General features: G+C 59.3%; 48 protein-coding genes (1 of these 48 only partly in view). 26 read left to right on the top strand and 22 right to left on the bottom strand.

Features of this window, described 5'->3' with window-relative positions:
• Positions 1–295: 295 nt before the first annotated feature.
• Positions 296–1,072 (top strand): TenA family transcriptional regulator, encoded by a 777-nt coding sequence (locus ISP18_RS09530; RefSeq protein ID WP_380010019.1) that lies wholly within the window; start codon positions 296–298, stop codon positions 1,070–1,072.
• A 127-nt stretch (positions 1,073–1,199) separates the two neighbouring features.
• Positions 1,200–3,899, top strand: coding sequence for a putative bifunctional diguanylate cyclase/phosphodiesterase (locus tag ISP18_RS09535; RefSeq protein WP_380010022.1), 2,700 nt, complete (start codon positions 1,200–1,202; stop codon positions 3,897–3,899).
• Positions 3,900–4,047: 148 nt separating this feature from the next.
• Here the strand turns inward: ISP18_RS09535 and msrA are convergent, their stop codons facing one another.
• The 4 genes from msrA to ISP18_RS09555 form a co-directional block, all read right to left on the bottom strand.
• Complete coding sequence (gene msrA, locus ISP18_RS09540; protein ID WP_380010025.1) at positions 4,048–4,731, bottom strand: peptide-methionine (S)-S-oxide reductase MsrA; 684 nt, start codon at positions 4,729–4,731, stop codon at positions 4,048–4,050.
• Between the two features lie 129 nt (positions 4,732–4,860).
• Positions 4,861–5,079 (bottom strand): RNA-binding S4 domain-containing protein, encoded by a 219-nt coding sequence (locus ISP18_RS09545; RefSeq protein WP_380010028.1) that lies wholly within the window; start codon positions 5,077–5,079, stop codon positions 4,861–4,863.
• Positions 5,076–5,519 carry a barstar family protein gene (locus ISP18_RS09550; RefSeq protein ID WP_380010031.1) on the bottom strand — a complete coding sequence of 148 codons (444 nt, stop codon included), beginning with the start codon at positions 5,517–5,519 and terminating at the stop codon, positions 5,076–5,078. The genes ISP18_RS09545 and ISP18_RS09550 overlap by 4 nt, the downstream gene beginning before the upstream one ends.
• Positions 5,516–5,947, bottom strand: a complete 432-nt coding sequence (locus ISP18_RS09555) for a ribonuclease domain-containing protein (RefSeq protein ID WP_380011017.1) — start codon at positions 5,945–5,947, stop codon at positions 5,516–5,518. The genes ISP18_RS09550 and ISP18_RS09555 overlap by 4 nt, the downstream gene beginning before the upstream one ends.
• Before the next feature lie 159 nt (positions 5,948–6,106).
• Here ISP18_RS09555 and ISP18_RS09560 point away from each other — a divergent pair, with 159 nt between their 5' ends.
• From ISP18_RS09560 to ISP18_RS09575, 4 genes are all read left to right on the top strand, one after another.
• Entirely contained in the window at positions 6,107–7,090 is a 984-nt protein-coding gene (locus ISP18_RS09560) for a TolB family protein (protein WP_380010034.1), read from the top strand.
• Positions 7,091–7,157: 67 nt separating this feature from the next.
• Positions 7,158–8,831 (top strand): serine hydrolase, encoded by a 1,674-nt coding sequence (locus tag ISP18_RS09565; protein ID WP_380010037.1) that lies wholly within the window; start codon positions 7,158–7,160, stop codon positions 8,829–8,831.
• A gap of 177 nt (positions 8,832–9,008) precedes the next feature.
• A complete protein-coding gene (locus ISP18_RS09570; RefSeq protein ID WP_380010040.1) occupies positions 9,009–10,640 on the top strand; it encodes an alpha/beta hydrolase in 1,632 nt (543 codons plus the stop codon).
• A 325-nt stretch (positions 10,641–10,965) separates the two neighbouring features.
• On the top strand, positions 10,966–11,427 hold the full coding sequence (locus ISP18_RS09575; protein WP_380010043.1) for a hypothetical protein: 462 nt from the start codon (positions 10,966–10,968) through the stop codon (positions 11,425–11,427).
• A gap of 132 nt (positions 11,428–11,559) precedes the next feature.
• Here the strand turns inward: ISP18_RS09575 and ISP18_RS09580 are convergent, their stop codons facing one another.
• The 3 genes from ISP18_RS09580 to ISP18_RS09590 form a co-directional block, all read right to left on the bottom strand.
• Positions 11,560–11,988 carry a VOC family protein gene (locus ISP18_RS09580; protein WP_380010046.1) on the bottom strand — a complete coding sequence of 143 codons (429 nt, stop codon included), beginning with the start codon at positions 11,986–11,988 and terminating at the stop codon, positions 11,560–11,562.
• Between the two features lie 80 nt (positions 11,989–12,068).
• Positions 12,069–12,881 carry a DUF6597 domain-containing transcriptional factor gene (locus tag ISP18_RS09585; RefSeq protein ID WP_380010049.1) on the bottom strand — a complete coding sequence of 271 codons (813 nt, stop codon included), beginning with the start codon at positions 12,879–12,881 and terminating at the stop codon, positions 12,069–12,071.
• 235 nt (positions 12,882–13,116) lie between these two features.
• The gene (locus ISP18_RS09590) at positions 13,117–15,555 is read right to left on the bottom strand and encodes a DUF3772 domain-containing protein (protein WP_380010052.1); all 2,439 of its coding nucleotides are present in this window, start codon (positions 15,553–15,555) and stop codon (positions 13,117–13,119) included.
• A gap of 394 nt (positions 15,556–15,949) precedes the next feature.
• Between ISP18_RS09590 and ISP18_RS09595 the strand changes: the two genes are divergently transcribed.
• Positions 15,950–17,791, top strand: a complete 1,842-nt coding sequence (locus tag ISP18_RS09595) for an ABC transporter ATP-binding protein (RefSeq protein WP_380011020.1) — start codon at positions 15,950–15,952, stop codon at positions 17,789–17,791.
• Positions 17,792–18,000: 209 nt separating this feature from the next.
• Here ISP18_RS09595 and ISP18_RS09600 read toward each other — a convergent pair whose 3' ends face one another.
• Positions 18,001–19,767 carry a chloride channel protein gene (locus ISP18_RS09600; RefSeq protein ID WP_380011023.1) on the bottom strand — a complete coding sequence of 589 codons (1,767 nt, stop codon included), beginning with the start codon at positions 19,765–19,767 and terminating at the stop codon, positions 18,001–18,003.
• A 300-nt stretch (positions 19,768–20,067) separates the two neighbouring features.
• Here ISP18_RS09600 and ISP18_RS09605 point away from each other — a divergent pair, with 300 nt between their 5' ends.
• The 3 genes from ISP18_RS09605 to ISP18_RS09615 all read left to right on the top strand — a co-directional run bounded on the left by ISP18_RS09605 (position 20,068) and on the right by ISP18_RS09615 (position 23,424).
• On the top strand, positions 20,068–20,493 hold the full coding sequence (locus ISP18_RS09605; RefSeq protein ID WP_380010055.1) for a heavy metal-responsive transcriptional regulator: 426 nt from the start codon (positions 20,068–20,070) through the stop codon (positions 20,491–20,493).
• Positions 20,490–22,853, top strand: coding sequence for a heavy metal translocating P-type ATPase (locus ISP18_RS09610; RefSeq protein WP_380010058.1), 2,364 nt, complete (start codon positions 20,490–20,492; stop codon positions 22,851–22,853). The genes ISP18_RS09605 and ISP18_RS09610 overlap by 4 nt, the downstream gene beginning before the upstream one ends.
• Before the next feature lie 184 nt (positions 22,854–23,037).
• On the top strand, positions 23,038–23,424 hold the full coding sequence (locus ISP18_RS09615) for a KGG domain-containing protein (protein ID WP_380010061.1): 387 nt from the start codon (positions 23,038–23,040) through the stop codon (positions 23,422–23,424).
• A gap of 112 nt (positions 23,425–23,536) precedes the next feature.
• Here the strand turns inward: ISP18_RS09615 and ISP18_RS09620 are convergent, their stop codons facing one another.
• Positions 23,537–24,196, bottom strand: a complete 660-nt coding sequence (locus tag ISP18_RS09620) for a glutathione S-transferase family protein (protein ID WP_380010064.1) — start codon at positions 24,194–24,196, stop codon at positions 23,537–23,539.
• Positions 24,197–24,577: 381 nt separating this feature from the next.
• Between ISP18_RS09620 and ISP18_RS09625 the strand changes: the two genes are divergently transcribed.
• A complete protein-coding gene (locus ISP18_RS09625) occupies positions 24,578–24,820 on the top strand; it encodes a hypothetical protein (RefSeq protein WP_380010067.1) in 243 nt (80 codons plus the stop codon).
• Positions 24,821–25,001: 181 nt separating this feature from the next.
• On the opposite strand, the gene ald is transcribed toward ISP18_RS09625, so the two are convergent.
• Positions 25,002–26,120: an alanine dehydrogenase gene (gene ald, locus ISP18_RS09630; protein WP_380010070.1), complete on the bottom strand. Its 1,119-nt coding sequence runs from the start codon at positions 26,118–26,120 to the stop codon at positions 25,002–25,004.
• Between the two features lie 167 nt (positions 26,121–26,287).
• On the opposite strand from ald, the gene ISP18_RS09635 reads away from it, so the two are divergent.
• Entirely contained in the window at positions 26,288–26,761 is a 474-nt protein-coding gene (locus ISP18_RS09635) for an Lrp/AsnC family transcriptional regulator (RefSeq protein ID WP_380010073.1), read from the top strand.
• A gap of 68 nt (positions 26,762–26,829) precedes the next feature.
• Entirely contained in the window at positions 26,830–27,159 is a 330-nt protein-coding gene (locus ISP18_RS09640) for a TfoX/Sxy family protein (RefSeq protein WP_380010076.1), read from the top strand.
• A gap of 161 nt (positions 27,160–27,320) precedes the next feature.
• On the opposite strand, the gene ISP18_RS09645 is transcribed toward ISP18_RS09640, so the two are convergent.
• The 3 genes from ISP18_RS09645 to ISP18_RS09655 all read right to left on the bottom strand — a co-directional run bounded on the left by ISP18_RS09645 (position 27,321) and on the right by ISP18_RS09655 (position 29,554).
• Positions 27,321–27,848, bottom strand: a complete 528-nt coding sequence (locus ISP18_RS09645) for a peroxiredoxin family protein (RefSeq protein WP_380010079.1) — start codon at positions 27,846–27,848, stop codon at positions 27,321–27,323.
• A complete protein-coding gene (locus tag ISP18_RS09650) occupies positions 27,848–28,948 on the bottom strand; it encodes a transporter (RefSeq protein ID WP_380010082.1) in 1,101 nt (366 codons plus the stop codon). Before ISP18_RS09650 ends, ISP18_RS09645 begins: the two co-directional genes overlap by 1 nt.
• A gap of 153 nt (positions 28,949–29,101) precedes the next feature.
• The gene (locus ISP18_RS09655) at positions 29,102–29,554 is read right to left on the bottom strand and encodes a DUF2946 domain-containing protein (RefSeq protein ID WP_380010085.1); all 453 of its coding nucleotides are present in this window, start codon (positions 29,552–29,554) and stop codon (positions 29,102–29,104) included.
• Between the two features lie 66 nt (positions 29,555–29,620).
• On the opposite strand from ISP18_RS09655, the gene ISP18_RS09660 reads away from it, so the two are divergent.
• Positions 29,621–31,009, top strand: a complete 1,389-nt coding sequence (locus ISP18_RS09660) for a serine hydrolase domain-containing protein (RefSeq protein WP_404559461.1) — start codon at positions 29,621–29,623, stop codon at positions 31,007–31,009.
• A gap of 116 nt (positions 31,010–31,125) precedes the next feature.
• Here ISP18_RS09660 and ISP18_RS09665 read toward each other — a convergent pair whose 3' ends face one another.
• Positions 31,126–31,464: a hypothetical protein gene (locus ISP18_RS09665; RefSeq protein WP_380010091.1), complete on the bottom strand. Its 339-nt coding sequence runs from the start codon at positions 31,462–31,464 to the stop codon at positions 31,126–31,128.
• A 211-nt stretch (positions 31,465–31,675) separates the two neighbouring features.
• On the opposite strand from ISP18_RS09665, the gene ISP18_RS09670 reads away from it, so the two are divergent.
• Together ISP18_RS09670 and ISP18_RS09675 are read left to right on the top strand one after the other, a co-directional pair.
• Positions 31,676–33,652 (top strand): hybrid sensor histidine kinase/response regulator, encoded by a 1,977-nt coding sequence (locus ISP18_RS09670; protein WP_380010094.1) that lies wholly within the window; start codon positions 31,676–31,678, stop codon positions 33,650–33,652.
• 154 nt (positions 33,653–33,806) lie between these two features.
• Entirely contained in the window at positions 33,807–34,073 is a 267-nt protein-coding gene (locus ISP18_RS09675) for a hypothetical protein (RefSeq protein ID WP_380010097.1), read from the top strand.
• 574 nt (positions 34,074–34,647) lie between these two features.
• On the opposite strand, the gene ISP18_RS09680 is transcribed toward ISP18_RS09675, so the two are convergent.
• Entirely contained in the window at positions 34,648–37,596 is a 2,949-nt protein-coding gene (locus tag ISP18_RS09680; RefSeq protein WP_380010100.1) for a bifunctional diguanylate cyclase/phosphodiesterase, read from the bottom strand.
• A gap of 363 nt (positions 37,597–37,959) precedes the next feature.
• Between ISP18_RS09680 and ISP18_RS09685 the strand changes: the two genes are divergently transcribed.
• Positions 37,960–38,367: a hypothetical protein gene (locus ISP18_RS09685; protein ID WP_380010103.1), complete on the top strand. Its 408-nt coding sequence runs from the start codon at positions 37,960–37,962 to the stop codon at positions 38,365–38,367.
• A gap of 211 nt (positions 38,368–38,578) precedes the next feature.
• Here ISP18_RS09685 and ISP18_RS09690 read toward each other — a convergent pair whose 3' ends face one another.
• Positions 38,579–39,604 (bottom strand): aldo/keto reductase, encoded by a 1,026-nt coding sequence (locus ISP18_RS09690; protein WP_380010106.1) that lies wholly within the window; start codon positions 39,602–39,604, stop codon positions 38,579–38,581.
• Between the two features lie 488 nt (positions 39,605–40,092).
• On the opposite strand from ISP18_RS09690, the gene ISP18_RS09695 reads away from it, so the two are divergent.
• Positions 40,093–41,220 (top strand): Fic family protein, encoded by a 1,128-nt coding sequence (locus ISP18_RS09695; RefSeq protein ID WP_380010109.1) that lies wholly within the window; start codon positions 40,093–40,095, stop codon positions 41,218–41,220.
• Positions 41,221–42,006: 786 nt separating this feature from the next.
• Here the strand turns inward: ISP18_RS09695 and ISP18_RS09700 are convergent.
• The 3 genes from ISP18_RS09700 to ISP18_RS09710 all read right to left on the bottom strand — a co-directional run bounded on the left by ISP18_RS09700 (position 42,007) and on the right by ISP18_RS09710 (position 44,459).
• On the bottom strand, positions 42,007–43,698 hold the full coding sequence (locus ISP18_RS09700; RefSeq protein WP_380010112.1) for an MASE1 domain-containing protein: 1,692 nt from the start codon (positions 43,696–43,698) through the stop codon (positions 42,007–42,009).
• A 177-nt stretch (positions 43,699–43,875) separates the two neighbouring features.
• The gene (locus ISP18_RS09705; protein WP_380010115.1) at positions 43,876–44,205 is read right to left on the bottom strand and encodes a type II toxin-antitoxin system RelE/ParE family toxin; all 330 of its coding nucleotides are present in this window, start codon (positions 44,203–44,205) and stop codon (positions 43,876–43,878) included.
• Positions 44,202–44,459: a type II toxin-antitoxin system ParD family antitoxin gene (locus ISP18_RS09710; protein WP_380010118.1), complete on the bottom strand. Its 258-nt coding sequence runs from the start codon at positions 44,457–44,459 to the stop codon at positions 44,202–44,204. The genes ISP18_RS09705 and ISP18_RS09710 overlap by 4 nt, the downstream gene beginning before the upstream one ends.
• 529 nt (positions 44,460–44,988) lie before the next feature.
• Here ISP18_RS09710 and ISP18_RS09715 point away from each other — a divergent pair.
• From ISP18_RS09715 to ISP18_RS09740, 6 genes are all read left to right on the top strand, one after another.
• Positions 44,989–46,752 carry an alpha-keto acid decarboxylase family protein gene (locus ISP18_RS09715; RefSeq protein ID WP_380010121.1) on the top strand — a complete coding sequence of 588 codons (1,764 nt, stop codon included), beginning with the start codon at positions 44,989–44,991 and terminating at the stop codon, positions 46,750–46,752.
• Between the two features lie 29 nt (positions 46,753–46,781).
• Complete coding sequence (locus tag ISP18_RS09720) at positions 46,782–48,884, top strand: flavin monoamine oxidase family protein (protein WP_380010124.1); 2,103 nt, start codon at positions 46,782–46,784, stop codon at positions 48,882–48,884.
• A gap of 688 nt (positions 48,885–49,572) precedes the next feature.
• A complete protein-coding gene (locus ISP18_RS09725; protein ID WP_380010127.1) occupies positions 49,573–50,250 on the top strand; it encodes a hypothetical protein in 678 nt (225 codons plus the stop codon).
• Between the two features lie 227 nt (positions 50,251–50,477).
• Complete coding sequence (locus tag ISP18_RS09730) at positions 50,478–51,257, top strand: TIGR00266 family protein (RefSeq protein WP_380010130.1); 780 nt, start codon at positions 50,478–50,480, stop codon at positions 51,255–51,257.
• 337 nt (positions 51,258–51,594) lie between these two features.
• The gene (locus tag ISP18_RS09735; protein WP_380010133.1) at positions 51,595–52,983 is read left to right on the top strand and encodes a glycoside hydrolase family 76 protein; all 1,389 of its coding nucleotides are present in this window, start codon (positions 51,595–51,597) and stop codon (positions 52,981–52,983) included.
• A gap of 211 nt (positions 52,984–53,194) precedes the next feature.
• Complete coding sequence (locus ISP18_RS09740) at positions 53,195–53,881, top strand: hypothetical protein (RefSeq protein ID WP_380010136.1); 687 nt, start codon at positions 53,195–53,197, stop codon at positions 53,879–53,881.
• A gap of 109 nt (positions 53,882–53,990) precedes the next feature.
• Here ISP18_RS09740 and ISP18_RS09745 read toward each other — a convergent pair whose 3' ends face one another.
• A complete protein-coding gene (locus ISP18_RS09745; RefSeq protein WP_380010139.1) occupies positions 53,991–54,539 on the bottom strand; it encodes a hypothetical protein in 549 nt (182 codons plus the stop codon).
• 238 nt (positions 54,540–54,777) lie between these two features.
• A complete protein-coding gene (locus tag ISP18_RS09750) occupies positions 54,778–55,134 on the bottom strand; it encodes a hypothetical protein (RefSeq protein WP_380010142.1) in 357 nt (118 codons plus the stop codon).
• Between the two features lie 948 nt (positions 55,135–56,082).
• Between ISP18_RS09750 and ISP18_RS09755 the strand changes: the two genes are divergently transcribed.
• A complete protein-coding gene (locus ISP18_RS09755) occupies positions 56,083–56,385 on the top strand; it encodes a hypothetical protein (RefSeq protein ID WP_380010145.1) in 303 nt (100 codons plus the stop codon).
• 19 nt (positions 56,386–56,404) lie between these two features.
• The gene (locus ISP18_RS09760; RefSeq protein ID WP_380010148.1) at positions 56,405–57,166 is read left to right on the top strand and encodes a hypothetical protein; all 762 of its coding nucleotides are present in this window, start codon (positions 56,405–56,407) and stop codon (positions 57,164–57,166) included.
• A 35-nt stretch (positions 57,167–57,201) separates the two neighbouring features.
• Here ISP18_RS09760 and ISP18_RS09765 read toward each other — a convergent pair whose 3' ends face one another.
• Positions 57,202–57,671, bottom strand: partial view of a hypothetical protein gene (locus ISP18_RS09765; protein ID WP_380010151.1) — the end only. It continues 778 nt past the right edge of the window; 470 of the gene's 1,248 nt are visible here — the last part of the coding sequence; its start codon lies off the right edge, out of view; it ends in the stop codon at positions 57,202–57,204.

Genomic DNA, 57,671 nt, shown 5'->3' on the forward strand with positions numbered 1-57,671 from the left:
TCTTCGATTGCGCAGACTGGAAAGAAACTTTCCTAAGTGAACCCCTCTTCCTCTGGGAGAGGGGTTCACGCGTTATTCGGTTACGAATAACGGGTATCAAGCACCGCGACAACGCATGCAAGTTGGCACCAATCATGCGCTTAACATCCACTCAAAAAAGCCTTCACACCGGTGAAAAGCGGGAGGTCGCAACCCGCGCGCGAGACGACCACTATGGTAGGGCTGGAGCCGTTCCAGGCTCCGGTATCGGCCCGTATCGGGGGCCGAGACGACCCAACCAAAGTGGAGAACACACATGTACGCACATTTCGAACGCACCGGCTCGCTGACTGAACTGTCCAGCTATCCGTATTGGGCACAAGACCTGGTCGCCGCCTGCGAGCCGACCAAGCAAAGCGTGGTCCACCATGAACTATGGACGCTGATGCGTGAAAACCGCCTGGACGCGACCGGTACCCGCGATTTCATGGTCGGCGTATGGCCGGTTATCGAGCGCTTCCCGGGTTACATGGCGCTCAACTTGCTGAAAACCCGTTACGGCCGCAGTTCCGGCGAAAACATGGCCCGCCGGTGGCTGGTGCGCAACATCCGAGTGGAGCAGAATCATGCCGAATACTGGCTCAACTGGGCCGAGGGAGCAGGGGTGCCCCAAAGCGAGGTCTTGAACGGAACCACCCCGTACGGCACGGACGCGTTGTCCAATTGGTGCGAGGAGGTAAGCCGTAGTGGTCCGTTGGCGGCCGGTATGATCGCCACCAACTACGCAGTGGAAGGGGCGACGGGGGAATGGTCGCAACGGGTTTTTGAGAGCGAGGCCTATAGGGAAAGCTTTCCCAAGGAAGTTCGGGCCGGCTCTCTCCGTTGGCTTCAACTTCACGCAGCGTATGATGATACTCATCCATGGGAGGCGCTGGAGATCGTGTGTACCCTGGTAGGGAACTCTCCACGTACGGATGAAGTTGCGTATCTACAAGAGTGCGTTAAACGTAGCTACGTAAGCATGAGGATTACCCTGGATCGGTGTCTGGATGTGCGTCGTGACCCATGGGCTGTCAATGAGGCGGCCGCTTAAGTAAACGTATAAGTGGGGCGATACACATCGGGTCGGCAGTTTCTGGACTGTGGATGACAGGCTCTAAAATAGGGGCGCGATGCGTACCACCCACAATGCTCAGCAACGACCGCTGTCACGGCGCCTTATGCCTCTGGCATATGGCTTGGCCGCGGTCGTTGGCTTGGTTTTGTGCCTGACCTGGGGCGCGCTCCAGGTCCAGGTCACGCTGGCTGGTTTCTTGAACGGCGAAAGCCTTTGGTCCAAGTCTCAGAAACAGGCGGTGATCGAGCTTTCCGCCTACGCCCGCACCGGCGACCCAGACCGACTTCAAGGCTTTCGCCGCAATTATGAGGTGGTGCGCATCGATCGCTGGGCGCGCGATGCCATCGCCACCGGCCATTACGACAGGCATGCGGTATACGCGGCGTTCCGACGTGGCGGGGTGATTCCCGCGGCGATTCCGGGCATGGTCTTCATCCTCGATCACTTCGCGCAGTTGCCGTACGTGGGGCCTGCAGTGAAGGACTGGCGCTCCGTCGACGGCGCCCTCGAAGAACTGAACGTGATTGCCGACCAACTGCAGCAGGCGTATGCGCACGGCGGGCCTTCCACCGTGGAATTTGTCGGACAGCGCGCGCGCATCGACGCACTCAACAATTTCATCCAACCGCGCAGCGACGATTTCTCGCTGCAGATCGCCCTGGGCGCGGCATGGCTGGGCCGGGTGCTGTTCGCCAGCGTGCTGCTAACGGCGCTGATGGCTTCCCTGCTGTGGGTGCGCATGGCCCAACGCATCCTGGCCGGCATCCGCGGCACCGAGGAACGCTACCGCCTGCTGTTCGACAGCGCCGCCGACGCCATCGTGATGGTGGACGATGCGCACGGGCGCATTCTCGGCGCGAACCGCACCGCCGGCGCCTGGACAGGACGCGATGCGAAGGATCTGGCAGGCCTGAACTTTATCGACTTGTTCGTGGAAGGCAGCACACGTTCGGCGGGTTCCTCCACCATCGGACTGTTGCGCGCGGTGGACGGGCTGATCCGCACCGTCGAAACGCATAGCAGCCTGACCACCTGGGGTGCGCAGCCGGTGCGCCAGGCGATCATGCGCGATGTGTCCGATCGCGTGGCGATGGAACAGGAGCGCCGCATCGCTGCCGAAGCACTGGCCAGCGTGGCCGAAGGCGTCATCATTGCCGACGCCGACCGGCGCGTAACCACGGTGAACGCAGCCCACACGCGCATCACCGGCTACACGCTGCCGTACCTGCAACATCATCGCTTCGACGAACTGCGCCGCATGCCCGACGGTGCGCCGCTGCCGGCATCTATTTGGGAGATGGTGGCCGACGGCGGCAACTGGGTGGGCGAGGTGCAGAGCTGGCGTTCGGATGGTTCGTCGTATCCGGAACTGCTCAGCATCAGTGCTATCCGCAATGGCGAGGGTCGCGTGCAGCACTACGTGGCGGTGGTCACCGACATCACGCGCAGCAAGGCCGACCGCCAGCGCCTGGAATACATGGTGGCGCACGATCCTCTGACGGGCCTTGCCAACCGCAGCGAATTCCAGCGCCACTGCGCGCAGGCGATCGAGGCGGCAGCGCGCGTGAACGGCGCCGCGGCAGTGCTGTTCGTGGATCTGGACGCCTTCAAGGCGGTGAACGACAGCTACAGCCACGCCATCGGCGATCGCCTGCTGGTGAAGGTGGCGCAGCGCATCCGTCGCGAACTGGGCGAAAACGACGTGGCCAGCCGCATCGGCGGCGACGAATTCACCGTGCTGCTTGGTGGCCTGCGCACGCGCGAGCAGGCGGCGCAATTCGCCAGCCGGTTGCTGCTGAGCCTGTCCGAGCCGATGCTGATCGGCGACTACGAAATCGTGATGAGCGCGAGCATCGGCATTGCCGGTTATCCGCTGGACGGCAGCGATCCGGTCACGCTGATCGCCAATGCGGATGCGGCGATGTACGCCGCCAAGACGCAGGAGCGCAACACCTTCCGTTTCTATACGCCGCTGATGCACGCCGATGCGCGCATGCGCCTGATGCTGGGTGCTGATCTGCGGCAGGCGCTGATCCGCGACGAATTCCACCTGGTGTTCCAGCCTAGCGTGGAGCTGCGCACCGGCCGCATCGTGGCGGTGGAAGCGCTGATCCGTTGGCGCCATCCCGAACGCGGCGAACTGATGCCCGACGAATTCATCCCACTGGCGGAAAGTCTCGGCCTGATCCGGCGTCTGGACGCCTGGACCATGCGCGCGGTCTGCAACCAGATCCGCTTGTGGGACCAAGCCAAGCTGCCGCCGATCCGCGTGGCGTTGAACGCGTCGGCCGCCACCTTCGGGCATCCGGGTTTTATCGACAGCGTGAAACAGGCGTTACAGGCGACCCAGATTTCGCCCAAGCGTCTGCTGTTCGAAATCACCGAAAGCGCGATCCTGCGCTTGGGCGAAGCTACCGAGCAGACCATGCACACTTTGCATGCGCTTGGCATCGGCATCGCCATCGACGATTTCGGTACGGGTTACTCGTCGCTGGCCTATCTGAAGTTGTCGGGCATCGACTATCTGAAGATCGATCGTTCCTTCGTCACCGATCTGCCGGACAGCGCGAACGACGTGGCCATCGTCGAGGCCATGCTAGCCATCGCCAGAAGCCTGGGAATGTGCACCATTGCCGAAGGCATTGAAACATCCGCGCAGCATGATTTCCTGCTGCACGCAGGTTGTGTGGAGGGGCAAGGGTATTACTACTCGCGCGGTTTGCCGGCGCAGGAGATCGAGCGGATGTTGTCGCCCAATCCCAAGCATGAGCCGTCGCGGTTGCGGTTGGTGCCGCCGAAATAAGAGCGGGGAACGGGAAACAGGGAACGGGGAACATGACGTTCGACACCAGCATGCGAGCCGCGGTCGAAGCTGACTAGAGAAACGAATGAGCGTGATTTGCGTCGAAGGCCTGGGATCACAAATATCGCTCCGTTCCTCGTTCCACGCTTTACAGCTTCACATCCACCACCATCTGCTCATCCTGATACATCCCCGGAAACGCCTGCTTCAAGTACGCCACTTTCGGCGCATCGTTGACCACGATGTACATGTTGTCAGGATGCTTTCGCGCGTAATCCTGGTGATAGTCCTCGGCGGGATAGAAGCGAGTCAGCGGCTGCACCAGCGTCACGATCGAGTTATCGAATACCTTGGCCGCATCGAGCTGCGTGATGTACGACTCCGCGATCTTTTTCTGCTCCGCATTCGCGTAAAAGATTTCCGAGCGATATTGCGTGCCGGCATCCGGCCCCTGACGGTTGAGCGTGGTGGGATCGTGCGCCACTGCGAAATAGATCTTCAGCAATTGTCCGTAACTGAGCACAGCAGGATCGAACGCGATCTTCACCGATTCGGCGTGCCCGGTAGTGCCATCGCTCACGTCATCGTAATGCGCCGTACCGGCGCCGCCGCCGCTGTAGCCAGCCCATACCTGTCGCACGCCGCGCACGTGCTCGAACACCGATTGCATGCCCCAGAAACAGCCGCCTGCGAGCACCGCGGTTTCCGTGCCGTGCGCGGCGGGTTTTGCTTCGTCGTAGGAAGGATCGGGGACCGGCGCGTTGCTGGCCGTGGCCGTGCAGGCGGTCAGGCCGATCAGTGCGGCAAGAGTGGCGAAACGACGGGTTTGCATGGGGTGCCTCCGTAAGAGCCTGTCTGGTATTCGCTGGCGGGCTCTTTATGGTTACTCCCGTACATGGTGTCTTGCGAGAAATTTCCTAGTGAGCCCCTCTCCCGGAGGGAGAGGGGCTACACAACGCAGTTACACCGCGACGACGCGAATCTCTACATCATCTATCTGCACGATCTGCCCAGCATGAATCTTGCAAGTCTTGCGCAGCTCCTGCTGCCCATCCACGTACACCGCGCCGCTGGCGACGATCTGCTTGCCTTGCCCGCCGCTGTCGCAAAGGCCGGTCAACTTGAGCAACTGGTTGAGTTCGACGTAGTCGCGATCGAGTTCAAATTCGAGATGAGTCATGAGGCGCGATGCGAAGGCAGCACCATGGGGTGCTCGGGCAGGCTGAGGAAGGCGAAGAATGGGCGGTTCTGGCCCATGGCGAAGCTGGCCGATTCGTGCAGGATACCGAGCAGCGTATCGAAATCTTTTGCTGCGGCCTGGCGTAGATCATTAGCATGATCGAGCAGCAGGGCGTGGCCCGCGCCGTGCAGCCAGCCCAGGTCGCGCAGGCTGTCCAGCAACGCATCCCAGTTCTGGCCGAAGCCGCTGGGCATGTTGAGCGCCACGGCGAGGCGGCGCAGCAGTTCGACCTTGTCGTGACAGCCGGCCAGGTCGGCGCGGCATACGTACAGTTGGCCTTCCTCGGCGGCGGCAGCGAGCGCGTCGAAGTCGGCGGCGTCGATGAAGTACACGCCACCGTCGTTCGCCTGGGTCAGGTCGAGAGCGCCTTCCGCACTCATCGGTTCACCTGGAACGGCTTGAAGCTGCGGTAGTGATCGTCGGTGTAATAGAACAACGTGGGCGGCGTGCCGCCGGTAATGATGCGTCGCGTGCCACGGTTGCTCGCATCGGGCGTCGGCACCGTGTATTCGTGGTAATAGCCGCGCGGCTCCTGCGGCAGCAAGCCTTCGTAATTGCCGAACACCACGCCATCCTGACTGTAGGGGAAGGGGCCGCCTTGCAGAATGGCGGTCAGCGTGGTGCAAGCCTCGGCCGGCATGAAGGGCGGCAGGTTAGTGTTGGCAGCCGGACAGTTGTAATGGCCTGTTGCAGGCAGCGTGACGTTGCCATGCGACACCATCCCCTGCGGCGGCGCAGCGTGCCGGTTCCAGAAGATAATCGCGCCGATCAACGCGGCGATCAGTACCAGGGGGATGAGGCGAGACAGCGACACCGCGGACTCCTTGTTGGCGATCCGGGCAGTGTAGTGCGTCGCGAGGCGCGCGTCCTTAAGGTATTGCGGCGATGCGCAATGACTTTAAGGACATGCGCCAGTCCATGCCGAGACCTATACAGCGCATACCCCAACCCTTGAAGGAAGAACGACATGCTCCGCAAGCCTTTGTGGTTTACGGTTGCGCTGGGCCTGTATGGCGCGGCTTGTTCGTTGTTCGCCACCGACATGCCGGTAGATGCGCCACAGGTTTTCGCACCTGGCGTGATTTCCGGTCCTGCCGGCGAAGCCTGTCCGGCGTTCACGCCGGATGGCAACACGGTGTACTTCGATGTGGGTTCGATGATCCTTGTCTCGCATCGCGAGCGCGGCAGCTGGTCCAAGCCGGAGATCGCACCGTTCTCGGGACAATGGCTCGATCACGATCCGACCATGTCGCCGGATGGTTCCTATATGGTGTTCGTTTCCAATCGCCCGGTGAAAGCCGGCGCCGAAGCACTGGGCGCGACCATCAACGGCACGTTTTATCCGGCGCGCGGCGGCCATCTGTGGCGTGTGGATCGCAAGGGAGATGGCTGGGGCACACCGGTGCATCTGCCCGATGCGGTCAACGCCAGTGATCGCACGTACGCCCCCAGCGTTGCGGCGGATGGCAGCCTGTACTTTATTCATCCCGATGCGCAGAGCGTGTTCCACATCTACAGCTCGGCATACGCGCATGGCGCGTATCAACCGGCTGTGCTGGTGGCGGTGGGCGATCCTGCGGCCACCACACACGATCCGGCGATCGCGCCCGATCAATCCTTCATGGTGTTCAATTCGGCGGATGCCAAAGCCGGCAGCATGGGCGATTTCTACATCGCGTTTCGCGAAGGCGATCATTGGGGCAAGCCGATCGACCTGGGCGAAGCCGTCAACGGCAAACCGGGCAAGTGGAGCCAGTGGGGCGCGCATATCGGCCCCGATCACCGCACGCTCTACTACACCAGCGATAGGCAGACGCAACTCAATTATCCGCTGACGCCCGAGCAGGCCAAGGCGGCGCTGGCGCGCATGCAAAGCTGGGACAACGGCACCGACAACATCTGGTACGTGTCGCTCGCGCCCTGGTTGGATGCGCATCATCGCGAGGGGTGACTTCCGGCGCAGCGTCGGAACCGTAGCCGGCAGGCTAGACTGCGGCTTTGCCCGCCACGGAGCCGTTATGCCTCTTCCGTCCTTGTCCCTGCGCGTTGCCGGATGCTGCGCCTTGCTGACTTTCGCCACCGCTGTGCAGGCCTGGCCGCAGACGCAACCGGTGTCTGCAACCGATGCGTCGCACGATGCACGGCCCGCTCTGCCGCCGACACTGCAAGACTTCGGCCCCTATGTGGACGATGCGCGCAAGACGTTCAACGTGCCCGGTATCGCGGTGGCGATCGTGAAGGACGGCAAGGTGGTGCTGGAGCAGGGCTACGGTTTGCGCGAAACCGGCAAGACCGAACCGGTGGATGCACATACGTTGTTCGCGATCGCTTCCAACACCAAGGCCTTCACCGCCGCTGCGCTGCAGATGCTGGCCGAGCAGGGCAAAGTGGACATGGACGGGCGGGTCACCGATTACCTGCCGTGGTTTCAGATGTCCGATCCCTACGTGACGCACGACATGCGCGTGCGCGATCTGCTGGCGCATCGCAGCGGTTTGAGCCTGGGAGCGGGCGATCTGCTGTATTGGCCGCCGACCAGTTACAGCACGAAGGACGTAGTGGAACGCCTAGCCAAGGTGCCGATCGCCAACGGTTTTCGTAGCCACTACGCGTACGACAACATCCTGTTTGCCGTCGCCACGCTGGTGATCGAAAACGTCTCGGGCCAGCGCTACGCCGATTACCTTCGCGACCACATCTTCAGGCCGGTTGGCATGGACGAATCGCTAGTCGACATGACCTATCTGAAGCCGGACATGGATGTCGCCACCGGCCACGCCTTGTTCAATTTCAAGGATCTGAAACCGGTGCCGCCGATGGCGTGGACCAACAACCCTGGCGCCGGCGGAATCTACGCCAGCGTGCACGACCTGGCCAAGTGGATGAATGTGCAGCTTGCAGGCGGCGAACTGCCCAGCAAGGACAAAGACGGCAAGTCGCGGCACCTGTTCTCGCAGGATAGCCAGAACCAGATGTGGACGATGCTCACGCCCATTCCGGTGAGCAAGCCGCCAATTCCGGAACTCGAAGCCCTCATGCCGAACTTCGCCGGCTATGGCGAAGGCTGGTTCCTCAGCGATTACCACGGCCAGAAACTGGTGTGGCACACGGGCGGATGGCCCGGCATGGTCTCGCGCGTGACTCTGGTGCCGGGCCTGAAATTGGGCGTGGTGGTGCTTACCAATCAGGAAAGCGGTGCTGCGTTCAACGCCATCACCTATCGCGTGCTCGACGCTTACCTCAACTCGGGTAGCAAGACCGATTGGGTGGCGGTGTACGACAAGGCGGTGAAGCACTCGCAGGGCAAGGCGGACGAAAGCTGGAAACAGCATGAGACCGCGCGCGATGCGAAGAGCAAACCGTCATTGCCGCTGGCGAATTACGCGAGCACCTATCGTGACCCCTGGTATGGCGATATCGTCATCGCCAACGAAGGGGGCAAGCTGCGCTTGCGCTTCAGCAAGACCAAACAACTGGTAGGCACGATGACGCCGTGGCAGCACGATACCTTCATCGTGCGCTGGGACGATCGTTCCTTGAACGCGGATGCGTTCGTGAACTTTGCGCTAGATGTGGATGGTCATGTGCGCGAAGTACGCATGGAGCCGATTTCGCCGCTGACGGATTTCAGTTTCGATTTTCAGGATTTGCGATTGACGCCGGTGAAGGCGGAGGAAGCGAAGGCTGATTGATCGCGTCTTTTATGTCGTGAAAGACAAGCTCCCTCCCCTGCTTGCGGGGGAGGGTTGGGGTGGGGTGAGTACTAGCCTCAAGCTTTCCCGCAAGTATTCACCCCCTCCCAACCTCCCCCTGCAAGCAGGGGGAGGGGTATCGCGGTGTTGGGGTTTATCTATTTTGGGGAAACATTCATGCATTCACGTCAATTGATTTTTGGCGCACTACTAAGCTTCGGCCTGCTCGCAGCCTGCGCAAAACAAGAACCACAAACCGCATCTGCGCACCGCTTCTTCCACGTGCAATTGGCTGGCAAGGAAACGCAGCCGGTATCGGGCCGATTGATCCTGTTCGCCGAAGAAGCCGGCGCAGCAAAAGCCGAGGCGAAAGACGGCAAGGTCACGGAGATCGATGCCAACCCCTTCCATCCGACGCAAACAGCGATTGCCGCGCAGGAAGTGGATCGCCTCGTGCCAGGTCAGACCATCGATATCGACGCAGACATGCGCGCGTATCCCGATGCGTGGTCGAAGCTTCCGCCTGGCGACTATCTGGTGCAGGCGGTGCTGGATGTCAATCACGATTACAACTACCTGGGTCGCGCTGCCGGCGACATCATGAGTCAGGTGATCCCGGTGCATTTGCCCGCGACGGATAGTCCAACGATCAAGCTGGATGAAACCGTGGACGCGAAGGATCCCTGGACGCTGCCCGATTCCGTGCCCGCCAATCTTCGCGATGCGGCAAAGGCATTGCGCGAACAAGCGCAGCCGATCGACTTCGTGAGCCCCGCGCTGTCGCAATTCTGGGGACGCGACATCCACATGTACGGCTACGTGGTGCTGCCGCCGGGTTATGACGCATCGTCCAATCAGCGCTATCCCACCGTGTACTTCACGCACGGCTTCAGCGGCAACAAGGATCGGCTGGCACGCCCGATGGCCTATGTGCAGGCCGGTATGGCAAGCGGTCAGATGCCGCCGATGATCTGGGTGTTTCTGGACGAATCCAGCGCCACCGGCACGCATGAGTTCGCCGATTCGGTGAACAACGGCCCGTGGGGACAGGCACTGACCACCGAACTGATTCCTTATCTGGAATCGAAGTACCACATGGACGCCGATGTGAACGGCCGTTTCCTCAACGGTCATTCCTCCGGCGGCTGGGCCACGCTGTGGCTGCAGACGCGTTATCCGAAGATCTTCGGCGGCACCTGGTCGACGTCGCCCGATCCCAGCGATTTCCACGACTTCACCGGCCCTGATCTGTATGCGCCGCACGCTAACGTGTATCGCAAGCCGGACGGTACGCCGTGGCCGCTGGTGCGTGACAAGGGCCAGGTGCTTGGCACCTACGAGCAGTTCGCGCAGATGGAGCGTGTGCTCGGGCCGTACGGTGGCCAGTTGGCGTCGTTCGAATGGGTGTTCTCGCCGCGCGGCAAGGATGGCCGGCCGCAGCAGATGTTCGATCGCGATACCGGTGACGTGAATCCGCAAGTGGTGACCTACTGGCGCGATCACTACGACATTGCCCATCGCCTGCAAGCCGAATGGCCGAGCTTGAAGCCGGACCTGGACGGCAAGATCCATCTCTATGTCGGCACCGCCGATACCTTCTACTTGGATGGTGCAGCGCATCGTTTGAAGACCGTGCTGGACGGGCTTGGCGCGCATGCCGAATTTCGCTTCATTCCGGACCGCACACACTTCGACCTTTACCAGGTAGGCAGCGATCGCTTCGGCTTGTTCAAGGACATCAGCTGGGCGATGTATGCGGTGGCGCGGCCGCAAGCCGAGGTGAAACCGAAAGTAAATCAGGCGAAGTAGGGCGTATTGGCTGACATGGTTTTCAGGCATAGTTGCCGCCGCAGGCGCTGTAGGTGATTGGCGCTTGGGCATGTCGTCTCTAGGAGCCTGTCGGGCTTGAGTGGTCGAGGCGAAAATTCGACTGCGTGAGGACAGATTTTCGGCGATTCGCAGGCCCATAGTGGTTCTATGGGTCAAGGATCGACGGAAATATGGACCGCGCAGGCGGATTTGCAGTCCGGCCGACTCAAGTCCGACAGGCTCCTCGTGGAGCGGCACATCAGGGGAACCCTGCTCATTGCGAACAGGGCGCTTCCTATAGGGCAAGTAAGCTGGAGGGAATCACATGAAATCGTTTGGGTTGATCGCAGTACTGGCCGCCGCGCTGATGGCCCCGGGCCTCTATGCGCAGCAGGCTCCCGCCGCCGCAGGCAGCATGACGGTGCAATGCAAGGACGGTACGTCGCAGACGGTAACCACCACTAAGGGTGCCTGCCACGGACACAAGGGCATCAACAAGTCGGCCAGCGGTTCCTCTGCCGCTGCTGCACCGGCGGCCGAATCGGCTCCGGCTGCGGCACCTGCGGCAGCCAGCAAGTCTATGGCGGCTTCGAAGGCGGCACCGGCTGCCACGCCGGCAGCAGGCGGCGGCGCGGGCCAGGTGTGGGTGAACACCGGTTCCAAGACCAAGACGTATCACTGCGAAGGCAGCAAGTGGTACGGCAAGACCAAGGAAGGCAAGTACATGAGCGCGTCGGACGCGCAGGCGGCCGGTTACCACGCGGCGAAGAACGAGAAGTGTCAGTAATGCATGTATAGCCCTCTCCCCTTCGGGGAGAGGGTTGGGTGAGGGGCGAACCTTGCGTTGATACACATCTTTTTCGCAAGATTGGCCCCTCACCTCGATCCTCTCCCCGGAGGGGAGAGGAAGAAAGGCGGTTCACGCCACCTGCCACGGATCGTAACTACCGATCCACCACAAATGCCCTTGCGGATCGCGGCAGGCATAACCTGCACCGCCATACTCCTTCTCCGCATACTCCTCGACGATTTCTGCGCCCGCTGCCTTCGCACGCTCGTAATGCGCCTTGCAGTCGCTGACGATCACGCACGCGCATTGCGTTTCGCGGCCGTGGATTTCATCCGGTTGTGCTATGTATTCGCCGAAACCATCCGGGCTAACCTCGCCGAGCATCACCATGCCACCGCCGTGTACCAGTTGCGCATGCATCACGCGGCCATGTTCGTTCTCGTACACCGCATGTTTTTCGAAACCGAACGCCTTGCACAACCAGTCGATGGCGGCGTGAGCGTCGCGATAGCGCAAGCCGGGAATGATGGTGCTGCCGCGAATAACTTTATCGTTCATGACGATGCGCCTTGTTGGAAACGTCGCTACAACTTAAGCCACGGTGTTGAGTGCGTCTTGTAGATTTTTTTGGGCGGTGTTCAGAGCGGAACGTGGTTCGGGTATGGCCCGCGCGTGGCCGCGAACTCGGAAGGCGTCATGCCGGCGAAGCGGCGGAATTCGTGGCTCATATGCGCCTGGTCGCAATAGCCGCCGTCGACAGCAATACGCGCCCAATCGATCTGATTGGTGGGATGGGCCACATCCACCACGGCGCGAAAACGCATCAGTCGCGCGTATTGCTTGGCCGTCATCCCAACGTGGCGGCGGAACAGCAGCCCGAAACGATGCGCCGAATAGCCGCTCTCCCGCTGAAGCTTGCCGATACCCGGCACGTCCGGGACGCGGGCCAGCGCGGCGACCGCATGCAGAATCGCGGCGTCCCAGATAGGCTCATCACGTAGCGTGTGCAGCCATTGCTCCAGTAGCGTCAGGCGTTGCATCGGATGAGTGGTTTCGAGCAGACGCGACCGTAAGCTGCGGGCGCTGACGCCGAACATATCGTCAAGGTTGATATCGCGCTGTCCGAGTTCTTCGGCGCTGAGCCCTATCAATGCATGCACACCGCCGGGCCTGAAAATCACGCCCATCACGCGCACCTGTTCGGCGGTATCGATGATCCAACTGTGCCGATACGGCCCGCCGATCACGCTACCCGATGCGCGAATGCAATGGCGCGTTTCGTCGTCCTGGTAAACGCGTGTTTCGTCTTCGAGCAGGTTGATGATCAGGCCCGCGCCCGGGCTGGGCAGGATACGCTCGTAGCGCAATGCGTCCGCGGGCATGTCCCAGTCCCAGATGGCCTCGATGACGGAGGCGAGCGGCGGAGCAGGGACGATGCGCAGGAAGCCCATGGGAGGGAGTCTCTGGAGCGTGGTGTGTTACATGGTACGCGCTTTTGTCTTATTTCCACGCTTCATTCGTATCCGCACAAGTGCAGAGATGGGCTCCCTCCCCTGCTTGCAGGGGAGGGTTGGGGTGGGGTGAATACTTGCTTGAGACTTTCCCGCAAGTGTTCACCCCCTCCCAGCCTCCCCCTGCAAGCAGGGGGAGGGGCTTAGTCAATGCTTCGATTTTGCTTCGTGGAAGTCATTGCCCCGGCGCCGCCGGACTATCCTCACCCAACGGCCCCAGGTTCCGCACGATCATGCTCTGCGGCGAGGACAACGGCAGCTGCGACTTCGCCAGCCGCGCAAGCACGTCGAACAGTAGCGCGCTTTTCACCGCTGATGCGTCACGCGGACTGCGCACATAGGCTACGCCCGTGAACGTCATCGCCGAGCTGGTGATGTCGTCTAGCGTTACCGCAGGCGCGGGTGCATCCAGGGTAGATTCGTTCGCGTGCAACGCTTCCAGCATGATTTCGCGCACCTTCGCCGCGTCGGTATCCAGCGGCATCGGCAGGCTCAGCTTCACGCGGCCAAGCGAGTTGCCGTGCGTGACGTTGCGCAAGTTCTGGGTGATGAACTGTGAGTTCGGCACGATCATGGTGGAGCGGTCGCTCAATTGGATCTCGGTGGCACGCACGTTGATGCGGCGGATGTCGCCTTCCACGCCGGGCATGCTCACCCAGTCGCCGACTTTCACTGGACGCTCGGCGAGCAGGATCAGGCCGGAAATGAAATTCGAAACGATCGCCTGCAGACCGAAGCCGATGCCGACCGACAGCGCGCTGGCGATCCACGTCAGGCTTTCCAGGCTGACGTCGGCCGTGCGCAGCGCCAGCGCGAACACGATCACCACCGCTATGTAATTTAGCAGCGTGATGATGGAGTGCTGCATACCGATGTCGAGCGTGGTCTTGGGCAGCAACTGCTCGGCTAACCATGTACGGACGATGCGCACCGCGACCATGCCCAGCGCAAACACCAGCACAGCATTCAAGATCGCGCCCGGTTTGATGGTGAGCTGCCCCACACGCAGCCCGCTGAACACGTTACCGATGTGCGCGAAAATGTCCTGCGGCCCGCCGCCGAACGGCACCAGCAGCGTACCTACCGCCACCAGCAGCAACAGCAGTTGGCCAAGCGCGGAAAATATAGTGGATGCCTGCTCCAGCGTGGCTGGCTGCACGTTGAAAGTGGATTGCAGGCGCTGCCCGCTGCGTCCTTGTGGCGCGAGTAAGGTATCGAACAGATCGCGCTGCAGATGCGAGAGCATGTACAGCGATGCCACGATCATGCCGATCCACAACATCTGCCACGAAATGAAAAAACCCAGTGCTACGTAGCCGGTAAGCACGCCCAGCCACGCAATCACCACGCCGAGCGTAGCCAGCCCGAACAGCCCACCGACCCACAATGCGTGCTGAGGCGGTTTCTCACCTTGCTGCCGCTGCGTATTGCGTGCGCGCTTGGCGCGCTGCAGCGCCGCGCCGACCAGTCCGGTGATCAGCAAGGCAAGGATCGCGCGCGTGCAGACCGTGGCGGGAAGACTGGCGCCGGCGAAAGTGTTCAAGTGCCCAATCACGCCGAGCAGCAGGAAGGCGCCACCCAGCAGCCACGGAAACCAGCGCAGGCTGCGTGCAGTGAACTTGGTGAGCGCTGGTAGGCGCCAGGAAGGATGCCGCACCGAAAGCAGCGCGCGTCCGAGACCGGCAATGAACGCAGAGAAGAACACCGTGCGCACGGTCCCTTGCACGAAGGTTTGCACGTCTTCGTCCAGTGTGTCGTTCCAGTTGAAGCCCAGGTACGCGAGCCACGCGGCCAGCCCGATCGACAGCGTGACCGCCAGCGTGAAGATCACCGATATCGCGCTACGCCGCAGGTGACCATCCGGCAGATAGCGGCTGGCGAGTGCAAGCGCGGCGCGCTCCGCCAGCCAGCGGCCGGGCACGATCAGCAGTACGGCGCCAATCAAGCAAAGCAGCAGCGGCCATCGATTGTCGGGCTGCCAGGCGATGCCGGCACCTTCCAGCAGTAGCTCTTTGACGCGCTGCACGCGCGCGAGGTCGTCTGGAAAGGATTTCTTCAAGTCCTGCCAAAAGCGGATGCCCAGCGGTGAATTTGTGCGCGAACCGAGCTGCGCCTGGAACTGCGCGTTGTGCGCTTCGACGATCTGCGAAGCGAGCTTGGTGGCGTCCTGGCTCAGCAACTGCGCTTCTTTGATCTGGCTGTCGAGCTTGGCCTTGTCGTGTTCGAGCTGGCGCCGCTGTTGGCTGACCGCTGGCGTTTCTGGCGGCGCGCCAGCCGCCGGGGCGGGGCCGAGCACGGTCAAGCGCGTCTGCGTGCTTTCCAATTCGGGCGAGAGCGTCTGCACCAGCTGATCGGCCTGCTGCTGCACGTCGCCCGCCTGAGTGCGCAGATCGGTCAACGAGGCGTTGCCCGATTTGCCGTTGAACGTGGTCTTGAGGTCGTCCAACTGCTTGCTGAGGCTGGTTAGTGTCTGCGCGGGATCCGCCGCGGAGCTTGCGCTGGCGGGTGCGTCGGATGAGGCGGGGGCGTTCTGCGCGAGGGCAGGGTACGCGCCGATCAGCAGAGAACCCAGCAGCAGCGTGGGGACAATGAGCTTACGGAGGAGAGTGCGCATCTAGGCATGATCCGAATGGCGCAGCCGCTGGTCAATTGTTCCTTCACCAAATCGTTTTTCACGCAGGGTTAGCATTCAGGCGCTGCGGTGATCTGTTCCCTCTACCCACCAGGGAGAGGGCTAGGGTTAGGGGATGGCCTTGCGATGAAGTGACGTTGCTCGCGTAATCTTCATGGCCGTCATTCCCGCGAAAGCGGGAATCCATCGTCGCTTTTGACCTCAGAGCAACATGGATTCCCGCTTTCGCGGGAATGACGGCAACGAGGGTACGCAGGTAGTGCCCCCAGACCCAACTCTCTCTCTCTCTCTCCGGAGTAGAGGAGAGCCCCGGCAGACCAACCTTGTATAGTGCCTCTCCGTCTTAACCTATGGCCCAAATGGACCCCGCGCCATGATCTTCCGCTGGTTCGAATCACTGATCGACGCCTTCAAGGACCCGGTCGACACCATGCCGCCGAAGTTGGTGGGACGGTTCTACGTGTTCTACCTGCGCCAGGTTTGGCCCGTGTTTGCGGTGGCGATCGTGGTGGGCTTTGGCGTGGCGCTGGTGGAAGTGTCGCTGTTCGGCTTCATCGGCAGCATCGTCGACATGACCAAGGGCACGCCGAGCAAGGATTTCTTCGCCATCCACGGGCGCGAGTTGCTATGGATGGGTTTCGTTGCCCTGGTGTTGCGTCCGGTGTTCATCGGCCTGCACGACTTGCTGGTGAACCAGGCGGTGGTGCCCAGCCTCACCAACCGCATCCGCTGGCAGAACCATCGCTACGTGATCCGCCAGAGCCTGGGCTTCTTCCAGAACGACTACGCTGGGCGCATCGCCAATCGCATCATGCAGACGGGTGCGTCGCTGCGCGAATCGGCGGTGCAGATCGTCGATGCGATCTGGTACGTGGCGATCTATACCGGCAGCGCCATCGTGATGTTCGCCAAGGCCGACGTATGGCTGGCCGCGCCGCTGGTGGTGTGGCTATTCCTCTATGTGGGCACGCTCTACATCTTTATCCCGCGCACCCGGCAGCGTTCCTGGCTGGCGTCCGAAGCGCGTTCGAAGCTGATGGGGCGCATCGTCGACGGTTACAGCAACATCCTGACGCTCAAGTTGTTCGCGCACACGCAGCGCGAAGAAAAGTACGTGGCCGACGCGATGGCGGAGCAGACCGGCAAGCTGCGCAGCATGACCCGTCTCACCACGGCGATGGATTTCACCATCACCACGCTCAACGGTTTTCTGATTGTCGGCACCTCGGCGCTGGCAGTGTTGCTGTGGAGCCAGGGCAAGGTCACGGTCGGCGCGATCGCACTCTCCACCGGGCTGGTGATCCGTATCAACAACATGTCCGGCTGGATCATGTGGGTGGTGAACGGCATCTTCGAAAACGTCGGCACTGTGCAGGATGGCATCACCACCATTTCAGAACCGCGCAGCGTGCAGGACAAGGAAGGCGCGATGCCGTTGGAAGTGGTGGCCGGCGAAGTGCGCTTCGAGGATATCCACTTCCACTACGGCAAGCAGGGTGGCGTGATGTCCGGCTTGAACCTGGCGGTTCGTCCCGGCGAGAAGATTGGCCTGGTCGGTCCATCCGGCGCGGGCAAATCCACGCTGGTGAACGTGCTGCTGCGTCTGTACGACCTGGAAGAGGGGCACATCTACATCGACGGCACGGATATTTCGCAGGTGACGCAAGAAAGCCTGCGCTCGCAGATCGGCGTGGTGACGCAGGATACGTCGCTACTGCACCGCTCCGTGCGCGACAACCTTCTCTACGGCCGACCCGACGCGAGCGAAGCCCAATTGCAGGAAGCGATTCGCAAGGCCCGCGCCGACGAATTCATCCCTAATCTGGTTGACGGCGAAGACCGCCTCGGCCTGGATGCGCACGTGGGCGAACGTGGCGTGAAACTGTCCGGCGGCCAGCGCCAGCGCATCGCCATCGCGCGCGTGCTGTTGAAAGATGCGCCGATTCTCGTGCTCGACGAAGCCACATCCGCGCTCGATTCCGAAGTGGAAGCCGCCATCCAGGAAAGCCTGGAGATCCTGATGGAAGGTAAGACGGTGATCGCGATTGCGCACCGCCTTTCCACCATCGCGCGGATGGATCGCCTGGTGGTGCTGGACAAGGGCAAGGTAGTGGAGACGGGCACGCATGCGGAACTGATTACGCATGGCGGCTTGTATGCGCGCTTGTGGCAGCGGCAGACGGGTGGGTTTGTGGCGGCGGATGATGCGTTGGTTTGAGATAAGTGTCTGCACGTTCTTCGCAAGGAAGAACTTTGCCTTACCGTCATTCCGGCGAAGGCCGGAATCCAGTGAAAATAACCCGTGCGAAGCACACAACATCCTTTATGTTGAGTGCTTCGCACGACATGTTTGTACTGGATTCCGGCCTTCGCCGGAATGACGATAAGGCACGACAAAACCCTTAGAGAAGATGCGCAGCCTCCACGTTATGAAACTGCCGGCTTGCCACCCAATTGCCGTGATGCATGCCGCGCCTCCCGCAACCGCCGCGCATGCGCCGCCAGCAGATCGCCACGTGTGACGATACCCATCATGCGATGCGGCACATCCTTGCTGACCACGACCAGGCGGCCGACGTCCCATTCCACCATGTGATCGGCCGCTTCGCGCAAGGTATGGTCTTCACGCACCACCAGCGGCGCGCGCTTGATCAAGGTGCGTACTTGCATGTCGTCCGCCAGCGTTTCGTCGTAAAGCTGGCGACGCGTGACGACGCCAAGCAGTTGACCGTGCGCGTCCAGCATCGGGAAACCCTGATGCTTGGTGCTGGCGCCATCGGAAGCGAGCCAGTGACGCACCTCTTTCACCGTGTCGTCAGCGCGCAGGCTCACCACGTTGCGGCTGCAGGCGTCGCGCACGTAGATCTGGTCCAGATAATCGGCCGCGTAGTCGGAGGGCACGCGCACACCGCGGCGCACGATCTTCTCCGTCATGATGGTGTTGCGCATCAGCAAGCCTGAAACGAGATAGGCTGCCGCGCATGCGCCAAGCAGCGGCAGCAGGCCATGTGGTTGCTGCGTGGTTTCGAACGCGAACACCACCGAGGTGAGAAACGCGCGCGACGCACCGGCGAAAATCGCCGCCATGCACACCAGTGCCGCCAGATGCGGATCGATCTGCAGCCATGGCGCCGCACTTGCCAGCACCATGCCCAGCACGCCGCCCATGGCGCCGCCGATGGTGAACAGTGGCGCGAGTGTACCGCCCGATGTACCGCTGCCCAGCGCGACTGACCACGACAGCAATTTCAACAGACACAGCGCGAGCATGGCGCCCAGGCCGATCTGTCCGCTCAGCACAGCAGAAATATTGCTGTAGCCCACGCCCAGCGTCAGCGGCATGAAATAACCCACCACGCCGACCACGATGCCGCCCAGCGCCGGCCACCACATCCAGTGGATCGGCAGTTTTTCGAAGTGATCTTCGATGGCATAGGTAAGGCGCGTGATGCCCACGCTCGCAACGCCCACGATCACGCCCAGCGCTATGTAGGCAGCAATGGCGGGGAGGGTAGGCGTGGCAATCTGCGGCATCGGAAACATCGGCGCATTGCCTTCCAGCACATAGCGGAAGCCGGTGCCGACCGTGGCGGCGAGCGCCACGGGAATCAGCGAGCGCGCGCGGCGTTCGAACAGCAACAGCTCAATGGCCAGCAGCACCGCGGAAATCGGCGCCGAGAACACGGCTGCCATGCCGGCGGCTGCACCCGCTGCCAACAGCGTCTTGCGTTCGTCGGCGGTCACGTGCATCAGCTGTGCGATCAGTGAACCAAGCGCGCCACCGGTTGCGATGATCGGACCTTCCGCGCCGAACGGACCGCCGGTGCCGATCGCGATCGCCGAGGAAACCGGCTTCAGCCAAGTGATGCGCGGTGGAATGCGGCTTTCATTGAGCAACACCTGCTCCATCGCCTCGGGAATGCCGTGCCCGCGGATTGCGCGTGAGCCCCAACGCGCCATCACGCCAACGATCAACCCGCCGATCACCGGCACCACGATCACCCAAAGCCCGAAATGATTGCCCGCGGGGCTAACGAAGTCATAGCTCCAGCGACCGTAGAAGGCGAGATTGGTGATAAGGCCGATCAGCGCCGTCAACGCCTTGGCGACCACCGCCACCACCGCCCCGAGCAACACGGCGACGAAGCCGATCCACAGCACGCGCGCATCCAGCGGCCGGAACTGCCGCGGCATGTGCGCGGCGGCAAGGGTGGGATCGAGCGAAGGCGCAAGTGGAAGCGAGGCGCGGCTGTGCGATTCGGAATCGGTTGGATGCATGAGTGATGAAAGTCCCCTGAGAACCGGCAAGGTTACCGGGATGAGCGTGCAGTAGCTGGCTGGAAAATGAATTGGTGAATCCAACTCCCTCTCCCCTCCGGGGAGAGGGCTGGGGTGAGGGGCTAGCCTTGCCAGGACTTTCAACATGGGAGACTTGTTTGAGACTGTGGCAAAGCGCTTGACTCTAGACCTGGATCAAAGGTCTAGACTTCTTCCATGACTACGCCAACCTCCTCGCTGACCATCGGTACCGTCGCCAAACGCGCAGGCGTTCCCATCGACACCATTCGTTACTACGAGCGCGAAGGCCTGTTGCCCGAACCGCTGCGCCGCGCCTCCGGCTACCGCAGCTACAACGAAACAGCGATCAAGCGGCTGCGTTTTATCCGCCGCGCCAAGGATCTCGGCTTCACGCTGGAGGAAATCCGCGATCTGCTGGCGCTATCTGGGGATCGCCGTGGCGGCGTGAAGGCGGTGCGCAAGCGCGCCGAACAGCGGCTGGCGAGCATCGATGCGCGCATCGCCGAGCTGATGCGCATTCGCAAGGGCTTGCAGCAATTGATTGAAGCCTGCCCGGGACACGGCGATCCGGAACACTGCCCGATTTTGCGTGCGCTGGCCGATGAGGAGCCGCAGACATGAGCGCGCAAGCTTCGTGCTGTCACGCGGCGGAACCCAAAGCGCGCGATCCGATCTGCGGCATGACCGTGGATACGGCTGGTGCAAGACATCGCAGTGAATACGCCGGCAACACGTTCTACTTCTGCTGCGCGGGCTGCAAGGCGAAGTTTGATGCGGAACCTGACCGTTACGCACATGCAGTACCCGCAGCGATGCACGCGGCGCCGATGCATTCGCACGCAGCGCACGCACCGGCGGCGCCAGTGCCGGGCGCGATCTACACCTGCCCGATGCATCCGGAAGTGCAGCAGGATCATCCCGGCGATTGCCCCAAATGCGGCATGGCGCTGGAACCGATGATGCCGAGCCTGGACGAGGACGACAGCGCGGAAGCGCGTGCTGCAAGTCGCCGGCTGTGGCTGCTTATCGCGCTGACGCTGCCGGTGTTTCTGCTCGCCATGCTGCCGCATGTGGGCGTGCATCTGCCTGGCTCATGGTCAAACGCGGCAGGGTGGCTCGAAGCATCGCTCGCCAGCGTTGTCGTGCTGTGGGGCGGCGCGCCGTTCTTCGCGCGAGGCTGGCGTTCGCTCAGGCCTTGGCAGCCGAACATGTACACGCTGATTGCGTTGGGCACGGGCGTGGCGTGGTTCTACAGCGCCTTGGCCTTCCTGGCACCGCAGCTGTTTCCACAGGGCTTTCGCGACATGCATGGCCGCGTCGGCGTGTACTTCGAATCCGCCGCGGTGATCGTCACGCTAGTGACGTTGGGCGACTTTCTGGAATGGCGTGCGCGTCGGCGCACCGGTGCGGCGCTGAAAGCGTTGCTGGGCCTGGTGCCCAAGACAGCGCGACGCATAGCGAACGGTGAAGAGCACGATGTGCCGTTGAGCGACGTGCAGAGCGACGACGTGCTGCGCATTCGTCCCGGCGAAAAGGTACCGGTGGACGGCGTGGTGCTGAGCGGCCACAGCGACGTGGACGAATCCATGCTTACTGGCGAGCCGATGCCGGTGACGAAAGCGCTGGGCGACCCACTCACCGGCGGCACGATCAACCAGCAAGGCGCACTGACCATGCGCGTGGAGAAGGTTGGCGCATCCACCGTGCTGTCGCAGATCGTCGCGCAAGTGGCGCAGGCACAGCGTAGCAAGGCACCGCTGCAGCGCGTGGCCGATCGCGTAGCGGCGTGGTTCGTGCCGGCGGTGATCGCGGTAGCGGTGCTGGCCTTTGCCGCGTGGGCCTGGCTGGGGCCGGAACCACGTCTGGCACATGCGCTGATCGCGGCGGTTTCGGTGCTCATCATCGCCTGTCCCTGCGCGCTGGGTTTGGCTACGCCCATTTCGATCATGGTGGCGAGTGGATGTGGCGCGCAGCAAGGACTGCTGTTCAAGGATGCAACCGCGATCGAAACCATGCGCGAGGTCGATACGCTGGTGCTGGATAAGACCGGTACCTTGACCGAAGGAAAACCTTCGCTCGTTTCCGTGGCTGCGCTCGATCATCATGATCGCAAGCAGCTACTGGCGTTAGCGGCAAGTCTGGAACAAGCAAGCGAACATCTGCTTGCCAAGGCCATCACGTCGGCGGCCAAGGACGAAGGTGTGAACTTGCCCGAGATCAGCGATTTTCAGGCGCATGTCGGCGGCGGTGTCAGCGGAAAAGTGCAGGAGAATCGTCTGGCATTCGGCAACGCGCCGCTGATGGAACAAATGCACGTACCATTGGACTCCGAGACGCTTGCCAAAGCGGATGCCTTTCGCAACAAAGGCACCACGGTGATGTTCCTGGCCATTGACGGCAAGGTAGTCGGCTTGTTCGCCATAAGCGATCGCATCAAGCCGGGCACGCCGCAGGCGCTCGCAAACCTGAAAGCATCGGGTATGCGTATCGTGATGCTGACTGGCGATCACGCGACGACCGCGAACGCGGTGGCACACGAGCTGGCGATCGATGAAGTGCATGCTGAAGTGTCGCCTGCCGGCAAGGCCGCGGTGATCGAAACACTGCGCAAGCAGGGTAGGCGAGTCGCTATGGCGGGTGATGGCGTCAACGATGCGCCTGCGCTGGCTGCTGCGGATATCGGCATTGCGATGGGACACGGTACCGACGTGGCGATGGAAACGGCTCAAGTGACCTTGGTGAAAGGGCAGCTCGGTGGCATCGTGCGGGCACGGACGTTGTCTCAGGCCACGGTGCGGAATATTCGGCAGAACTTGTTTTTCGCATTCGTCTACAACGCGGTGGGCGTGCCGCTGGCAGCCGGCATGCTGTATCCGCTGCTTGGCATCACCTTGTCGCCGATGATCGCGGCGCTGGCGATGAGCTTGTCGTCGGTGTCGGTGGTGGGGAATGCGTTGCGCTTGCGTAAAACCGCTATGTGATCTTTTTGTTATTTGCTGTGCTTCCAGTGCCTCCGCATGCAACCTGATAGGCACGTGGCTGTTCATCGCTTCGTTGAGGTGATTTTCACTGCATCGATACTTCAGCTACAGATGAGTATCGCCATGATCGTTTCGTACGATACACAAACGTGTCGTGCGCAATATCGATTTTGGAGTTACGAGAATGGCAAATCAGAACACAGGTAACCATCGCGGAGGACAGGGTGGTGGGCGTGGATTCGCCGGCATGGACGAATCGCGTCAGCGCGAGATCGCCAGCCAGGGCGGACGCGCAGCCCATGAAAGCGGTCACGCGCACGAGTTCTCTTCCCAGGAGGCGCGCGAAGCCGGTCGCAAAGGCGGCGAAACGGTAAGCCAGGATCGCGGGCATATGTCCGCGATCGGTCAGAAAGGCGGTGAAGCCGTAAGCGAGGACCGTAGCCATATGGCGGACATCGGTCGCAAGGGTGGCGAACACAGCCACGGCGGGGGCTCACGCCCAAGCGGTACCACTACTTCTCGTGGCGATACCAGCGCCGAGGCTGGCAGGCCGGGTCGCAAGAACACGTGAGGCGGCTTTGCGCTGATCTGCTCCCTTCCCTGCATGCAGGGAAGGGAGCCATGCCAATAGGAGTAGTACGGCGTTACGGTTTTTAAGCCTTGCTGCTGCCTGCGTCGCAGGATCAATCCCGATCTGGTGCACCCAGCGGAAACAGCGAGCGATACGGTCGCGCTTCGTCCACGGCGCGTGCGAATGACGGACGCGCAAGCAGGCGCTTGCGATACGCGATGAGGTGGCTGAGCGCCGGATCGATGCGATGCGTCCAGTCGGCATAGAACAGCGACGGCGCGGCGCTGCAATCGGCCAGGCTGAAACTGTTCCCGGCGGCCCATTCGCGGCCGGCCAGTGTCTTGTCCAGCCAGACATAGGCGGTATCGAGCGTATCGCGTGCTTCGCGCACGCCTAGCACGTCATGTTCGGCCTCCGGGCGCATGGCATCGAGCACGATCTTCTGCGCCGGCGTGGAAATGTAGAGATCGAAGAAGCGATCCAGGTACCGCACTTCCAGTGCATCGCGTGCATTCGCGGGCAGCAGCGACACCGAACCGGGATAGTGCAGGGCGAGATGCTCGATGATGATGGTTGATTCCATGATCGGCCGATCGCCATCGACCAACAGGGGGAAGCGCTTGCACGGCCACATGGCGGCGAATTCGGCGTAGATGTCCGGATGTTCGTTCGACAGCGTGCGCCACTCGAACGGTATCTCGTTCTCGTATAGCGCGATCAGTACCTTCTGGCAGTAGGAGGAGAAGGGGTGTGCGTACAGTTTCAGGCTCATCGCGGAGGTTCCGTGTTTGGTGGCTTTATCCGGCGACGAATGGTGAGGCGGGAAATCGACAAGCTGTCCGCGGTATGTCCGTGGTCGTCCGCGGACATTCGAAATGACGAGAGTCATTGGCTCCCTCCCCTGCTTGCAGGGGAGGGTTGGGGTGGGGTGAGTACTTGCGATGGGCTTTCCCGCAAGAGTTCACCCCCTCCTGACCTCCCCCTGCAAGCAAGGGGGAGGAACCACTTAGGGAACTGCGCGCAAGCCGTCATCACTACGAGGCAGAAAAAATCACAGGCAGCAATGAGCCTTCTTCGGATGACTACAGGGTGCGCGGGAGATCTGGTCTGGTTTATGCACATCCCGCTTAGGACAAACACACAGTCAGCCAACGTGGCACGGAAAACTCACCTGCGCATTCGACGCGTACAGCTTCGAGAGGCGGCGACACCTTTCGACCGCATGCCGTGGGAGATTCAAGGCTTTATTACGGACTTCCTGCGCTGTCATGGTTGCGAGGTCACACAGCGCAACCAGCAGGTGATCGCGGCGGCGATCGAGGCGCGTGTGCGACGTAGCCCCGTATGTCATGCGTATTTGAATGCGTTGCTCGAAGAGGAGATCGTCTTCGAGTGACGTACTGTTTAGTTCCCTCTCCCCTCTGGGGAGAGGGCTAGGGTGAGGGGACAAGGCTTGCGAGGAAACATGGCAGTGCATGCTCTGCGCTTTCTGTTTTTTTACACGGTGGAGATCAGGCGAGGTTGCCCCCTCACCCCAACCCTCTCCCCGGAGGGGAGAGGGAGTGAAGCCGGGAGACTTACATACCCAGCACGCTTTCCGCCTTCGTGTACGGCAAGTTGTGCGCCTGCGCGACCGGTTCGCAGGTGACCTTGCCTTCGAACACATTGAGGCCATTGCGCAGATGCACGTCCTGTTGCAGGGCTTTCTGCCAGCCGTGGTTGGCCAGCGCCAGGGTGAAGGGCAGCGTCACGCTGTTGAGCGCGAACGTCGACGTGCGCGCCACTGCGCCCGGCATATTGGCCACGCAGTAATGCACCACGCCGTCGACCACGTAAGTGGGATCGGAGTGTGTGGTGGCGTGCGAGGTTTCCACGCAGCCGCCCTGGTCGATGGCCACATCCACGATCACCGCGCCCGGCTTCATCGTGCGCACCATCTCATGCGTCACCAGCTTCGGCGCTGCCGCGCCCGGCACCAGCACCGTGCCGATCAGGAGGTCCGCACGGCGCACCAGTTCTTCAATGGCAGAGCGCGTGGAGAACACGGTGGAGATCGACGTACCGAACTGTGTGGCCAAACGCTTCAGCGCTTCGGCCGAACGATCCACCACCGTCACCTTTGCGCCCATGCCCACCGCGATGGTGGCTGCATGCGTACCGGATACGCCGCCGCCAAGAATCACCACCTCGGCTGCCGGCACGCCGGGCACGCCACCCAGCAGCACGCCGCGTCCGCCCTGGGCCTTTTCCAATGAATGCGCACCCACCTGCGGCGCCAGGCGGCCGGCCACTTCGGACATCGGCGTCAGCAGCGGCAGCGAGCCGTTGGGCGCGGTCACGGTTTCGTAGGCGATGCAGATCGCGCCAGAGGCGATCAGGTCATGGGTCTGCTCTGCATCGGGTGCGAGGTGCAGGTAGGTGAAAAGAATCTGGCCCTTGCGCAGCTTTTTGCGCTCCACCGCCAGCGGCTCCTTCACCTTCACGATCATGTCGGCTTCGGCAAAGATCTGGTCGGCACTGTCGATGATGGTGGCGCCGGCGGCCACGTAGTCGGCATCAGACAGGCCAGCGCCTACGCCTGCATCCTTCTGCACCAGCACCTGATGGCCGTGGTGTACCAATTCCTGCACGGACGATGGGACCAGGCCCACCCGGTATTCATGGTTCTTGATCTCTTTCGGTACACCGATGCGCATGGCTCGCTCTCTCGACAGATTTGGTATGGAAGGTTGATGCGCTGCTCTTCCGTGCGCCGCGCGGCGCGCAGTATGATCGAGCCGTTGCACAATTTCTCGCTGATTAAGGCAGGGTAATCGGCATTTTTTCGCATAGCGTGCGAAGTAATGAGCGAAACGCAGAATTTATGACGAACCTTTTTCCACCCCTGGACGAGCGCGACCGCGCCATCCTCCGATTGCTGCAGGAAGACGGCCGGTTGGCCAATGCGGAACTGGCCATGCGGATCAACCTTTCCCCCTCCGCCTGCCTGCGGCGCGTGAAGCTGCTGGAGGAGCGCGGCCTGATCTCCCGCTACGTGATGCTGCTGGACGAAAAGAGGGCAGGCCTGTCAGGCACCGCCTTCGTACTGGTCACGCTCGACCAGCAGGGCCGCGCCGCCCTGGACACCTTCGAGGAGGCGGTCCAGAAACATCCGGAAGTCACCGAATGCTGCCTGCTCGCTGGCGCGGCCGATTACATGGTGCGTGTGGCGTATGCCGATTCGGCCGACTTCGAGCGCATCCACACCGAGATCCTCACTCAACTGCCAGGTGTAGTGCGGGTGCAATCGACGCTGGCCTTGCGCACGGTGAAGCGCACGACGGCGTTGCCGGTATGAAACCTGGCCGGCGCTAGACTGATCGGAATCAACTCGGCAATGGAATCAAGCGCAGAGGCGAATCGCACATGGCACGCGACCAGGGTCTGGAAGCACTGTTGAGTGAAGATCTGCAGGGCGAGCGGGGCCTCACCGAAAAAGCCATGTTCGGGGGATGGGCATGGCTCGTGCACGGCAATCTCTTGTGCGGGGCACGTCACGATGGATTGCTGGTGCGACTAGGCAAGGACAAGGATGCCTGGGCACTGCAGATGCACGGCATCGTTCCGATGATCATGGGCGAGCGTCGCATGCACGGCTGGGTGCGCGCGGCGCCGGAAGCTTACGGCGACGACAACTTGCGTCGAAAATTGTTGGATGCGGCGTTGGCGTTTGTTCGTTCGCTTCCGACGAAGTGATCTCGTAACTTCAATGGCCGTCATTCCCGCGAAAGCGGGAATCCATTCGCTGTGATGCAAAGGCAAAGATGGATTCCCGCTTTCGCGGGAATGACGGCCGTACATAGGCTGGAATGCAATCCCAGCTTTTCATCACTTTCCTGCTTGGATCGCATCCCAGCCTACGGCGCATGGCTCAACAGCGGTGTTACTACTTGATCCAGTCGCTGCTGCGTCAACGCAGGCGGATTTTCCTTCCATCCGTTATCGACTAGCTTGCCGTCGCGATCGACGATGAAGCTCACCGGCAGATGCCAGATGCGCCCGTAGCCGGGCACGTGCGGATCGCCAAGCAGGCCCACCGGAAAATTCAGCGTGCCGGCCACCTTGCGAACCTGATCGAGATTATCCGGCTCGTCGAGGCTGAAACCGAGCACCACCAGGCCTTCGTTTGCATGCTCGCTGGCATAGCGCGAGAGCAGCGGAAGTTCTTCGCGGCACGGATCGCACCAGGTGGCCCAGAAGGTGAGGATCACGACCTTGCCGCGCAGATCGTGCAAGGCGATGGGCTTGCCGTCGAGCGTGTTCAAGGTGATGGCTGGGGCAGGTTGGCCTACGACCAGATCGTTGGCGAATGCAGTTTGCGCAAGAAGGCACAGCATCAGCAAGATGCCTATGCGGTGCAGATGGGTGATCGGTAGTTTAAACATCAAAGCCTCATGCTCACGCCCACCGTCCCCGTCCACCCCGGAAACAACTGATAGCCCTGCAAACGGCTGTACAATGGCACCTGCACGAACGCGTACACCTGCACATTCTTGCTGATGCTGGTGCTGATACCCGGGCTCAGGTAGAGCACGGTACCTTCGGTATCCGGCACGTCGGCGAGAAAGCCCTGATCGGCCATCTTGTGCAACCAATTGAGTTGCAGCTGCGGCACCCAGTTCGCATGTGCTTCATAGCGCAAGCCCATGCTGACGGTGGTGATGTTGCCGGGACGGTAATCAGCGCCGGGTTGATTGAGATTTTCCTTGACCGCGGCCTGGAACTGCGCGGTAGCGAAGGCATCGAAATTCTGGCTTACCGGTTGATAGTAGTAGCCGCCGACGATCAGATCGGTGCTGCCAGTGCCGGCCTGCAAGGATGTATCGAGCGACTGGCCGAGTCCCGGTCCGCTGCGGAAGGTCACCGGGTGGCCGACCAGATTACCGTCCACGCTTTGACCACCGTAGTTGCCGGTCGGCAGTTTCACGCCGAACTGCAGGCCGAGGTTATGCGTAGGCAGAAAACCTTGATAACTGGCGATGACCTTGACATCGCCAAGGCCCGACACGTGCGCACTGCTGAGCTGATCCGGCGCGGATTCTGCCGATGTGTATGGCTGGAACTGCGTGCCGTACGTGCTGTGGTCGCGGATCACGTACGGCACGATCACGTTTACGCCCCAATCCGCATTGAAACGGTACATCGCCGTGAGGTTGATGTAGCGGTTGGTGGTGTTGTGCTCGATCTCGCCGCCGCCCAGCGCCGGATTGGCGGGCTGGTTCACGACCTGCTCCGGCGTTGCCTTGCGGCTGCCATGCCGCAGTTGGTCCTGGTCGATATACGTGTAGTCGATATTGATGCGCCAACCGGTCATCGTGGAATTTCCGGTGGCAGCATCTGTGTTGAGCGTGCAGCCGCAGGTGGCGCAGGCATATGCGAGTTGCGGCAACGCACATGTGGCAAGCAAACCGGCTATCGCGGCGTGGTGTCGAACGTGCTGGCGTGATCGCGCGCGCGTCGCAGGCGCGCAGCGTTGAATACTCATGAGATGGCAACTCCTTTTACGGAGGTCGCTGACGTAATGTGCGCAGCGCAACCTTATGTGGCGATATGCCGCAACAAATGGCGACACGCGAGGCGTCGCGTGCGCTATTTGGCGGCGGGCATGGCGGCATGGCGAGCGGCCATGCGTAGCGTGTCAGGCGATAAACGGAGGACCGCGCGGGTCGGCACTCAGGCGCGGCGATGCGGGTTTCTCACCGATGTGCTTGACCGGTGCCATGACCGCGACAGGCGCCAAGGCAGCTTGATACTCCACCGCGTCGGGAGTGAGCGGCGGCGTGTGATTGAGTAGGTAGCAATAACCGCAGCGTTCGGTCGGATCGGCCGGTGCTTGCGGGGCATTTGGATGCTTCGCGGCGGCCAATTGATGGACCGGACAATCGCCATCCAAGGCGGGCAACGCTGTCATGGTGCGCGACAGCACCGGCATCACGACGATCAGCATCATGGCCAGCGTAGCCAGCCATGTCACGGATCGAAGTGTACGCCTGCCTCGCAGCACGAAAGGTTCCCCGGAAACGAATGCGCTTAAGCGTAACACGTGCTTGATATACAGCAGAATGGCGCGCCACACAGAGCTTGGCGACACGAAGGATATGGCGATATCTTGCGCCAAATGTCAGCCCAAGTGTCAGCTTGGAGCAGGGGGATGAGCATGGCAAAGAAAGTGGGGCTATGGACTGTTGCCGTGCTGCTAATTGCATTGGTTGCAGCAGTCGTGATCTTTCGGCCCGGTCGCGCCGCGCGTGTCGGGGCGGGCTTGGCCGCGCACAATCTGTGCTCGGCGGTATTCGTGGCTGGCCTCGATCCGGACGCGACGATGAAGGAGCTGGTGCGGCCGATCATCGGACATCCGATGGATGGATGGGTGCGTTACCGCGTCGATCGTGCGAACCGCAGCGTGGAAACCACGCTCGCCCGCTTCTTTCATGCGCGCGCGGATTTCACGCCGGGTTATGGCTGCCGGCTGGAGTTTGCGCACACACCTCCCGCACCTGCACCACGTTCACTGTTGCCGACGCCTGCGGATGACGGCTTCGCGCCACCGAGTCCGGTCACGACGAACGATTTCGCCATCAACGCCGCGCTCGACAAGGTATTCGAGGAACATTCGGGAGAACCCACCAAGGACGTCAAAGCCGTCGTGATCGTAAAAGACGGACGCGTGATTGCGGAACGCTATGCACAGGGCTTCAGCGTGAACACACCGCTGTTGAGCTATTCGGTAGCGAAATCTTTCACCAATGCGCTGCTGGGTATTCTCGTGCGACAAGGTCGCCTGCGCGTCGATCAGCCGGTCGGCGCACCAGAGTGGCAGGGACCCAATGATCCGCGTGCACGCCTCACCATCGAAGATCTTCTGCGCATGCGCAGCGGCCTGTCGGTCAAGGAAGAAGCCAACGGCTTCAGCCCGGTGGCACGCATGGAATACCTCAATGACGACATGGCAGCGTATGCCGCGCAGTATCCGTTGAGCAGTCCCATCGGCAAGACTTGGGATTACACCTCGGGCAACACGCTAATCGTGGATCGCCTGCTTGGACAGACCGTAGGCAGCGGTGCGGCCGGCATGCGTGATTTCGCCGAAAAGGAACTGCTGATTCCCGCGCGCTTGAGCAACTTGACGATGGAGTTCGACGGCTCTGGCGTTTTCATGGGCGCGTCGTACGTCTACGCGCCGGCGCGTACTTACGCGCGCTTCGGGCAGCTGTATCTCGACGACGGCGTGGCGCCTGACGGACAGCGCATTCTTCCCGAAGGCTGGGTGGATTGGTCGCGCCGTTCCACGTTGGGATCAACCTACGGTGCCGGATTCTGGACCAACGATGGATCGGACGACTTCACGAACTGGCGCGTGTCGCAGGGTTTTCCCAAGGACGGCTATTTCGCCAGCGGATTTCTTGGGCAGCGCATTTACATCGTACCTTCCGCGAAAGTAGTGATCGTGCGGTTTGGCTATTCGCAGCCGCCGGATTTTGGGATAAAGGATGATCTGGCGTTGATTGCGGCGGTGATTAAGGCGACGCAAGTGCAGACGCGGTAGTGCTTTTCTCTCCCATCGAGGCTTAGGTATCTACACAACTATTGGGAAGCAAAAAATCGCCCGGTCGTCATTCCGGCGAAGGCCGGAATCCAGTTTCAATACGTTGTGCGAAGCACTCAACATCGGGTGTTGTGTCCTTCGGACGCATATTTGAACTGGATTCCGGCCTTCGCCGGAATGACGATGAGGCAAGACGAAGCTTTGCACCCACGATGCATGTTATTTGGCATAGAGGCTTTCACGCGCCAGGTTTCTTCATCCTTCAATGCCTTGTAGAAACCACTCACGCCCGGCACTACTTTTTCGGCCGGCGGTTCGTCCGCAGTAACCAACAGCGCGCGCCTATTTGCACGCGCTGCATGCTTTTTGTCATCGCTAATGTATGCGATACGAATAGCGAACGTGATGCGTCGGTGAATTACACGAATGCGGATGCGTTCGATGCTTCCGAACATGCAAAAAAATGCAGATTAGGGCTTTCATGAAGCTTGCATGAGGTTCACAATCGGTCGGACAATACTATTGATATGCATTAATCAGGTGGCGCCGTTTTTTTAGAATTTTTTCGGCTTGCAGCGCCGGAGGGGCGCGGTTTGCAAATTGGATGCGGTGATTTTTCATTTGATTTTCACGCATCGTTCTCGAATGCTTTAGGGTTGATGACGCATGGCAAATCTATCTGTAAAACCTGTCGTTGCTTCTTCCGCGTCATTGCTTGCTGAGCACCGCTATCGTTTGATGGTCGAGTCGATTACGGACTACGCCATTTTCATGTTGGATTCGGATGGTCATGTGACCAGTTGGAATCCCGGCGCCGAACGGATCACCGGCTATTGCGCAGACGAAATCATCGGTCGCCATGTAGGATGTTTTTACACTAAGGACGATCGCGAAGGAGGTCTGCCACACCGTGAATTGGACATCGCCAGGACAGAAGGCCGTTACGAGTGCGACAGCTGGCGCCTCCACAAGGACGGCAGCCATTATTGGGCGCAGGCGCTTACCGATGCGATTCGCGATGAACAAGGCAAGCTGATCGGTTTTGCAAAGATCGTGCGTGATCTTACCGAACGCAAGCGCGCCGAAGAGAGCTTGCGCCGCAGCCAGGAGCAGTTTCGGCTGCTGGTACAGAGCGTGACCGATTACGCCATTTTCATGCTGGATCAGTACGGCTATGTATCAAGCTGGAATTACGGCGCCGAACGCATCAAGGGATATACGCCCGAAGAAATTATTGGTAAGCACTTCTCTTCGTTCTATACGCAGGCCGATCGCGATGCCGGCGAGCCGCAGAAGAACCTGGCGCTGGCCACGACCGAAGGGCGCGTAGAGACCGAAGGCTGGCGCGTGCGCAAAGACGGTACGCGCTTCTGGGCGCACGTGGTGGTGGACCGTATTGTGGGCGACAAAGGCGAGCTGGTCGGCTTCGCCAAGATCACGCGCGACGTAACCGAGCAGCGCGAAGCTGCCAGGGAATTGGATCGTGCACGTGAGGCGCTGTTCCAGGCGCAGAAGATCGAGGCCATCGGTAAGCTCACCGGCGGCGTGGCGCATGATTTCAACAATTTGTTGATGGTGATCCAGAGCTGTCTGGACATGGTGGAGCTGAAGCTTCCGCACGAATCGCAACTGTGCCGGCTGGTGCAGAACGCGCAATCCGCCGTGCAGCGCGGTTCGGCCTTGACGCAGCGCATGCTCGCCTTTGCGCGCAAGCAGGAGCTACGCGTAGCGCCGGTCGACGCGGCTTCGCTGGTGGCTAACATGACCGAGCTGCTGCGTCGCTCGCTCGGCCCTTTGGTCAATATCAGCACGATGTTTCCGGCTTCCTTGAATTCGGTGAAGACCGATGCGAATCAGCTGGAACTGGCTTTGATGAACCTGGCCGTGAACGCGCGCGACGCGATGCCCGAAGGCGGCAACCTCACCATTGCGGCGCGCAACGTGACCATCGATGCATCGCATTCCACGCGGCTTGCGCCGGGCGAATACGTCTGCCTTTCCGTCACCGACGAAGGCGAGGGCATGGATGAGGAAACGCTGATCAAGGCGACCGAACCGTTCTTCACCACCAAGGGCGTGGGGAAGGGCACCGGGTTGGGCTTGTCGATGGTGCACGGGCTGGCCGAACAGTCGGGCGGGCGCCTGGTGATCAAGAGCAGCAAGGGCTTCGGCACCCGTGTGGAGATGTGGTTGCCGAGCGTGCGTTGTGTGGCCGTGGAGCAGCAGGAAGCAGTAGTGCCTGTGTCGGTGTCGGTGAAGCCGGCAAGTTCGCTGTGCGGCCTGCGTGTCGTGATCGTGGACGACGACCCGCTCGTGCTCAATGCCACAGGTGCGGTACTGCAGGATCTCGGCCATCGCGTCACCGAGGTGGCCTCGGCCGAAGAAGCGCTGCAGATTCTGGAAGACGGTTCAGACGTCGATATGCTCATCACCGATCACGCCATGCCGGGCATGACCGGTGCGCAGCTCGTGAGCGAAGTGAACATCCGCTGGCCTGCGCTGCCGGTGGTATTGGCGACGGGTTATGCCGAAATTCCCACAGACCTGAGCGATGGCGCTACGCGCTTGTCCAAGCCCTACGATCGCATGGGACTGGCTAAAGCCATTGCCAAAGCCATGGAAGACCGGCGTGTTAAGGCGTAAGCGAAAGGGGAAGAACCATCGGGTCCGGCCTGCCGGATCCGTCTCAGCCATTCCTAGCGTCTGCATCACGAACAGCTAACGATGCCTAGCGCAGAGTAAATGTCCGGGCAGCGGCAAGCTGCCGCGGGCAACCGTCTGTGGTGGAGGCCGTTTCATGAATACCCCTGGTTCGATCAGTCCCGGGAGGACGCCGGGCTCGCCGCATTCGCTGTGGAACCTCAGCACCTGGTCCGATTACATCAGCCGCATCGTTCGTCCAGCCAAGGCGCAGCCTCCGGTGCGGATGACGCGTCGGCAGCAACTGCTGGCCGCGCAAGAGCAAAAGCGCCGCGAACAACACGCGCATGTGCTTGAACTGCTTCGCGAAGTGAAGGAAAAGCATCAGCATGCACCGCAAGGGAGCAGCAAGCTGAAAGCCTGATATCGCGCGAATTGGCCGTGCCCGCCCTATGACGGGCCGGCCACATCCCTCTTTATGGCGCCCCCAAGCTCTCCGCATAAATAACTATGCGGATAGCGATGTATGGGACGCAGAGCGGAGTCAGCGTCACGCCCCGGTGCAAGTTTTTCTCGATCCAAATAATCAGGAAGGCATGAACGGCGTGGTGCGGCTGATCGACAGTCATCGTCCGGATGGGGACGGGTTAGTGTGGTTGGGGGATATTCGAGATATCCGGCATCTGGATTCGGTGCGGGTGGGGACGAGCAGGGTGTAGTGAAATTGCCCAGAGCCAGATATTCCATGCTCGTGATTCCGGCCTTCGTCCATTGCTGTCCGGGGAAAATTTTGCCCGGCTTGCCGAAATGCTTAAATGTTCGTCGGGACGACGGATTCTGGAGCGCTGAATTTCCAGGGAAGTTTTAACTTCACGGTGGGGCAGCTGCACGCCGTTCCGATCGATCGCATTTTCCCGGGACAGCAAGGGCCTTCGCCGGAATGACGACTGGACAATTTTGGACCTCAAAGTAGTTGTGCAGAGACAGCACACAACGAGTCACGGCGACTTCTGCACATCCACCCAATGCGCAATCGGTGCGGGACTTCCCAGCAGATAACCTTGCCCCATCTCGCAGCCCATGCTCACCAGCGCTTCCAGCTGTGCTTGCGTTTCGATGCCTTCGGCAATCACCTGGATATTGAGCGCGTGTGCCAGCGCGAGAATCGCCGCGACCACGGTGGTGCTGTTGCTGCTACCGGCCTTGTCCAGTTCGTGCACGAAAGCGCGGTCGATCTTGAGCATGCGCAGGGGCAGAGAGTGCAGGTAGCTCAGTGACGAGTAGCCGGTGCCGAAATCGTCCAGCGCCGCACCTACACCCGCACTGCGCAGGCGCTCAAGCACGGCGCGCACGCTTTCTGGGTTGTCCAGCAGCGCGCCTTCGGTTACTTCGGTTACGAGCCTTTCGGGCGGGAGGCCGGTGCGTTCGAGCATCTTCAAGACGCGTACGTCGAAGTCGGCATGACGCAGATGCAGCGCGGACACGTTGAAGGTGATGAACGGTTCGCTGGACCCATGCTGCGCCAGCAGCCTGCAGCTGAGTTCGAACAGACGCCAGTCGATCGCTTCGATCAAGCCGCTGTCTTCGGCGATCTTGACGAAATCCGACGGGCGCAGCAGGCCGCGCTGCGGATGGTTCCAGCGGATCAACGCTTCATAGCCCACCACCTTGCTGTCGCCGAGCCGGCAGATCGGCTGAAAGTGCGGCTCGAATTCGTTCTGGCGAAGCGCCTTGCGCAATTCGCTTTCCATTGCGAGCACGTCCACCATGCCTTTGGCGAGCGCTTCGTCGAAGATGGCGAAACGCTTGCGGCCCAATTCCTTGGCCTGGTAAAGCGCCATGTCCGCGTCGCGGATCAATTCATCCGCATCGAGGTAACTCGCATCGCCGCAAGCAATGCCCACGCTTACCGACGGTTCCAGTTCCTTACCGGAAATGCGCAGCGGTGTTGCCACGGCCTGCAATACACGATCGGCGATGATGGTGGCGGTATCGGTGTTCTCGATGTTCTCGAGCAGGATGGCGAATTCATCGCCGGAAAGCCGTGCCACCATGTCTGGCTCGCGTACATGCGTCAGCAGCCGCACCGCGACAGCCTTAAGGAATTCATCGCCGGCGAGGTGACCGAGGCTGTCGTTGATCACCTTGAAGCGGTCGACGTCGATATACAGCAGGGCGCAGCGGCGGTTCGGATCGCTCTGGATCCGGTTGAGTATGCGATCCAGCCGTTCGCGCAGGTAGCCGCGGTTAGGCAGGCCGGTAAGCGGATCGTGCATCACCTGATGATGCAGCTGCTGCTGCATCTGTTCGCGTCGCGCGATTTCGGCGCGCAGCTCTCGCGTGCGTTCTTCCACGCGATGCTCCAGCTTCAGATTGGCCAGATGCAGCGCCGCGGCGGAACGGCGACGGTAAATGCTGTTGGCGATCTGCAACGCCACGAAGCTCAGCAGCTCCTGTTCCTGCGCACCGTAAGAGGCGTTGTCTTCGTAGCTTTGCACCGCGATCAGCCCGATTACCGACTCGTCTACTTTCAACGGCACACCCAGCCAGCAGGCAGAAGGTTCGCCGATGTGGTGCGGCACCACTTCGCCGGAGCGGGTCAGCGCCATGATGTCTTCGCGCGTGCCGGACCAGGGTTGTCCGCGACGCAGCACGTATTCGCTCAAGCCGCGGCCGATCGGGCGCGACAGTTGATGGCGCACGCCGGTATCCATGAAATACGGAAATTCCAGCTTGGTGCGATCATCGCTGAGCAGGGCGATGAAGAAATTCTTCGCATCCAGCAGTCGGCCTACCACGATGTGCACGCGTTCGTAGAACGTGTTTTCATCGATGTCGGCGGTGGCGAGTTGGGCTACCTGGAACAGGGCTTCCTGCAAGCGTTCGGCACGATGTCGTTCGCGCACTTCCTGCAGCAGGCCGCGGTTCACCTCAGCCAGTTCCTCCGTGCGCTGGCGCACGCGCCGTTCGAGTTCGTCCTTGGCTTCCTTGCGTTCCACCGCGGTAAGAATATGGCTGCCTACGAATTCGAGCAGGGTGAGATCATCGCGCGAATACACGATGCCGGTGCCGTAGCTTTGCACCACCAGTGCGCCCTGCACCTGGCCGTTGCGGAGCATCGGCACGCCCAGCCAGTCGTCGCTGTCGGGGCCCGCGATCACCAGCGGACCGTTTACCTGTTCCAGCAGTTGCTCGTTGCTGCCCATCAGCGGCTTGCCCTGGGTAAGCAGGTACCAGGTGAGCGTGTGACGGCGGTCTTCCAGCCGCATGTCGCGATTGGTTTCGGGTTTGTCTTCGTCCTTGATGTCCGAGTAATAGAGGAAGCGCAGCGTTTCGTGCTCCGGATCGTAGCGGACGATGAAAAAGTTCTCCGCATACATCAGACCGCTGACGATGCGATGGATCTCGCACAGCATGTCTGGCATATCCAGGTCCGAACCGGATAGCTCGGAAATGGAGAACAGCGCGCGCTGCAGGTTTTCAGAATGTTCCAGCTGGTTGTGCGAGTCGTACAGTTCGGCCAGCTTGATGGTGTGATGCAACTGGCGCACGCCAAGCTGCAGATACGAGTCCACCTTGGCGAGCAGGGCTTTGGCCGAGCCTTCGATGGTCATCGTGAGCAGCAGCACCGCTTGTTGCGCGCCAAGCAGGGAGAGGGCATAGCGCCGGCCGTCGGGCGATACGCGCACGCCGTCATCGGCTTTTAGCGCATCCTGCGCGAGCGCAAGGTCTTCCAGATCGGGTGGCTGCGCTTCGGCAGAGCGCTGTTCCTGTCCATGGGCGAGCATCAGCACCTTGGCCTTGAGGCAATGGGGCTGCGCCTGCAGCAAGGTTTCGATGAGCAAGCAGACTTCGCCGGGCGTCTCGGCTTCGATCAAACAACCGAGCCAGGCGGTGTTTTCCGGCTCTTGCGTTGTCGTGATGAGGATAGGAAGACTCAGGCTCATGGCGACCAATCTGCCGTTATAGCTCGCCTATCAATGGGTACGTGCTGTGCAGGAAACGTGAACCCTGCGGTTAATGAGGCATTGCTGTCGTAGATTTGTCAATGTATCGGCTAAGCCCTTGATAGCTTTACCTCGTCTATGGACACCCAAGGCGCTGGCGAGACGGTTTTGCATGGGCTCGCCATAGCGTCAACCCGCGCGAACGGCCGTTTTTTTTGACAATTGGCTCTCGATTCTTAGACGGCTGCGGGCTATCTGTACGGGGAAATATGACTTCAGGCAGGTGCCTGGTGCCCGGCGTTCGCCGAACATGATTCGTGCAGGAACAGAACCATTCTCAGGATGAAAAAGGGGAGTAGAGGTATGAACAAGGCCGTTGCGGCCGCTATGGCCGCATTGCTGTTGGCAGGATGTGCCACCACGGAACACAAGGCCGACCCGACGGCGGTCGCCTCGTTTCAACCGGGCGTTACCACGATCGCGCAGGCGGAGGCCGCCTTAGGCCCGCCGTTCCAGGCTACGCGCATGCCGGATGGGAGCCAGCAGCTGCAGTATGTGAGCAAGTACCAGGAGGTTTCCGGTGACGGTATGCCGACCACCGGCTCGCAGATTCCCAAGCACGTGGAGAAAACCGTATCCACCGTGTTGAGCTTCGATCAGAACGGGCATTTCGTAAGTGCGTCGTCGAGTTCGAAGGACAAGGACAAGCAGTGGCCGAGTAACCTTGGCAGCCTCGGTGGTGGGGATGTCCAGCGGAATCCTGGTCAATAAAAAAAGCTAAGCGATATTCCGCTACTACCGTGTTGCGGCCATGTCATCCGTGATGATGACAACTTGCATGTAGCTTCCTAAGTGGTCCCTCCCCTTGCTTGCAGGGGGAGGACAGGATGGGGTGAGCCCTTGCGGGAAAGTTTGAGGCAAGTGTTCACCCCACCCCAACCCTCCCCTGCAAGCAAGGGAGGGAGCGAACCATCGCACGGCATCAAACCGGCGGCGGGTTCCTCTCTCCAAACCCACGCTGATGCCAATACGGATACACCGGCGTCACCGCGCTCGCCGCATCCAGCTTGGCCACCTGCTCAGGCGTCAGATTCCAACCTACCGCGCCCAGATTCTGCCGCAGCTGTTCCTCATTGCGCGCACCGATCACCACCGTGGAAACGGTAGGCCGCTGCAGCAACCAGTTCAACGCAATCTGCGGCACGCTCTTGCCCGTTTCCTTCGCGATCTCGTCTAGCGCATCGACCACGCGATACAGATATTCGTCATCGATCTGCGGCCCCATCTCCGCCGTCTTGTGCAGACGGCTGTCTGCCGGCAGCGGCTGCCCGCGGCGAATCTTGCCGGTGAGGCGTCCCCAGCCGAGCGGACTCCATACCACTGCGCCAAGGCCCTGATCCAAGCCCAGCGGCATCAATTCCCACTCGTAATCGCGCCCGACCAGCGAGTAATACGTCTGGTTTGCCACATAGCGTGAATAACCGTAGCGATCGGCCACGGCCAGCGACTTCATCAAATGCCAGCCGGAGAAATTCGACACGCCCAGGTAACGGATCTTGCCCGCGCGAACCAGATCATCCAGCGTGGACAGCGTTTCCTCCACCGGCGTCATGGCATCGAAACCATGCAACTGGAACAGGTCGATGTAGTCGGTGCCCAGGCGCTTCAGTGCCGCGTCGATCCCCTGGATCAAGTGATAGCGCGATGAACCGACATTGTTGGGCTTGTCGTCGAAACGGAAGGTGGCCTTGGTGGAAATCAGCACCTGATCGCGGCGTCCTTTGATCGCCTCGCCAAGAATCGATTCCGATGCACCGGAAGAATAGATATCCGCCGTGTCGAACATGCTGACACCCGCATCCAGGCAGATATCCACCAGCCGCCGCGCTTCCGCCACGTCGGTATTACCCCACGCGCTGAAGAACTCGCCCTTGCCGCCGAACGTGCCGGTTCCAAAACTCAGCACCGGCACCTTGAAGCCCGATGCGCCAAGACGTCGATATTCCATGCAAGCATCCTCTTGGTTAATGAATAGACAAAGGTCTGAATCGATTCGGTAACGTCAGTCTGAGCATGCCCGAAAGCAACCATGGTGAAGCGGGCGGCGGAGAATCAGGCAATAAACGCGGTTGATCAGGTAGGTGCGGGTGACGCATTGCTACAACGATAGAAGAGTGCCGCGCAAAGATGCATGAAAGGTGTTCCCGACTCTGCTGTCTGGGGCTCTCTCCACGTCGTTGACGAACACTTGGTTTTGAGAGCGGATTGCGGTTGCGCGGCGCGTGTCATCGCATCGGATATAAAACATCGCCTGGCGTCTGATCCCGCGTTGAGGTTGCGGCGATAGGCACGTTGCAGATCTGGCTGAGTAGCGCAGGCTCGGCAGGTTGAGCACGCCTTGCGTGCAACGGATCGATGCGGCGATTTCCCGGCTTATTCACCGTATAAAATACGGTGAATATTGCATGGGCGGCGAATCTGCTCCATAATCACCGCATGTTAAGCGGTGATTACACCTATATCTGGCAGGCCAACGACTGGCCGCACTGGCGGTACGATCTGGCCGCACTGGCTGAGGCATTGGCCAAGGTAAACCGTGCCCAGGGGCTGTTGCTTGGACGCCTAGTCGATGTCGGTATGGCGTTGCGCAGCGAAGCCAGTCTTGCCGCACTCACTGACGATGTCGTCAACACCAGCGAGATCGAGGGTGAGCATCTCAATGTTGCTTCCGTGCGCTCGTCGATTGCACGTCGTCTGGGTGTGGACATCGGGGCACTTGCGCCGGTCGATCGGCATGTCGAAGGCGTGGTCGACATGGTGTTGGACGCTACCGCCAACTGCCATGTTCCCGTATCCAAGGAGCGGCTCTGCGGTTGGCACGCAGCGTTGTTTCCGACTGGCTATTCGGGATTGTCTCGCATCACCGTCGCTGGCTGGCGCGATGACGCAGCCGGAGCGATGCAGGTGGTGTCGGGTCCGCTCGGGCGTCAGCGCGTGCACTTCGAGGCACCGCCAGCCGAGCGGCTTGAAACGGAGATGGCGCGCTTTCTCGAATGGCTCAACGACGAAACGCGCGAACAGCCGCTCATCAAGGCAGGTCTCGGGCACTTATGGTTTGTCACGCTGCATCCTTTCGATGATGGCAACGGCCGCATTGCCCGTGCCATCGGCGATTTGTTGCTGGCGCGTGCAGAAGGCAGTTCGCAACGCTTTTACAGCCTTTCCGCACAGATCCAGCGCGAGCGCAAAGCGTATTACGACATCCTCGAGCGAACCCAAAAATCCACCCTTGATGCGACCGAGTGGCTGGCGTGGTTTCTGGCGACATTGCATCGTGCCGTCGAGCAGGCGCAGCACACACTCGATGATGTATTGAAGAAGGCGCGCTTTTGGCGGCACTTCGCCGGTACGTCCATGAACGAGCGACAAGTCAAAGTACTCAATCGCGCACTCGATGGTCTCGATGGAAAACTCACAAATAGCCGATGGGCGGCCATCGCCAAGTGTTCCGCGGATACGGCGCTGCGCGATATTAATGAGCTGATAGCACACGGCGTGCTGCGTAAGTCTGCCGCCGGTGGACGCAGCACCAGCTACGAGTTAAGCGACTTGCCTGAGAGGTGATGGCAAATGGCAGCGCGCAAAACTAAGGATGACTTTATTTTCATGGATGCACACATGCGTCTTCCTGTGTCATTCACTGGCTGGCGACGCGGGAATCACGATGAAACGACACGGATATTTCCACAGTAACGACGACGTCGCGTTCGTTGGGGTGGATGCTTGGATCACTTCTATCTTCGCTACACAGGGCCTGAAGCAAACGGTTGTGTGCTCGTTTCAGACGGCAAGCCGTTGCGTTTCTCATCGCGAACCGATGCGCTTTCATTCGCCATCCGACGTTGTTATGAGTACGGGGCGACGGAAGGGGAGCCCGTTATCAACATCGAAGGAAGCGATGGACTATGGCGCTCCTTCGATTGCCGGTTATTGCCGTTGAGGCATTGATTCCCTCGCCTGCGTAGGTGTGCGGCAAAAAGCGTGAGCGCTGCCGCTAACCGTTTTTTCGTGCCGAAAGGTATCCAGTATTGTGCCACCCCGCTTCCCGGCGAGTTCCCGGATGAAGCCGCTCGAATCGTGCCGATTACGTTGGAATCCAGCGTTTTACTGCAAGATTGGCTTGGGCAATTACGCCCAACAACCAATGGGGTGGCTGTATGAAACACGTAAAATTGCATGTCCTGGTCGCAATCTGCTGCGCTTTGTTTGCATCCACCACGTGGGCACAGACAAGCGTTCACGCAACGACCATCGGCACCACGTCGCAGAGCCGTGGCGTTACACAAGCATCGGAGTCGATATGCACCAACGTTCTGCAGTGTTCGGGAGGACACAGGTCTTGACGCTGTGCTAGTTGGCCCACAAGCGCAAGGGAGTGGGGGCGGACAACCGCTCCCACTCTTTTTCGGGAACGTCTTGCAGCAGGAACGTGAGGCGAAGCTTATCGTCGTTGGGACGAACGTGGAACTCGCCGTTGAACAAACGCACGTGGTCCCTGAGTTCGATCAGGTCCAATCGCGTCGCCCCCAGCTTGTGTGCGAGCCGGTCCCGTACACCTTCTCTAAGGAAGGCATCGTCTGCAATGACTGCATCCAGGCCGCCTTCAACGCGCAGCACCACTAGGCGATTCCCATCGATCTCAACACCACGCAAGGTCAAGCGGATATTGGAGCAAGGCACGTTGGCGCAGATGTAAACAACGGATTCGCAGGCCAGCCGGTAGAGCATGGTATGGAGGTTCGACGAGTGGACGCCAAAGCCACGCCCCTTGAGTTGATAGCTGTACACAACGCCAGCCTCGTCCAGTGCGCGGCCGATGTTCTCGCGCAGGGCAGCAGGCAGGCCGCGGCGGCGCCATGCGATGGGATGCATCGCGTCGGCAATTTGGTACACCTTCTCCTGCGTGGTCGCCGCCTGCTTGGTATACAGCTGGCTTTCGTTGGCGGGGAGCAGCATGCGGAAGCGATCGAGCAGGCGATTCTGGGTGAGTTGCATCTCTCCGCAGACGTATTCCAAGGTTTCAGAGGCTTGGCGTAAACGCATCTCGCCTACGGAGAGGCTTTGCCTGGCCAGCCGCAGTGCTTCTTTGACATCGGTGCGTTCCCGTTCCTCGCGTTGATGCATGGCCGAAATGCGGGCGCCCATGGCAATCAGGCACGTGATGGCAAACGCGATGATGGCCTGCACCTGCAACACAACGGGATCGGGCGTGTCGTAGTTCATCAAAAGATTGATGCAAGCCACCACGACCGTTCCGCCAAGTACCGCCGCCCGCCAGCCGTGTTTCAGCGTTAGCCACGCGACCGGCATGAACATGAAAAGACAATAGATCTGCTTATCCTCTTTGCCGTGCAAGGTGAGCCACGACAGGATGAGCTGTGCGGGAATAAGTAGGCCCGCAGCATCGAGCGCCAGAGAGCCCCTGACGAATCCACGTAGCCGCTTGACCAGTGTTCCGGAGCGGTATTCGAGTTTGCCGATGATCACCCAGGGAACGGTCGTCAACAGCGCAACATAGGAGCCTACGAAGAGGTACACCAGAAGGATGGGGCTGACCTCTACACCGGGATTCTTCGCCACCACGATGGCGCTGTAGTTGACCAGCGACCAGACGATAGGAACCAGCAGTGTGCAGAGCAGAAGAGCTTGGAAGTTGACGAGGCGTTTGGAAGGAAAGAGCGTGAGCCGTTCCTTGCACCACCAAACGACCGGCATGGCAAACGCAATCATGGGCAGAGAATTAATTACTGCCCAGGAATATCCGAACTGCGATGCGTAGAAATGACTCTGGTACGCGTTGGTCACGGTATCCCCGATCGCCAGGGCGATCCAATACCGATAGGGAACCAGGAGGAGCAGGCCGAGGCGTAGGCCCGCGGTCAGCTGCCAATGGGCGTCGGACAGGGGACGAATCAGGGCAAAGACGGCGAGGTAGCCCAACGCCACGGCCACCTGGTGAAGCGCGGACCAGCCTTGTCTCTTCCCCATATCCTTGTCCTTTACGTGAAAAGACTGCTGAAAATACAGGCGCTTATGAAACAATTCGGTGCTGCGAGCTAGCTGATTCTGGACGCGCAGAAATCAGGATTCACTTTCGTTGCCCTTTGAGCCCCGCAACGATGATATCGGCCGGTGGCCAAGTTTGTGTGAAAACGGTTTGGGCCGCCATTTTCGCCCAACAGTGCTCAGTGGTTTGACTTAGGAGTTAATTGCGCTCTGCTAGGAGGTCTCCGGATTTTGCATCCACGCAGGAATGTCTCGCTGTGCATGCAGCACGCGCCACACGTCGATGTGATCAGTGCGTTCGACATAAAAGGCAAGATAGGGGTAACGGACCAATTGCCAGCAATATAAACCTGGCAGGTTCAAGGCTTGTGCATATCGGGGGGAGCCCGCGGAAGGGTGACGACCGATATGGGCGTAAGCTCGTTCCAGCGCGTCGATAAAGCCCAAGGCAGCTTGCTCGGCATCCTGCGCAAGGTAATAAGCGATAGCGTCCTCAATGTCCCGATTAGCTTGCTCCCGCGGGACGACTGGTTTTGTCTTCACTTCTTCGTCTTCGAGCCAGGCTTGGTGCTCATATGTACACGCTTGCGCAATCGGCTGAAGTACCTTTCATCAGCCATCGATGCGGGCTGTGACTCCGCGCCAGCCAAAAGCAGGCTTCGCAACTGCAGACGCTCCTGGTCGTGGCGGATGAGCTCGCGCACATATTCGCTGCTGGTTCCATAGCCGCGCTGGCTGACCTGTTCGTCGATGAAGGTCTTCAGGCTTTCCGGAAGAGAGATGTTCATTGTGCTCATGGGCTTAGCCTAGGGTGCTTGGCAAATTTTGGCAAGCCGGGCTGCTGGCCTCTCAAGGCAGGGACGTCTTGCAGGCAACTCCAACACGCTAGTCTTCCCTTGCAGATATGTTTATCACCGGGATAACTCGGAAAAGACATGAGCGTCACATGTCCAATAGGAAACTCGCGCGGTCCGTGCGCGCAATGTCACGGGTGATTGGGGTTTCCATAGGAATCAGGGGCAGGGACTTATGAAACGCAAAAAGACGCGTCTTTCGTCTTAGACATGTTCCAACGTGTGCCTTTGTTTTATGCGTGATCCCGCATAGGCGGTTAGGTCATGTCCGTGGACGTGGCCACTCGCACATATGCGAAGTGTGTGGCATTCGTCCACCATCAAGCGTTTGGCACGGCTCGGCATCTGAACCACGACGTATATAGCGAGCGCACTTTTCCCTAAGCAAGTCCATTCATTAACGGAGTGATGCGATGGCTTTCAACATACTCAGTTGTGATCGTGGCGGTATACGCGGGTCAAGGAAGTCGACATGACACGCCGCAGTACCTCGAAGAAGTCACTCATCGCCGCAGGCCCGGCCTCGGCCGCTGACTTCACCGTCGCCGACTATCTGCTGACCCGACTCAAGCAGTTGAACGTCACCGATGTATTCCAGATTCCCGGCGATTACGTAAAGCATTTCACCCAGGCGCTGGAGCATTTCGACGGCGTCAACACGATCGGCGCGATCAACGAACTGGACGCCGCCTATGCTGCCGACGCTTACGCGCGTAGCCGCGGCCTTGCGGCGGTCTCGCTGCAGTTCGGGGTGAGCACCTACAGCGCACTCAATGCCATTGCCGGTGCCTGGGTCGAACGCAGCCCGATCGTGGTGATCAGCGCCACGCCTGGAGCCGACATGCGCGATATCACCGACATGTACGACGTGCTGTTCCACCATTCCACCGGCGACCTCGATGCGGATCGGAAGACTTACGAGAACGTCACCGTCAGGGCGATCACACTCAGCACCAACGTGGGGGCTGACGAGCAGATCGACGAACTGCTGATCGACGCGATCACCCATAAGCGTCCCGTGTATATCGCCTGCTACAAGGAAGTCTGGGGCCAGCCCTGTTCACGCCCATCGAAGACGTCGCTTAAGCCGCGTGTCACGCGCAGCCCGGAGCTGGCGCTGCGCAACGCGGTGGATCAGGCCTGGACGCAGATCACGGCGGCGAAGCAACCGCTGATTTTCGCCGGCGTGGAAATTCTGCGCTTTGGCCTGTCCGAGCTGCTGAAGCAAATTATCGACGCCAGCGGCTTTCTCTACACCACGACGACGCTCGGCAAGACCGTGCTGGACGAGAAGGGCGACAAGTTCATCGGCACCTACTCCGACGCCGCGTCGATCGAATCGGTACGGGAAATCGTGCAAGCCTCCGACTGCGTGCTGACCCTGGGCGCCATCATCACCGACGACTACCTTGTCTTTATCGAAAGCAAATACGCCGACATGGTGTTGGCCGATACCGCAGGCATCCGTGCCGGGTATTTCAAGTACGGCGACGTGACCATGCAGGATTTCATGGAAGCCCTGCTGGCGAAGTTCAAGGCAAACAAGAGCTATCCGATCAAGGCGAAGGTGCCACCGCAGCCGAAATATCCGCAGCCGTGGGCGGGCAATTCCGATCCAGTCTACGACGCCAAACCGCAGGTCATCACCTATAACCGGTTCTTCGAGCACACGATGAAGTTCCTGCAGGACAAGAACCTGCTCAAGGACATCGTGATGGTCTATGGCGTCAGTTCGGCGATGTACGTCGCCACCAACTGCTACGGTCTGTCGCAGGGCAGCTTCATCGCTTCAGCCGCGTGGCAGTGCATCGGCTTCGAGACTGGCGCCGCGGCCGGTGCGCAGTTGGGTAGCGGCAAACGTGCCTGGACGATAGCGGGCGACGGCGGCTTCATGATGGTCTGCCAGTCGCTGTCCACGCTGGCCCGCAACCAGCTCAACGCGGTCATCTTCGTGATGAGCAACCAGGTCTACGCCATCGAGCAGGTGTACGTGGACATGACCGCCTTCCAACCGGGTTCGAAGCATCGTTTCGACGCCTTCGACATTCTGCCCAAGTGGGACTACCTCGCGCTCGCAAAAGCCTTCGGCGCGGAAGGCATTCGGGTGGAGACGGTGGACGAACTGAAATCCGCATTGCCTCGCATTGCGGGGATCAAGCACAAACCCGTTCTAGTCGAAGTTGTCATTCCGCAAAAGGATCTGCCTGGCCAGATGTATCGCCTCGGCAGCGAATGAACCGCCCATTCCTCACCGAGGGCTCGACCATGGCACAGAAAACTTATTCGATCTTCGGCGCCGGCGCCGCAGGGCTCTACACCGCTTGGCGATTGCTGGATGGCCAATGCAAGAAAACCAAATTCGCCTCGAAACAACTGAAGAAGGGCGACGTGCTGGAGTTGTACGACTGGGGCCGCTACGACTTCTCCAAGCGCCATCCGGGTACTCGTGCGGCCGGCGCTCGCGTCTGCACGTGGCACTACAACAACGACAAGACCGATTCGTACGTCGAACTTGGTGGCATGCGCTATTCCTACTGGGACAGTGCGCCGACCAAGGAATTTCCGGACCCAAACAATGGCCTGGCGCCGGGCCACCGTGTGGTCAGTGCGGTGATCTCCATGTTGGGTCTGGACAAGTATTCGGTGCCGTTCAACGTCACCAATAACCAACTGTTCTACCTGCGCTCGCGGAACTTCTATCTCAACGCCATCGGATCGAACACGCCCGCGCCATACACAGTGAACAACTTCGGCGCCGCCACCACGCCCGACCAGGGATTCACCACGGTGCAGGATCTGGCGACGACGAAGCCATGGGGGGAGTTCACCCGTCGCGATTGGTGCAACTTCTACCAGCACGGAAAGATCACCGCGCAGTTGCCGGAATCCAGCATCTTCCAGCAAGGCGACTATCTCAAAGACATCGGCTACTGGAACCTGCTCTACGATCAGTTGGGTGCAGAAGGCTTCGATTACGCTGCCGACGGCAACGGCTACAGCTCCAATGTGATCAATACGCATGCCGGCGTTTCGTTCAACATCAACAACGAGTTCACGCCCGGTAGCCAGTACCGCACGCTGTCGATCGGCTACTCGGGGATGTTCAACGCATTGTTCGATGAGATCGTGAAACTGGCCAAGGCCAAGGGCATCGAGTTCCGCTATCACCCCGATACGCGCCTGCATTCGATCCTTGGGAAATCCGGCAAGGCCGTATTTACCTACGCGCACCGCGATGACCCCAATATCGCCGCCGGCTCGGGCGAGGCCGACGCAGCATGGATGGCGATGCCCCGCGCCGCGATCGATCTGGTTGCGCAAGCCACGCGTTTCCAAGCGCCCGAAGACGGCAAGGTCGACGTGCTCAACCACGAAAATGTGAACTTGTATCTGGAGGCGACGATCATGCAGCCGTCGTACAAGATAGGCATGTTCTTCGACCAGCCGTGGTGGGCGCCCGACATCGATAGCCCGGCACCTTATCCCGCGCAGATCATCGGGTACACGATTACGCCCGACACGATCGCTAAGGTTCGCGCACAGAAATTCCCCGCCGCTGCGCTGAAGGCCATGCAGACGTTGATCGACGTGCCTTACACCTCCGCAGCGGATATGGTGCGGGCGATCGAGAACATCACAGAGCAGGCGCTGACCATCGCGCAGACCAAGCAGCTGACCGCTGTCTCGCGCAACAACACCATCGGCCCGAGCGTCAGCAACTCGCCCATTCGCATGGTGGTGTATTTCGGCAATAACGCGACCGCGCCGAAGAAGAAACCCATTTACGGCATCCTGGCCAGCTACGACGATGAAGACAACACCGCGTTTTGGCAAGAACTAGAACTAGGCCCCAAGCATCAGCGCGTGATACCAATTTCGCAGGACACCCAACCGCTGGAAGGCCCGCGTCCTGTGCCGACACGCATGGTGAAGATGCTGCGCAAAATGCTGGCGGAACTTCATTTTGGCCCAAACTGCGATTACACCAACGTGCCCGAGCCGTTGCAGGCCGCCTACATGGATTGGTCGCTGCCCCCGTTCAACGCCGGCTATCACGAATGGGCACCGCATTTCGACATCGGCGACGTGCAGCGCAAGATCCGCAAACCCTCGCAACTGATCGATGGCGCAGACGCCGACATCTTCATCGTCGGCGAGGCGTATTCGAACGATCAGGCATGGGTGGAAGGCGCCTACTGCACGTCGGAATCGGTACTCAACGATTTCTTCGGCATCGAACCGATCATCGACAATCGAGAGTATCCATTTATCTGTCCGGAAGCATCGACGGACGAGACCAGCGAAGAATTGAAGAAGCTGCTTCGCAAGGTGGGGCCGCGGAAGGATAAGGATACGGAGGCGGTTTGAGTGTTACGAGGGCTGGGACGGAGAGGCGATTGCATGGTTTAACCACCTCCGTCCCGGACCTTAGTCATTGCGTTGTTAAGGCCAGAGCCGCGGGCGCTCCTCTGGTAATCGGTGCACCTTCATCAAGCAGCGCCCTTTATATGGGGAGTAAAGATTATGAAGAGCTTGTTAGTTGGTTTGGTTGTGTTTGGCCTGGCACTGTCTGTGAACGCCAACGGCACACCCGGTGCAAAAATGCTGCAGTACGCGCGTTCCTTTGCACCTCCCATACCTATGTGTCCGACGGGAGAGCATGCAGTGTGGGTTAACGGCAAGTGGGAATGCGTGCCTTTCGGATGATCCTATTAACCCTTAGAGACTAAGGTCGCCGGTCGCGCAGGTGGTATGGCGTCCAAAGTAATCGGGACGGTGGTGATAAACGGCTTAACTACCGCCGTCCCGGTTTCTGGTTCGTCCTTCAGGCGCAGGCTGGAATCCAGCTTTCATACGTCACGCGAAGCACTCAACATCGATTTTGCGTACTGCGCATGGCGTATTGATTGGACTCCGGCCATCGCTGAGGCGCTTTACAACCGTGCATTTGGTCAATCACGAAAAAAAACGTGGGGATACTTCATAACTTGCATCGCTTCTTAACCAATGCGCTTTTCATTGGAAGCGAGCAAGTAACCAGGGGAGGTATGTCGCAATGAGAACGCCAAAGCTCCTGATAGTGGCAATTCGTGGCAATCGCGGTGTCGATGAGGTGAATAGAAGCGCGAACGGCATTTATAATAAATATTCCAATCGTACTGAGTTCAATAAGCAGGTTGAGCTCGCCTATCTTTCGAGAAGTGGAAATTTGGTGGAAGGCGAGGGGAAGGGTGCTCTCGATCTTAACGAGGGGGACGTGCTTGGCATGTACATAGTCGCTCATAGCGGCGATTTGCAAACGGCCATCTACGATCATGATTTTGTCAGTGCTTTTAAAACCAAGATCCTCGACGTAAAGAGCAATGGTGTGAACTATACGCTGGATAAGCTGTGCCTGGTCGTCTGCAACACGGCGAAGGGTGCGGAGGATATACTCACCAACTCCCACGAGGGTGTCCTGATATTTCGATTTGCAAAGCTGCTGCAGAGCGCCGGCCTGAAACCAAGGCTTGCCGGTTGGTCTGGCCTCGTAACGGCTGACGAAGAAAGCGGATATGCAAATTCGACACAGAGAGGGACCGGCAAGAAGCAGATTATTTCAAGCCGTAACTTTCAGTGGGGCTACGCTTCAGAAATGCCGAGAAGCAAGGCGGAGCAGAAGATGGTTTACGTTTGGGATGACGAAGCGGGTTATGTGAAAAGAGATTTGAGGAGCTGGACCGACAAGGGGTAGAGATTCCCGTCGCTGGTTTCCGGGCGACGGATTGGACTTGGCGTTTCCATGGGCGGAAACAGCCACTCTCGATGGGCAGGCCATTGCGATTTCGATTGCCCCGCCCCGTTCCGTCCGGGTCCGCAAGGGGTAATATCCGCAAGCCATTGCCGAACGGCCGATGATCTCCCGATGCCCCGTCGCCCGGGTGACGTACCGGCCACCATCCACCATCAGGAGAACACCCCATGCAGACCCGCATCCAAGGCACAGTGATGCCCGTACTGGAAGTGCAGCTTGATCGCGACGAAAGCGTCTTCGCCGAGAGCGGTGAGCTTTCATGGATGACCGCATCGATCCAAATGACCACGCATACGCAGTTTGGGGGCGGCGGGGGCCTGATGGGCATGTTCAAGCGCGCGGTTGGCGGCGGCAGTTTCTTCATGACCGAGTACCGCGCTATGCAGGCACCTGGCGAGGTCGCTTTTGCCACCAAGGTGCCCGGGCACATCGTGCCGGTGCCGGTAAGCCCCGGCAACGAATACATGGTGCATCGGCATGGCTTTCTCTGCGCCACCCCGCAAGTCACCATCGGCGTGGGCTTCCAGCAGTCATTGGGCGCCGGTATTTTCGGTGGCGATGGGTTCATGCTGCAAAAAGTCGGCGGCACGGGCACGGCGTGGCTGGAATTGTCCGGCGAACTCATCCGGAAGGATCTGGCGCCCGGCGAGACCTTGCGGGTTCACCCGGGCCACGTCGGTGCGTTCCACGCCTCGGTGAGTTTTCAGATCACCACGGTCCCCGGCATAAAGAACGCGATCTTCGGCGGCGACGGCATCTTCCTGGCTGCGCTTACCGGTCCCGGCACAGTGTGGCTTCAGACGCTACCTCTCGCGCGCCTGGCGCACAAGATTGCCGAATATCTACCCGGCGAGGGCGGCAGTGGCAGCCGAGCAGCGTCGGCGACCGTGGGCGGCGGTCTGCTCGGAGGCATCGTGGGCTCGATATTGAGCGGTAACGACAACTGATCCGCAACGGAAAAATAAGAAATAAAGAGAGAGGCACATCGCCTCCGTCAATGACCACGATCAGGAGAGCAAGATGAAAGGTGTGGAATCGAAGAAAAACGAGAAAAAGAAGCCGGCAAAGACCATGAAGGAAAAGAAAGCGGCAAAGCAGGAAAAGAAGAAGAACAGCAAGTAGGCTGCTCTGGAATAGATGGATTCAGAAATGGCGCCAGGCTAGTGGTAAGTGAACCTGGCGTCGTTTTGGTATCTTGCACCGAACCTGTCGAGTGCATAGAGGATACCTGTGACTAGATTGCTACTAGCCGGTCTGGCTTTGCTTGCAGTCGTGTCCACGCCCATGACCTTTCAACGAGCGGGCTCGGATGCGGTCGACACCATGGTGCGTGTCTTCTATACCGGAGACGGAAAGTGGCGGGAATGTGCCGCTGCGGATTGTCATGCGTCCAATCAGGACTGGGGCGTCGACTCGATGACCTACACGCTTTGGCTGCATTGGAAAACGACCAATGATCCGAAGGTTGCGCCACTCATGGCTGCGCTCGTTAAAACGGCGCCATCCTATCCCGTTCCTTGCACCGAGGGTGTGGCGTGCAGTTCGTGGAGCGACGTTCCGGAGTGGGATTCGATCGCGGCGTCGCGCGAATACGAAATCACGCACGATCCTATTGCATTGCAAAAAGCGCGTGCAGCCTTCGACTTTGTGGAGCATGCACAAGTCTTTGCACGCGGCGCGTGCCCGGCGATCAACTATCAACTCGCCGACGGTGGAACCAATCACCTCAAAACCCTTGAAACCGATGCGAATGGGGTGAAGGCAGCGCTCCTGCTTTATGAGACCACGCACGAGCAACGTTACCTCACGGCGGCGTCAACACGTTATGCGTCGATACGCAAATATTTTCTCGACCCGAAAGTGTCGCTCTACAGCGTATATGTCTTCGACAACGGCACGACGTGCGAACAGGTACCGCATCGCTTTTTCGCCTCGGTAAACGGCGACATGATCTGGAGTGGATTGCATCTCTATCACGCCACGCACAATGAAGCGTATCTACAAGAATCGCTCGCCACGGCGCGGGCGGTCGACGAACACCTCTCCGACGCGCGTGGCATTTTTGCGGACCTTCAAGCCGAAAACGATATTGTCGAGCCCTTGGTTGAAGCATTCTACGAACTCGCCACCGAACGCCATGTCCAGACAGCACAGCAGTGGTTGTTACGCAATGCAGCGGCAGCATGGTCGACTCGCGCACAGGACGGTACGTTCGGACGTTTCTTCGATGGGCCGGCTCCCACCGCACTTACCAGCGTGTGGCAAAGCAACGGTGGCTTCGCACTGGAGGTCGCAGCGGCGGCAGTCGCGCCGAATACGACGGTTTCAACGACCAATGAGTGGACGGACACGCACGTCATCGCACGCGATATCACGCTGAATTCCGAGCCGATTACATTCGATGGTTCGGCTATCGCGTTGATCGGCACGATCGGCGACAACTGCTGCGAACCCGGACACGCGCGCGTCGTCGTCGACGGTGTCGAAACGTTCGACCAAACCGGCATCTGGCAAAACAAATCCAGCACCGGCCGGCGCGTGCCAAACGCCGTTTTGTTCGCGTGGCGTTGGCCCAAACCGGGCCATCATACGATCCGCTTTATGCCGGGGACTGAAAATGCCAAAGAGGGCGGGGCGTATGTCCACCTCACCGGCTATTCGGTTTTGCCCTAGGGGAATTCCTGGCAAGCCGACCGCCTTGTATTGGGATACTGGATCTGACGAGCCTGTTGAACCAAAAGGGAGGAGGAGGGTACTCACTTTGGATATTCTCCAAAAAGCACCTTCATCTCTTTTTTAACTCCTTTATTTACCCTTTTTTTTGCTCTTGTTCGTCTAAGCTAACCTCAGTCGCTCGAACCCAAAGCACCGGAAGGGGGGAAGCATGCCAGCCGTTAGTTGTGTGATTGATTGGCCGGGTACGATGACGTTTGTACTCGATCTGGTTGTCGCGTTGGCTACGGTCGTCATTGTCATTCTGGCGTGCCGTGCTTTTTCGACATGGCGAGAGGTGGAGTTAGGAAAGGCTGACTTCGAACTTGCGCGACGCCTTTTGACGGTTGTGTTTCGCACCCGCGACTGGTACGCAGCTGCACGCCGTCCGGTGGTTATGCCCGGGGAATTTCCCAAAGGTTTCGACCCAAACGCCACAGGGCAAGAAAAACATGATGCCTATATGCACATGTTCAACAACCGATTTAAACCGGTGCAGGAGAGTTGCGTAGAGTTGCAGACGTTGAACTGCGAGGCGGAAGCGCTTTGGGGGCCCGAAGTTGTGACACGCATCAGGCACGTACTTGTGTGTTGTCGCAAATTGCAGACGGCCATGGAAGTCACGTTGAACATCTACGCCTCATCGGGATCACCTGAAAGGCTTGAGCAATCCGTTCGCAAGTTCGACAGCCAGCTCTACGATTATGAACAGGAGATCATGTCCGATGGCGCTGAGGGTGACGATAACCCCCACACCGTAGAGATGAAAAAAGCTGTAGAGGAGGTTGAGCAATTTGTGCGCGAAAAGCTTTTGCAAAGGGCGAAAGTTCGCGGTACCAAGCCCAAACCGAATTCGTAAGCCCGCCACTCAATCCTAGCGTGCGGCCAACTTGTACTTGGAGACAAATAGGCCCCTATCAAAGGGGCCTATGGAAATGAGACGACGTTGCGCTACCGAAACACAGCGGTCAGTTTTTGAAAAGCAGATTGACCACAGCCGGTACAGCATTAGCGAACCGGTAGGTAAGCGTTGGCGACTGTGATGCAAGCGAAAACGAGCCGCTACTCGCAGGGACGAAAGCAGCATGCAAGTTCACGCTTGAAGCGTTCTGAGGAATTTTATATGTCGTCGTATAGCTAGTAGCGGTAGTCCAAAACTCGTCTTCATAAACACAGGTGCCGTCGTTTACATAAATCGCATACTGACTAACAGTAGCAGCTGCGTTTCCGGTGAACAGTTGAGTGCTGGCAATTGGCGTGTTGCCGTTGTAGATCGCAATACTGTTAGGTTGATACGTATTGCAAATGGCCGCACTGTTATTGAAGACAAATTGATCTCCCGAGACAGTGACAGTTAGTGTAATCGTCGCTCCACGGGAGGGTTTGCCAGATACCGAGAGTGTTGTGGTTGTACTAAATGGGCCTGGCGGGCCGTCTTGTGCGGCTGCGGGTAATGAAAGTCCCGCAAGCACTGTTAGCAACAGAGTGGCTGCAGCGCAGCTTCGCAATTTATTCACTTGAATACCTTCCTGCTGTATAGGCACCTGTCAATGTGGGCACCGGCTGCGAAGGGTCACCGAAACTTCCTTTTGGGAAGGCTGTTAATCGGCAAGCTGTATTAAGAGCACCCGCGACTGCCGCGCCAAAGTGACTTTGGTGCGGCAATGCACTGCGCCCCACTGTTCCCAGCCGCGCGCAGCGACCAGAACATATCGCTTGAGATGCCCCTGGCTTAAATGCAACCCGTCTTTAAAATTAAGAGGCAGGGCGAATAATCACACCAATGACTGAAGGGTTGCCCTGTGTGCAGGTGGTGTTCGAAATAATAAAGGATACTTGTGATCCCGTAGAGTAAGCAGTCAGGAGCGCAGCATAATGGGTACTGTATCCTGGGTTGGTTGAGATCGCTTGATAATTGTTGACTGACGGGCAGCCAGCCGGATTGACCATTGGCGCTGTCGTGTTTACCCCAAAGGCGTCGGCATTCCATCCGGTGGCGATCGATGTGATTGTCCCAGCGCTGGTTCCGGTTTGAGCAAAGACCTGCTGAAGCGAGCTTGCCGCAATAATGCATGCGAGAAAAATTGCCTGCATTTTCATCTTCTTAAGCATGAAACACTCCTTGTGCTAGTGGTGGTCTAAAAATCTTGCTTCTAAAAGAACGACAGACAATTGAACAACCATGGTGGCTGAGTATGCCGACCACGCTTCATAAATTCAGAGAGGAAAATGGCTGCCGGAGTTGCAAGGATGCTTTCTCCGGGACAAGCAGGAGCGTTCTTTAAAGATTCCCTTCTCACATATGCCCCTGGAATATCTGTTTGAACAAAACCGGCTTTTAGAGGCTGCTGCCAAAGCAGTCTGTTTTCGTCCCGCGCCTATTCTGCAAGTCATTGCGCCGATCGCTATGTAGGGTAACGCCGACAAGACGTGTAAGCATATTGCCAATCACCAAAGAAATGTCGCTGCTTGCTTACGGCGCAAGAGTCAGTTGCTTACCCACCGGCGGCGAGCACGCCGACTCTAAAGTCATTCGTGCGCGTACATGCGCGATGTGGGGGGAGAAGCGATACGATGTTGACTTATTCTTGATTACGCGAGCCGATTGATGTCGTGGGCGACAACGCAGATTTCCCAATAAAAAACGCCCGGCAAGAACATTGCCGGGCGTTTGGCTTTTGGTGGAGGTGGCGGGATGGCGAAATCGGCCCCCTCATCCACAATCTAAGTCTATAAAAATTCTGGATTTCTTATAGACCTGACGGCAAAAATTCAATGCCCCACTTGGGTGCATCATCATAGCAAGGTATCTCCATGCTGAGATGAACCCCGATGATCCAGATTCGTGGGAATCAGCAAGGTTTTGGACTGCCTCAAAAGGCTTCGTTAGGGGCAGTTCGATTCCCTCGATAGGAATCGAACCTGCGTCCAACACCGTCGATGGCTTTGCTGGCCGTTGGATGACCTCATTGCCACCCAAGCGCCTTCGGACGCGGGTTCGACTCCCGCGTCTTCTATCCAAATGGGGCACGATGTCTCCACCACCACGGGAGAGGGGGAATGGCCACCATTACGTTTCCGTCCAAGGGCTATGTAAAGGGGCAGAAGGCAACACCTGTTGCCTGGATCTGCCATGTGTTTCTCTTGGATGATGAGACTTTTGTGCTTGATTTTAAGGACGAAATGGGGCTTCGAATGACGGTAGCGGTCATTGATGAGCTTGGTCGCATCAACCGTCTTCAGGATGAACCAGGGGTGGAGTTCGTATGGGGCGTATCTGCAATACCGATATATGCGATCAACTATCTTAGGTCGAGAGTTCATCGACACACACGGGGCGGTTATGGCGAGAGAACTATTTGAGGTATTTGAGAAACAACCTGTGGATATCGATAAGCTCTATGGATGGTTGAGAGATGGTTCACTCGCTCAATGGGCGCAGGGGATGGACTGGCAGACGTTTTGGGAGGATTACAGGCTTGCTGATGAGACGCGTGATCGTTCCCAATTTGCGCTCGATACTGCGTTGAACACAATGTTGCAGGATCACTATGAGTCATCGCCCTCCCAAAAGCTTCTTGATCTCGTTTCTTTCTTTCGTGAGAAGGGAGCGAGTCCCTACAAGGTGTCGTTGGAGAATCTTTCTGACGAAGAATACGTGTGTGTTGTTTTGGAATACTACTTCTTCGCATCGCATTACGATAAGAGTGTCGTAGTAGAGATGAATACGCGTTTGGAAAGGGCCAAAGACGTCTCTGCTTGGAGCAGAGGCGGACAGTCGATCTTGGCGTGTGCTCTATGGGGGAAGGTGCCGACTGCGATGGTAAAGAAGCTTTTGGAGTTGGGCGCAAGCCCCTTTGACGCCAGAACTGATTTGGGAATGTACAAGCAAGGTAGGCCACTTCTCGTCAACCAAATCACTTGTGTTGGAGAAGTCGAAGACATCATTTTCGATGCGATGGTCGATCAGGTGGATGATAGCATCTTGAATCTATATGAGCCTTTGAACGATGAAAAGAGAGATGGGCTTGAGGCAGCTCAAGCAAGAAAACTGAAGCAACGATTGCAGAAAGCCATCCCGGAAGTAGAAGGCAAGAAGGATGGCGAAGGAGATGGAAGGTCTTCGAGAAAAAAGCCTCTTTGATCTTTTCGGCGCGGTACGTCAGAGAGAGATGCGTGTCAGTCATCCTCGATTGACTCATTTTCATCATCCTCATCTATCTTTAAGCGTAAGGAGATCCTTCCTAAGACACCTTCAATGGCGTCCTGTTTGTAATTGTGGCGACCGTGCTTCTGAGGTAGAACGATTTCCGTGATTTCACTGATTTTTACATGGTTGGCGTAAGTGTCATGTTTTGTTCCTGCCAAGGAAACGGCTTCTTTTCCGACGAATTTTGCTGTGTCAGAACAGTCCGCGCATACATACGTACTTCTTTGCCTTTCATACCTGTCTTCAGAATAAAAACAGAGCTTTTCCAATGGAAATATCCAGTTATTGTCTTTTGACCGCTTTCGCACAGTGTGCGCTTTGTAACGATGACATCCTGGACAGGTCCAATTGTCAGGAACATTCCCCCACTTGGACTTATTGGATACCTTGGCGACGTGTTCTATTTCACGCATGGTTGGCCAGATTTTTGGGGAAGGAT

Origin of the sequence: Dyella humi (genome assembly GCF_044904605.1) — a bacterium.
GTDB lineage: Bacteria > Pseudomonadota > Gammaproteobacteria > Xanthomonadales > Rhodanobacteraceae > Dyella_B > Dyella_B humi.

Excerpts from the sequence above, each read along its gene's own strand:
- ISP18_RS09720 (WP_380010124.1), top strand. The coding sequence starts at position 46,782 with ATGGCACAGAAAACTTATTCGATCTTCGGCGCCGGCGCCGCAGGGCTC.
- msrA (WP_380010025.1), bottom strand. The coding sequence starts at position 4,731 with ATGCAAACCCGTCGTTTCGCCACTCTTGCCGCACTGATCGGCCTGACC.
- ISP18_RS09575 (WP_380010043.1), top strand. The coding sequence starts at position 10,966 with ATGAAATCGTTTGGGTTGATCGCAGTACTGGCCGCCGCGCTGATGGCC.
- ISP18_RS09620 (WP_380010064.1), bottom strand. The coding sequence starts at position 24,196 with ATGAGCCTGAAACTGTACGCACACCCCTTCTCCTCCTACTGCCAGAAG.
- ISP18_RS09560 (WP_380010034.1), top strand. The coding sequence starts at position 6,107 with ATGCTCCGCAAGCCTTTGTGGTTTACGGTTGCGCTGGGCCTGTATGGC.
- ISP18_RS09635 (WP_380010073.1), top strand. The coding sequence starts at position 26,288 with ATGACGAACCTTTTTCCACCCCTGGACGAGCGCGACCGCGCCATCCTC.
- ISP18_RS09645 (WP_380010079.1), bottom strand. The coding sequence starts at position 27,848 with ATGTTTAAACTACCGATCACCCATCTGCACCGCATAGGCATCTTGCTG.
- ISP18_RS09600 (WP_380011023.1), bottom strand. The coding sequence starts at position 19,767 with ATGCCGCGGCAGTTCCGGCCGCTGGATGCGCGCGTGCTGTGGATCGGC.
- ISP18_RS09570 (WP_380010040.1), top strand. The coding sequence starts at position 9,009 with ATGCATTCACGTCAATTGATTTTTGGCGCACTACTAAGCTTCGGCCTG.
- ISP18_RS09580 (WP_380010046.1), bottom strand. The coding sequence starts at position 11,988 with ATGAACGATAAAGTTATTCGCGGCAGCACCATCATTCCCGGCTTGCGC.
- ISP18_RS09710 (WP_380010118.1), bottom strand. The coding sequence starts at position 44,459 with ATGAGCACAATGAACATCTCTCTTCCGGAAAGCCTGAAGACCTTCATC.
- ISP18_RS09690 (WP_380010106.1), bottom strand. The coding sequence starts at position 39,604 with ATGGAATATCGACGTCTTGGCGCATCGGGCTTCAAGGTGCCGGTGCTG.
- ISP18_RS09740 (WP_380010136.1), top strand. The coding sequence starts at position 53,195 with ATGCCAGCCGTTAGTTGTGTGATTGATTGGCCGGGTACGATGACGTTT.
- ISP18_RS09650 (WP_380010082.1), bottom strand. The coding sequence starts at position 28,948 with ATGAGTATTCAACGCTGCGCGCCTGCGACGCGCGCGCGATCACGCCAG.
- ISP18_RS09680 (WP_380010100.1), bottom strand. The coding sequence starts at position 37,596 with ATGAGCCTGAGTCTTCCTATCCTCATCACGACAACGCAAGAGCCGGAA.
- ISP18_RS09565 (WP_380010037.1), top strand. The coding sequence starts at position 7,158 with ATGCCTCTTCCGTCCTTGTCCCTGCGCGTTGCCGGATGCTGCGCCTTG.
- ISP18_RS09640 (WP_380010076.1), top strand. The coding sequence starts at position 26,830 with ATGGCACGCGACCAGGGTCTGGAAGCACTGTTGAGTGAAGATCTGCAG.
- ISP18_RS09585 (WP_380010049.1), bottom strand. The coding sequence starts at position 12,881 with ATGGGCTTCCTGCGCATCGTCCCTGCTCCGCCGCTCGCCTCCGTCATC.
- ISP18_RS09615 (WP_380010061.1), top strand. The coding sequence starts at position 23,038 with ATGGCAAATCAGAACACAGGTAACCATCGCGGAGGACAGGGTGGTGGG.
- ISP18_RS09535 (WP_380010022.1), top strand. The coding sequence starts at position 1,200 with ATGCCTCTGGCATATGGCTTGGCCGCGGTCGTTGGCTTGGTTTTGTGC.
- ald (WP_380010070.1), bottom strand. The coding sequence starts at position 26,120 with ATGCGCATCGGTGTACCGAAAGAGATCAAGAACCATGAATACCGGGTG.
- ISP18_RS09715 (WP_380010121.1), top strand. The coding sequence starts at position 44,989 with ATGACACGCCGCAGTACCTCGAAGAAGTCACTCATCGCCGCAGGCCCG.
- ISP18_RS09675 (WP_380010097.1), top strand. The coding sequence starts at position 33,807 with ATGAATACCCCTGGTTCGATCAGTCCCGGGAGGACGCCGGGCTCGCCG.
- ISP18_RS09530 (WP_380010019.1), top strand. The coding sequence starts at position 296 with ATGTACGCACATTTCGAACGCACCGGCTCGCTGACTGAACTGTCCAGC.
- ISP18_RS09610 (WP_380010058.1), top strand. The coding sequence starts at position 20,490 with ATGAGCGCGCAAGCTTCGTGCTGTCACGCGGCGGAACCCAAAGCGCGC.
- ISP18_RS09550 (WP_380010031.1), bottom strand. The coding sequence starts at position 5,519 with ATGAGTGCGGAAGGCGCTCTCGACCTGACCCAGGCGAACGACGGTGGC.
- ISP18_RS09545 (WP_380010028.1), bottom strand. The coding sequence starts at position 5,079 with ATGACTCATCTCGAATTTGAACTCGATCGCGACTACGTCGAACTCAAC.
- ISP18_RS09730 (WP_380010130.1), top strand. The coding sequence starts at position 50,478 with ATGCAGACCCGCATCCAAGGCACAGTGATGCCCGTACTGGAAGTGCAG.
- ISP18_RS09685 (WP_380010103.1), top strand. The coding sequence starts at position 37,960 with ATGAACAAGGCCGTTGCGGCCGCTATGGCCGCATTGCTGTTGGCAGGA.
- ISP18_RS09735 (WP_380010133.1), top strand. The coding sequence starts at position 51,595 with ATGACCTTTCAACGAGCGGGCTCGGATGCGGTCGACACCATGGTGCGT.
- ISP18_RS09590 (WP_380010052.1), bottom strand. The coding sequence starts at position 15,555 with ATGCGCACTCTCCTCCGTAAGCTCATTGTCCCCACGCTGCTGCTGGGT.
- ISP18_RS09665 (WP_380010091.1), bottom strand. The coding sequence starts at position 31,464 with ATGTTCGGAAGCATCGAACGCATCCGCATTCGTGTAATTCACCGACGC.
- ISP18_RS09725 (WP_380010127.1), top strand. The coding sequence starts at position 49,573 with ATGAGAACGCCAAAGCTCCTGATAGTGGCAATTCGTGGCAATCGCGGT.
- ISP18_RS09755 (WP_380010145.1), top strand. The coding sequence starts at position 56,083 with ATGGCCACCATTACGTTTCCGTCCAAGGGCTATGTAAAGGGGCAGAAG.
- ISP18_RS09670 (WP_380010094.1), top strand. The coding sequence starts at position 31,676 with ATGGCAAATCTATCTGTAAAACCTGTCGTTGCTTCTTCCGCGTCATTG.
- ISP18_RS09605 (WP_380010055.1), top strand. The coding sequence starts at position 20,068 with ATGACTACGCCAACCTCCTCGCTGACCATCGGTACCGTCGCCAAACGC.
- ISP18_RS09695 (WP_380010109.1), top strand. The coding sequence starts at position 40,093 with ATGTTAAGCGGTGATTACACCTATATCTGGCAGGCCAACGACTGGCCG.
- ISP18_RS09750 (WP_380010142.1), bottom strand. The coding sequence starts at position 55,134 with ATGCTTAAGAAGATGAAAATGCAGGCAATTTTTCTCGCATGCATTATT.
- ISP18_RS09660 (WP_404559461.1), top strand. The coding sequence starts at position 29,621 with ATGGCAAAGAAAGTGGGGCTATGGACTGTTGCCGTGCTGCTAATTGCA.